Here is a 56347-nt window from a genome sequence, read left to right as displayed (position 1 = left end):
GCTCTACGGCTCCCCCGTGCCGGGCTACGCGGCCCCCGACACCACGGTCCCCTCGGCGGCCCGCATCACCGGCGCGATCCTGCGGCTGGCCCAGGAGTCCGAGCGCGCCGGACACCCGCTGGGCGCGCCCGTGCGCACGGTGAGCACCCAGGAGCGGCGCGCCCTCGGCGGGGTCCGGCCCGCCCTCGACGTCACCATGAGCGACGACCGCATGGTCCGCTGGCTGATGGCCTGGCAGACGCTCTTCGGCCACGTCAGCCTCGAGCTGTTCGGCCACATGCACCGCGGCATCCTGGACTACGACGCCCACTTCCAGCAGGTCACCGAGCAGCTCGCGGCCGACCTGGGGCTCTCCGGCTGATCAGCACCCGTGGTTCGCCTGGGCGCACGTGTCGCTGCCCCAGTCGAGCCGGTAGGTGTGGCGGACCCCCGAGTAGGACACCTGCGCCGTGATCGGCGGGTCCTTCATCTCGTTGCCGTCGCTGCGGTAGGTGTGCGCTACGCGCCACCACGTGCGGCCGTCCTCGCCGGTCGTCGTCTCGGCCGGCACCGTCCGGCCGTCGGGGAACGTGTACTCGACGTCGTACGCCATCGCACCGTCGGGAACGACCCCGCCGGCGACCCGGACGACGTCGAACGCACCGCGACCGGCGGGCACGTACTTGCTGCTGACCCGGTAGGTCTCGACGCCCTCCACCGGAGTCATCGGCAGCGGGCGGTGCACCGTCGTCAGCCCCCGGACGTCGCACAGCACGAACTGGTCGCCCCTGACCCAGAAGCTCGTGCGGTCGTCGAACGCGGCGGCGAGCTCGGCTCCCGGCAGGACGTCGCGGAGCTCGCGCTCGCAGTCACCGCGGCCGGCCTGCTGCGTCGACGGCGGCGGGTTCGGCGTGCCCGTGACGATGTCCGGCGGCGTGATGCCGGGCTCCGGGATCAGCGGGGGCGACGGCGCCACCGAGGTCCCGGGAGCGGCCGGAGACCCCTCGGTGCCACCGCCTCCCTGCACGGCCCACGCACCCGCGCCGGCGACCAGCACGACGGCGGCCGCCGCCACGGCCGGGGCGACCCACCGGCTCCGGGACGTGGCGCCGTCCTGCGCGGCCCGCAGCAGCTCCCCACGGATCCGGGCCCGGCTCCGGTCGGGCAACGGCTCGTCGGGTGGGGGCGTGAGGTCACTCATCGCGGTCTCCTGGTGCTGTGGTCTGGTCGGTGAGGCGGGCGCGGGCCCGGGAGAGGCGGGACCGGACGGTCCCGACCGGTACGTCGAGGGCGGCGGCCGCCTGCTCGTAGCTCAGCCCGGACCACGCCACGAGGCCGAGCACCTCGCGCTCGCGGGCGGGCAGGCCGTCGATCGCGGCGAGCACGCTGCGCATCCGCTCCTCGGAGCCGAGCCGCTCGGCCACCCGGTCGGCGTGGTCGGGCTCGGCCGCCGGCCGTGGCAGCGCCGCGAGGGCGCGGTGCCGCCGGCGCCGGGAGCGGTTCAGGTTGCGGCAGACGTTCGTGGCGACGCCGTACAGCCAGGGCAGGGCCGACCCGTCGTCCGCCTGGACCCGGCGCCGGTGCCGCCACACCTCGAGGAACACCGTCGCGGTGGCGTCCTCGGCCTCCGACCAGTCCCCCGTCGCCCGGAAGCAGTGGTTGTAGATGCGGTCGCCGTACCGGTCGAAGAGCGCAGCGAGGGCCTCGGGGTCGTCGCTGCGCAACCGGTCCACGAGGTCCTTCTCGTCGGCCTGGGTCGCCACCACTCCTCCTCGCTGCACACCTCTACATGTCCGCTCGCGCTCACGAGTTCCCGCCGGTCTCGCGACAGTAGGGTGGCCGCGTGGACCACGTCGAGCTGCGCGAGGGGTCGCGGGTCGCCCTGCTGGTGCCCGGGTCGCTCGACTACCTGGACCTGGTGATGTCCCTGCTCGCCGCCGGGATGTTCCCGATCCCCCTCGACCCGCGGCTGACGGCGTACGAACGGGAGCGACTGCTCGCCGGCCTCCGGCCGGACCTGGTGGTCGACCGCCCGGAGCAGGTCGCGGCGATGGTCGCGAACACCCCGGACCGGTTCCGGGGCGCCCTGCCGCGCGCCCGTCCGATGCACGTCACCAGCGGCACCACCGGCACGCCGAAGGGCGTCTACTCAGGCCTGCTCGACGAGCAGGACGCCGCGGCGCTGGTCGCGGAGGAGCGCGACCTGTGGGGGTTCACGGAGTCGGACGTCAACCTCGTGCTCAGCCCGCTCTACCACTCCGCTCCCCTGCGCTTCGCGATGGGGACGGCGCTCGCCGGCGGCCGCGTCGTCGCGCCGGGTGCGTTCGACGCCGAGCTGATGACCGAGGCGATCCGCCGCGAGCGGCCGACCACGATGTTCTGCGTGCCCGCCCACCTGCAGCGGCTCTTCGCCCACTGGGACCGGCACGGCTGGCCGGACCTGTCGTCCTTCCGGCTGGTCGCGCACGCCGGCGCACCCTGTCCTCCCGCGCTCAAGCGCCGGCTGATCGAGGCGTTCCCGGACGGGGCGACCTGGGAGTTCTACGGCTCCACCGAGGGCCAGTTCACCGCGTGCCGCGGCGAGGAGTGGCTCGAGCGGCCCGGCACCGTCGGGCGGGCCCGTCCCGGCCGCACCCTCTCGACCGACCCCGACGGCACGATCTGGTGCACGGTGCCGCCGTACGCCCGCTTCGAGTACTTCGGCGATCCGGAGAAGACCGCCGCGGCCTGGCGCGGCGACTCGTTCACGGTGGGCGACCTGGGCCGCCTCGACGACGACGGCTACCTCTACCTCGACGGGCGCCGCGAGGACCTGCTGATCACCGGCGGGGTCAACGTCTACCCGCTCGAGGTGGAGAACACCCTGCGCGAGCACCCGGGCGTCGCGGATGTCGCGGTGTACGGCGTCCCCGACGAACGCTGGGGTCAGCGCGTGTGCGCTGCGGTCGTCGGCGAGGTGAGCGCGGCGCAGCTCGACGCATTCGCGCGCGAGCGGCTGGCCCCGCCGAAGCGTCCGAAGGAGTACCACTTCATCACCGAGCTCCCCAGGACCCTCACGGGGAAGGTCTTACGGGACCAGCTGGGCTGACTAGCCGGCGAAGCGCCGCCGGTACTGCTGGGGGCTGAGCCCGCGCACCCGGGCGAAGTGGTGCCGCAGGGTCGCGGCGTTGCCGAAGCCGACCTCGTCGGCGATCCAGTCGATCGAGTGGTCCGTGCGCTCGAGCAGCTCCTCGGCGGCCTGCACGCGCTGGCGGGTGACCCAGGAGTGCGGCGTGGTGCCGGTCTCGGCACGGAACCGCCGGGCGAACGTGCGCGGCGACATGTGGCTGCGACGGGCCAGCGCCTCGACGCCCAGGTCGTCTCCGAGGTTGGCGACGATCCACTCCAGCAGCGGGCCGAGCGTCTCGGCGTCGCAGTCGGGCACCGCGCGGGCGATGAACTGGGCCTGGCCGCCGTCCCGGTGCGGGGGCACCACGATCCGCCGCGCGGTGGTCGCCGCGACCTTGGCGCCGAACTGCTCGCGCAGCAGGTGCAGCGAGGCGTCGATGCCGGCCGCGGACCCGGCGCCGGTCAGCACGTTGCCGTCGTGGCAGTAGAGGACGTCGGGGCGGACGTCCGCCTCGGGATAGGTCGCCGCGAGCCGGTCGGTGAAGCGCCAGTGGGTGGTGCACTCGCGGCCGTCGAGCAGCCCGGCGGCGCCGAGCTCGAAGACACCGGAGCAGTGGGCGTAGATGATCGCGCCGCGGTCGTACGCCGCCCGCACGGCGTCCAGGACCGCCGGGTCGTGCCGGGAGAAGTCGTACTTCGGGCTCAGGCAGACCAGGTCGGCGTCCTCGGTGGCCTCCAGGCCGCGCTCGACGACCAGGTCGTAGTCGGAGCGCCCCTTCACCCGACCCGGCCGCGGGGTGCAGACCCGGAAGTCGAACACCGGCGTCTGGTCCTCCGGGTGCTCCGGCTCGCCCCACACCTCGACCAGTGAGCCCAACCCGAAGGGCTCGGCCCCGTCCTGCACGATCACGGTCACCTTCTGCACGCGGCACAGCCTGACGGAGAACTGGCAGAAAATCAACGCACCATGACTTTCCTGCCAGTGGTGGCAGGATCACGCTGGGAGCATGATTTCTGCCATGACCTCGATCCTCGTCCTTCTGGCCATGGTCGCCCTCGCCGCCGCCCTGGTCCGCTACGCCCGCCACGACCGGTTCGCCGGCCCCGCCGTCCGCGCCCCCCACCGCGACGACCTGGGGCGGAGCACCTCCGCCCGGCTCGTCTCCTGAGCCCGAGAAGCCCGAAGGCCCGGTCACCTTGCGGTGACCGGGCCTTCGTGCGTCAGATGCTGCGTGCGGGTCAGGCGCCCCCGCCGGTGAGCTTCTCGCGCAGCGCCTGGAGCGCCTCGTCGGACGCGAGCGAGCCGCCGGTCTCGGCAGCCTCGGTGTCGTCGCTACCGCTGGAGTAGGACGTCGCCTCGCCGGCCTCGACCTCGGCCTTGGCGGCCTCGGCCTGCTGCTTGACGTGCGCCTCCCAGCGAGCGTGCGCCTTGGCGTACTGGTCCTCCCAGATCGCGCGCTGCTCGTCGAAGCCCTCGAGCCACTCGCCGGTCTCGGGGTCGAAGCCCTCGGGGTAGACGTAGTTGCCCTGCTCGTCGTAGGTCGCCGCCATGCCGTACAGCGTGGGGTCGAAGTCCTCGACATCGGCCGCGGTCGCGGTCTCGTTGGCCTGCTTGAGCGACAGCGAGATCCGGCGACGCTCGAGGTCGATGTCGATGATCTTCACCATCACGTCGTCGTTGACCTGGACGACCTGCTCGGGGATCTCGACGTGACGCTCGGCGAGCTCGGAGATGTGCACCAGGCCCTCGATGCCCTCCTCGACGCGGACGAACGCACCGAACGGCACCAGCTTGGTGACCTTGCCGGGCACGATCTGGCCGATCTGGTGGGTGCGGGCGAAGTGCTGCCAGGGGTCCTCCTGCGTCGCCTTGAGCGACAGCGAGACCCGCTCGCGGTCCATGTCGACGTCCAGGACCTCGACGGTGACCTCGTCGCCGACCGCGACGACCTCGGAGGGGTGGTCGATGTGCTTCCAGGACAGCTCGGAGACGTGGACTAGACCGTCGACGCCGCCGAGGTCCACGAACGCACCGAAGTTGACGATCGAGGAGACGACGCCCTTGCGGATCTGGCCCTTCTGCAACTGGGTCAGGAAGCCGTGGCGAACCTCGGACTGGGTCTGCTCGAGCCAGGCACGGCGGGACAGGACCACGTTGTTGCGGTTCTTGTCGAGCTCGATGATCTTCGCCTCGAGCGTCTGGCCGACGTAGGGCTGCAGGTCGCGCACGCGCCGCATCTCCACCAGGGAGGCGGGCAGGAAGCCGCGCAGCCCGATGTCCAGGATCAGGCCGCCCTTGACGACCTCGATGACGGTGCCCTCGACGACGCCGTCCTCCTCCTTGACCTGCTCGATCGTGCCCCAGGCGCGCTCGTACTGGGCGCGCTTCTTGGACAGGATCAGGCGACCTTCCTTGTCCTCCTTCTGGAGCACCAGGGCCTCGACCTTGTCACCCACGGAAACGACCTCGGACGGGTCGACATCGTGCTTGATCGAGAGCTCGCGGGACGGGATGACGCCTTCGGTCTTGTAACCGATGTCGAGCAGGACCTCGTCCCGGTCGACCTTGACGATGGTGCCATCCACGATGTCACCGTCGTTGAAGTACTTGATGGTCGCGTCGATCGCCGCGAGGAAGTCCTCTTCAGAACCGATGTCGTTGATCGCGACCTGGGGCGCGTCGTAATCGGGAAGAGTCGAGATGGTGCTCGTCATAAGGGAGGTTGTTCCTTGGGTGGATAGGAGTCGTGCGGACACGGCGAAGGTCCTTTTCACCAACCACGAGATGGAAAGCGAGCGCGTATCCGCTCCGTCTGGGACGCGGGCAGACCTCCGGCGCACCCTGAAGACTACGCGGGGCGTGTGAACTACGTCCAACTCGCGACCGGTCGGTGGTCCCCGGGGCGGCCGGGTTACGCTCCGAGCGTGGAGAACCATCCTCCGGTGCGGGTCGAGCGTCGTCCCGTCACCGAGGACGAGTCCCGCCGGGCCAACGGCCCGGACTGGGACCGTTACGCGGACGAGTACCAGTCCACCCACGGGGAGTTCCTCGGCGACATCGGCTTCGTCTGGGGACCCGAGGGGTTCTCCGAGGAGCAGGCCGGGGTGCTCGGCGACGTCGCGGGCCGCGACGTGCTCGAGGTCGGGTCCGGGGCCGGTCAGTGCTCCCGTTGGGTGCGCAGCCGGGGCGGGCGGGCCTACGGGCTCGACCTGTCGTTCCGCCAGCTCCAGCACTCGCGGCGCATCGACCAGGACACCGGCGTCGCCGTGCCCTCGGTGGTCGGCACCGCCACCGCGCTGCCGTTCGCCGACGACTCCTTCGACGTCGTGTTCTCCTCGTTCGGCGCGCTGCAGTTCGTCAGCGACATCGCCGAGGCCGTCGGCGAGACCGCGCGGGTGCTGCGCCGCGGCGGGCGCTACGCGTTCTCGATCACGCACCCGACCCGGTGGATGTTCCCCGACGACCCGACCGAGGCCGGCCTGGTGGCGAGCCAGTCCTACTGGGACCGCACGCCGTACGTCGAGGTCGACGACGCGACGGGCGAGGTGGCCTATGTGGAGCACCACCGCACGCTCGGCGACTGGGTCGCGCTGCTGGCCGGGCACGGGTTCGTGATCACCGACCTGCTGGAGCCGGAGTGGCCCGAGCACCACGAACGGATCTGGGGCGGCTGGTCCGCGACCCGGGGGCGCTACACCCCCGGGACCGCGATCTTCGGCGCCAGGCTCGGTTAGGTCGCGACGCGCGCCATCGCGGGCTTGATGGCGACGTCGTCGCCCCGCCGGCGGCGGGCGGTGAGCAGCAGCGCCAGGCCGGCCAGCACGCACAGGGCCCCGCCGGCGAAGCCGACGACCGGCACCCACAGTGTGATCGTGTCGAGCATCCGGATGTTGGTCCGGGCGTCGTCGGCGAACTGCTGGATCTGCTCCTCGGTGAAGCCGATCTTGAGGTCCAGCACCTGGGTGCCGTCGTCGAGGTAGCGCTGCTGGTCCTGGGTCTGCTGCTGGATCGCACCGGTCTTGGGCTCGACCCAGACCTCGATCTCGTTGTCGTAGGTGCCGTCGATGCCCTCGGCGATCTCGATCGGCTCGTCGCTGATCGTGACCTCGTAGACGTAGCACTCGATGCCGGCCAGCGTCTCGGTGCGGTCGTACACCGCGTCGACGGCGTGGCCGGCGGTGCCGTCCCACATCGGGTAGGTCTTCTTCTCGGAGTCGAAGGGCCACTTGTTCATCAGACCGTCGTGCGCCTGGGCGTCGGCCGGCAGGTGGTCGGTGTCGTTCACCGCGAGCCCGGACACCCGGTCGGTGGCGAACACGTCGGTGCTCGCGTCGACCAGGCGCGGGTCGTCACCTTCCACGCAGTTGGGTGCGTTGTCGATGTCCATGACCACGCACGTCGTCTGCACCCAGCTGGCGTTGTCGCCGTCGGAGGCGTTGGAGTCGGTCTTGGTGATGCTCTCGACCTTGACCGGGACCGGCTCGGACGGGAACTCACTCGTCGCCGGATCGAGCTTCCTCACCGTGCCGTCCAGGTGCGTGACCTGATTGACGTCCAACGGCGTCTTCTTGACCACGCCCGGAGCCCACACCGTCGCCAGCAGACCCGCCACGAGCAGGAAGGTCCCGAATCCGAGCATGACCAGGCCGAACCACTTACGCTTCACGTCCCCTCCCAAGGATGTTGCGATTCGGTGCACCGTAGCAGTACTCACGGGTAGAAATGCGACGTCCGTCACACTTGTGGGGTGAAGTTGTGCGAGCTCATCGCGCTCCGACGGTGGGCCTCCCCTGTGGGATAGTCCTGCCGTGCCCCGCTCCTCGTTCCAGCACCATCACGATGCGCAGCAGGGACAGATGGTGGTCGCGACGGGCGCGCTCCTCGTGGCCCTGCAGCTCGGACTGAGGGCGTGGCAGCTCTTCCGGTCGTGGTTCTATGCCGACGACTACCGCCTCCTGGACGCAGCGACTGGATCGTCCTTCTCGCTCGACTACGTGCTGCAACCCTTTGACAGCCAGTTCATGCCGTTCGGACGTGCCATTGCCTGGACAGTCGCACGCTCTGGCCACGTCGACTGGGTAGCCGCGGCGTCCCTGACGTTGGTCGTCCAGGCGTTGGCCAGTTCGGCATGCCTGTGGATGCTCGTGACGCTGTTCGGACCGCGATGGGGGGCCTTGGCGCCTTTGGCGCTCTACCTGACGAGCGCTCTGAGCATGCCGGGCGTGATGTGGTGGGCGGCGTCGCTCAACCAGCTCCCGCTGCAGGCGGTGCTGTTCACTGCAGTGGCCGTTTGGGTTCACTACCTCCGCGACCCCCGTCCCGGCCCCTTGGCGCTGAGTCTTGCGATCGTCGGGATCGAGTTCCTCGCCTACGTCAAGGCGGTCCTCGTCCTCGGCGTGATGGCCTTCATCGTGCTCGCCTACTTCTCCACCGGAGGACCTCGCCAGCGGGTGACCGAGGCGGTGCGTCGGTACTGGCTTGCTGCGCTCGCCGCTGTGGTCGCCGGTGGCGCGTTCGTGGCCTACTACCTCGTCGAGGTGCCGTCGGTGTTCGCGCAGCCGACCGTCCGGGTCGCCTCCGACCTCGCCGACACCATGCTCCTCACGTCGTTCCCGACAGGCTTGGTCGGCGGACCGTGGCGCTGGGATGCGTCGAACCCCCCGGCGGCGGTAGCCGACCCGCCGGGCGCGCTCGTCCATGTCGCCTGGGTCGTCATCGCGCTCGGTGTTGTCGGCATCGCCCTGCGGCGACGTCGCTCACTACGGGCGTGGGTGCTGCTCGGGGCCTATCTCGCCGTCGCCTACGTCCTGCTCCTGGTCAGCCGCGCGCCGATCACCGGAGGGTACGGCGGCCTGGAGTACCGCTACATCAGCGATGTCGCGGCTGTGAGCGTCCTTTGCATCGGACTCGCAACGATGCCGCTGACGGGAGCTGTCGAGTCGAGTGAGCCTCGGCAGCGACCGCTGCTGCTGCTCCAGCCGCCTCCCCTCGCCGTCGTCGTTCTCACCGCTCTGCTCTGTGGGTCCGGGCTCGTGAGCTCGACCCAGTACTCCAACGTGTGGGCCGACGAGAACCCTGGGGCGGACTACGTGCACACCGCAATCGATGGTCTCCACGGCCAAGGTGAGCTGGATCTTGCCGACCAGGTCGTGCCGGCCACTGTGATGCCGCCGCTCTCGGCGCCCCTCAACACGACCTCCCGGCTGCTCCCCCTGCTCGCGGACAACGTCAGCTTTCCCACTTCAACCCCGACCCTGGTGGTGCTCGACGACGGCGGAATGCCGTTCCGCGCAGTGGTCGAGCCGACGGTCGAGAGTCTCGCCGGCGACCTACCAGGGTGCGGCTGGCGTGTGCGCAGCCCGATCGTCTCGATCCCACTCGACCACCGGGTCTTTGACTTCGGGTGGTGGATCCAAGTCGACTACCTGGCCTCAGCCGACGACGTCATGAGGGTGCGCGTCGGGGATGAGGAGCAGGAGGTCGGAGTGACGCGCGGGCTCAACACTGTCTTCCTCCATGTCGACAGCTCCTTCGATGCGGTCGACGTCGGGGGGCTCTCCCCCGGGACGACCGTGTGCGTGGACACGGTGACAGTGGGCCAGCCGAAGCCGGCGGGGCCCCTGTGACCTCGCCTTCCCGTGCACCCTCGCTCGGAGCGGACATCGTCCCGCCTCCCCCGGCCACGTCGGGTCAGTACGTCGTCCTCGACACTCTCCGGGCGGTCGGGGCGCTCGGTGTGCTCACCACCCACACGTCGTTCCAGTCCGGGGCTTACGTCACGCACGGAACATGGGGCACGATGTTGGCCCGTCTCGACGTCGGCGTCGCGATCTTCTTCGTACTCTCGGGCTTCCTGCTCTCCCGACCGTTCCTGGACCGCGGTCTGCGCGGTGAGCGGCGGCCCTCCACCGGCCAGTACCTCTGGAAGAGGTTCCTGCGGATCGCGCCGGTCTACGTCCTGGCCGTCTTGGTCGCGCTCACCTTCATCCACGAGAACGCCGATCTGGGGGCGGGCCAGTGGCTCACGACCCTCGCGATGCTCAACACGTTCGTCGACCCGACCCTGCCCTACGGGCTCACCCACATGTGGAGCCTTGCGGTCGAGGTGACCTTCTACGTGGCGCTGCCCGCCCTGATGCTCCTAGCCATCGGCCGACGTCGGCTGCGTCCAGCACGGGTGACTGCGGTGCTCGTCGTGCTCTCGGCGGTCTCGGTGTGGTGGCATCTCGACGGCGCGGGCCGGGTCGCCCACCACACCGAGGCCTCACCGTTGCAGTGGCTCCCGACATACCTGATCTGGTTCGCCATCGGCATCGGGCTCGCCCTCGTCAGCCTGCTGCACGCCGACGCGGAGCGTGGGACACGGCCCGGGGGGCGGATCGTGGCGATGATCGTGGGGGTGGGCCGACAGCCCGGCGTGTGCTGGACCATCGCACTAGGGCTGTTCCTGGTGGCCGCGACGCCACTCGCTGGTCCAAGCGTGCTGGCACCGCTCACGTCCGCGCAGTCGCTGACCAAGAACCTGCTGTACGCCGGCATCGGAGGGCTCCTGGTGGCATCGGGCGCCTTCTCGGTCGAGGGAGGACGTTACCAACGGGTGTTCGGGCACGTCTCGCTGCGACGCCTCGGCTGGATCTCCTACAGCGTGTTCAGTCTGCACATGTCGGTGATCCAACTGGTCATGTGGGCGACCGGCTGGCCGCTCTTCGGTGGCCACGCGCTCGAGCTCTGGGCCCTGACGCTCGTAGCGAGCCTGGTGGTCGCCGACCTCACCTACCGGCTCATCGAGCGGCCGGCTCTGCGCCTGAAGACCCTGCCCCTCGGCCGTCGCCAGGGCACGCAGGCCAGCGCCGACACCACCGGGACCAGCAGGAGGTAGTGCAGCCAGGCGTCGTTGCCGGCCCACTCGTCCCCCCAGGGACGCAGTGCATAGGCCGCTCCGGCGATCAGGCAGGGCGCAGCGAGCAGCCCGGGACCGAGGTCAGGGGTGCGGCGCACGAGTAGGGCGGCCACGGGTGCGGCCACGGCAGCGATCACCACGCCCATCCACCCGGCGACGAGGCCCAGGACGGCCACGGCGATCGGGCCCGCCAGCAGCGGCGACAGAGGGCGTGCACCGAGCTCATCTGGCAGGGACCGGCGGGACCGACGACCGACGAGCGCAACGGCGAGCAGCAGCCCGACCAGCGCGACCCCGCCGGCGAGCAGACCGAACCGGTAGGGCCGGTCCGGTGCGAACGACGCTTTCACACGTGCATCACCCTGGAGCCGCCAGCCTTGTTCCCATCCGTCGATCCGCACCGGCGCCAAGTCCTGACCGCCCTGATCGGCCTCCCAGCCGTCGTTGATGTTGCTGCGCGCCGCGAGCACGCCCGATCCAGGGGCAGGAACATAGTCCCGGTCGACCGGGCCCTGCACCGTCACCGGCGCCGGCGTCACCGTTGCGGGCGGCAGATCCGGTCCCAGCACGATGCTGGAGAGCCGGAAGGCATCCGACGCAGTTGCTGACACGGTCGCCTCGCCTGAGGGCAGGGCGACGCTCTGCCCGCCGCAGAGCTCGGCGGGAACGACATCGCCTTGCGCCACGGCGAACGGCGCTGCGACAACGCGGCTCTGCCGTGTCGACCCGTCGACCTCGACGTCCGGGCCGGACCCACACGGATAGCGGACCGGGTCGAGGGAAAGCCGCAGCGGCAGGTAGGGCACACCCCGGAGCCGGAGCTCCGAGACGGCGACCCCCACCCCGGACGGCTGGCCGTCCGGACCGACGGAGTACCCCGACCGCGTGGCGACCACCGTGACCGTGAGCTGGTCGGTGCGGATGGTGCGGAAGCTCGCCCGACCGGAGTCGAGGTCGACGGTGCGGGAGCCACCAGGCCAGGTGAGGCGCAGGCTGACCGGCCGCCGGCCGTCGGCCTCCCGGTCCACACGCAGTGCCAGGCCGTCGACCGAGCGCACGCCTAGCCAGCTCAGCCGCAAGGTGGGCGACGGGTCGTCGGGGTCGGATAGCCAGCTGGTACCCCGGTCGCCGTCGATGGCCGCCACCGGCCAATCCCGCGGATCCTTGGGCGCGAGCACCGTCGATGCGGAGACCTCGACGGGCTGATCGATGAGAACCAAGCGGTCCAGTGCCGCACTCGCGCGAGGAACCACGCGGATGCGGGCGTCGTACGTCGCCGGACGCGCGAGTGTCACGACCCTTGCCATGCCCGCGTCCTCCTCGCCGTCCCCGGCCTTGTCCGGTGCACAGCGGACGTCACCCTCGACTGCCACACAGCCGGTGCGCGCATCCAGGTCTGAGCGAAGCGTGATGGTGTGCGGGTCGCCCCACGCCTCGGGGAGCACGGGGAGCACGAGCGAGCGCTGCACGTGCACGCCGGGGACCTGCACGTCGGCCAAGGAGAGCTGTCGGAGGTCGTCGCCGACCACCTCGACCCGCAGCCAGGAGGTGCGCCCCGCCGGCAGAGCCACGGTGCGGGTCACGCCCTCCCCGAGCCGCACTGGCTCGCTGCTGCCGCTCTCGGTGGTGACCACCACGGCGAGGTTGTCCGGGTTGCCGAGCCCGCCGGTCAGCTCCACCCGCCCAGGGCTCACCGCCGACGTCAGGCCGAGCCGCCACCAGGCGGGCTCGGCGGAGCCTGGCGCCGAGCGCCAGGCGGTGTCGACGGAGGCGTCCACCGCCGCATACGGGAGCCGGCCGCGGCGCGCGCCGCCGATTGCGGTCGAGTCGGACTCCGACGACGACGCCGCGAGCGAGGCGGCGCCGTCGAGGCGGACGGTCGTCGACCAGCGGTCATCGTCGGACACCAGGTAGTCGCGGGTCGGGTTCCCGGACCGGCGTACATCACCCGGCGTCAGCACCGGTGAGTAGCCGTCGTGGACGCGACCGAAGAACCGCTCCCGCTCTCGGAGCCCGTCGGTGAGCACGATGTCGCCGTCCGGCGCCTGGCTTGGGTCGGCGTCCACACCGAGGACCGTCGGCTCGTCCGTCAGGACGCCGAGGTCCGCGAGGTCGAGCAGGTCCTCGGGCCCCCCGACCACCACCGGGGTCGTGCTCACGCTGACCGCGGCGGCGGCGTCCTCGACCTCGAACACCTCGACCGCCGGGTAGGTCGACCGCCAGCCATGGTCGACGAGGATGCGCTGACCTCCAAGCCGGGTGCTCCCTCCGCCCCCGACGTCGGGGCCGAACGTCGCGACCCGGCTCAGTCCCGGCGAAGAACCGAGGGCCTGGTGCACGAGCACGGGGTCCGGAACATCATCCGCTGGCTCGAGGTCGTTGCGGACCACGACGTACCTGACCCCAGCGCGCCGAAGGAAGGTGGTCAGTCCCGCGGATCCGCGGCCCTGGCTCAGGGCCGTCTCCACCTCGTCGAGCATCCTGATGTTGCCGGGAGGCGTCAGTGGGATGGCGTTGCGCACGGCCCACGGCGAGTCCGCGAGCCACTGCAGCGGCTCGTCGCGGGGCGAGCCCCACAGGTACTCACCGAACGGCGCGCCCGGCGCCAGCAGTGCGGTGCCGGCCCCGGGCTCTCCTCCGTGCGCTGCCAGCCAGGTGGCGGTGTCCCGCCAGTAGGCCGGGACCGACAGGGTCGGACCACTCGGGGCGATCCGGCCCGCGACCGCCGGGGTTGCCGCGCCGGCCACCACGACCACGGCGACCAGGCAGAGAGCGGTCCGGTTGACGCGGGCGAGCAGCGTGTCCAGCGCCGGTGCCTGGGTGCCGTCAGGCCGGCCCCGCGGGGCGCTCGACGCCGACGAAACCGCACGGTCGACCACGAAGGCCAGCCCGACGACCAGCGGGATCCGCAGCACCGGATCGAACTTGTGGACGTTGCGCAGGGGCGCCAGGACACCGTCGAGCGCACTCTGGATATCGGGCTGGAACCAGCCCTGGACGCTGCCGTGGTGCCCCATGGTCACCATCAGGAGCCCGACCAGGAGGCCAAACGTGAGGAACGCTCGCTCATGCGTGCGTCGGTCGACCAGGCCCAGGAAGCCGAGGAACAGCACCATCGCGCTGTCGAGCGCGATGAAGGACGTCGTGATCAGGTCGTTGCCCGCCCGGGAGCCAGGGTCGACGTAGGGCACCCAGTCGGACGTGCCGCGCAGTGCGTCGAAGACCGTCGTCGGGAACGTGGTGACCGCGGTGGTCTCGATGAAGTCGAGGAACGGAGGGCTGTAGGAGCCCATCACGAAAAGGGGTACCAGCCACCACAGGGTGCCGAACAGCGTGAACACCGGCCACCACAGCATCAGCGAGCGCCGCCGGCGGCCACCTGTTCGGGTGAGCAGCCAGACCACCCCCAGGGGGATCACCGCGAACGTCGCCGCCGCGTTCACACCCCCGACCATCGCCACCGCGAACGCTGACAGGGCGGCCGCGCGGCGCGGCGAACCGCTCCGCGAGCCGGTGACCAGTGGCAGCAGCACCCATGGCGCGAGCGCACTGGGCCACGTCTCGATCGAGATCGGTCCCAAGGTCGTCAGCATCCGGGGGGAGAGCGCGAACGCCATCCCGGCAAGGAGACAGGCGAAGTCAGTGCGCACGCCCATCACCCGGCACAGGCGCGCCATGCCGGTGAAGGCCACCGACAGCACCAGCCCCATCCAGAGTCGCTGCACCACCCATCCGGGAAGGGCGACGATCCAGCCGACGAGGAAGAACGGTCCCATCGGCCAGAGATAGCCGTAGGCCTGGTTCTGCAGTTGCCCGAACGCGCCCTCGGGGTCCCACAGGTGCAGGGCCCGGGACAAGAACTCGGCGGGAGCAACCGCGAGATCGAACTTCGTGTCTGCGACGAGGTAGCCGGGGTCCTGCACGAAGGCGAGGCCGACTAGCACGGCGCAGCCCGCTACCAGCCGCAGCCAGTTGACTGAGGTCTCGGCATCGCGGAACCGGCTCACGGTGCCCTCATCTCTTGCGGAGCACGATGACGAGGTTCCACGTCACCACCTCTCGGAGGACCGGGACCCGGGACATCCAGTAGCTCCACCGGGGGTTGTAGCGCGGGATCACCGCGAGCACCTCGCCCGCCTGCTGGCGCCGCGTCCAGGCCACCCCGTCACGCATGGTGACGCGGAACAGCGACTCGCCGTACTTGTTCTTCGGCTCGTGACCGTGCCGCCTGTGGTAGCGACGACGAGCACGCGCCCCGCCGAGGTAGTGCCACGGGGAGGTCTCGTGACCGCCCCACGGCCCCCACCACAGCGTGTAGGAGATGAAGACGACGCCCCCTGACCGGGTCACCCGCAGCATCTCCTCCGCCATGTCCCACGGGCGCGGCACGTGCTCGAGGACGTTCGAGGAGTAGCAGACGTCGACCGAGCCGTCGCGGAACGGCAGGTTCATGCCGTCGCCGACCACGGTGCCCCCGGCGATCTCGCCGGTCCCCGAGAGCTCGCCGACGTCGGCGTCCAGGGCCCAGTACGTCGCTCCGGCCCGGCGGAACGCGTCGCGGAAGTACCCGGGTCCGCCGCCCACGTCCAGGACGGTCGTGCCGGCGAGGTCCCGGTAGCCCGAGAGCTGCCCCACCGAGTCCTCGGCCAACGCTGAGTAGAAGCGCGCGGGGTCGCTCTGCTCGACCCGGAAGTCCGAGAAGAGGCGCACGGACCGACGAAGATCGGCGGTCCATGGCATGCCGCGCACCATATCCGAACTACCCGGTAACCTCGCCGGATGCCGACGTCCGAAACCCTCGCGGGGCGCCACATCGTGTTCCTGAGCTGGCGCGACACCCGCAATCCCGAGGGCGGCGGCGCGGAGCGGTACCTGGAGAAGATGGCCGCGGGGCTCGTCGCCCGGGGCTGCCGGGTCACGATCTTCTGCGTCGCCTACGCCGGCGCAGCGCCCGACGAGGTCGTCGACGGCATCCGGTTCGTACGCCGCGGCGGCAAGCTGTCGGTCTACGCCCTCGGCATGTGGGCGCTGCTGCGCCGCCGGCTCGGCCGGGTGGACCTCGTGGTCGACGTGCAGAACGGACTGCCGTTCTTCAGCCCGCTCGTCACCCGCAAACCGGTCATCGTGCTGGTGCACCACGTCCACCGCGAGCAGTGGCCGGTGGTCTACCCGGGCCTGCCCGGGCGCGTCGGCTGGTGGGTCGAGAGCCGGCTCGCGCCGCGGCTCTACCGGTCGTGCCAGTACGTCGCGGTCTCCCGGGCCACTCGTGCCGAGCTCCGCGAGCTCGGTGTCACCGGCGCCCGGGTCGCGGTCGTGCACAACGGCACCGATCCGGTGATGCGGGTCGGGTCGCGCAAGTCGTCGCACCCCTCGATCTGCGTGGTGGGCCGGTTGGTCCCGCACAAGCAGGTCGAGCACGCCATCGACGCCGTGGCCATGCTGCTCGAGGAGTTCCCGGACCTGCGGCTGCACGTCGTGGGCAGCGGCTGGTGGGAGAGCCAGCTGCGCGCCTACGCGGCGCCCCTGGTCGCGCGGGGTGCGGTCGTCTTCGAGGGGCACGTGTCCGAGGTCCGCAAGCAGGAGATCTACGAGGAGTCCTGGCTGATGGCGCTGCCGTCGCTGAAGGAGGGGTGGGGCCTCGTGGTCGGCGAGGCGGCCGCGCACCACACCCCCACCGTCGCCTACGCCAGCGCGGGCGGCACCCGCGAGTCGATCGTCCACGGCGTGTCCGGCGTCCTGGTGGACTCTCCCGCCGAGCTCACGGCGGCCATCGGCGCGCTGCTGCGAGACGAGGCCGGGCGCGAGCGACTCGCGGACGGCGCGTTCCGACACAGCAAGGGCTTCACCTGGGGGCACTCCCAGGCCGCCTTCGCGCATGTCGTGACCGAAGCGCTGCGGGGCGTCCTGGTCAACGACCAGGACGCGACGGACGACTGAGCGGCGACGCGCCGGCTCAGGTCACTTGGTGGCGCCGTACTCCAGCACGGGGTTGGAGACGTTGGCCGGGGAGTTCTCCGGGGGCGCGGTCTGGCTGTTCACGAGCCCCACGACCGTTGCGCCGGCGAGTCCGCCGCCGACGATCACGCTCGCGAAGGTGATGATGAATGCCTGCACGTGTGTTCCTCCCTCAGGTCCCCGCAGACCGTATCACCCGTCCCGCGGTCGCACAGCCATTCTAGGGGCAACCCGTCGAACGAGGTTCGCGACCGCCACCGCAGCCAGGCCCACATAGGCGGTCCACGCCGCGAGCAGGGCGACCCACCACTCGGCCGGCGTGTCGCGCCGGTCGACCGTGACGTCGAGGAGGGTGACCTCCAGGCCCGCCCCGCGGTGCACCACCGTGCCGGCCACCGGCGCCTCGTAGCCGGCGACCGGCTGCGACAGGTCCCGAGCGACCGCGCCGATGCCGAGGGCGCCCAGCGCGTCCGCACGCTCGCCGGCACTGGGGAGCGCGAGCGCGTCCAGCACGTCGGGGACCCGCGGGTCCTCCCCCGCGATGATCCGTCCGTCCACGGCGAGCTCGTCGTTGACGACGTAGTTCGGCTCGAGGAACCGCGGCAGCGGGTCGAGCACCTTGTGGTCATGGTTCCAGGCCGGCTGCCGGTAGCTCGTGAACGGGAGCACCAGCAGGTCACCGCGACCGTCGCCGAGCTCGGAGCGTGCCACCGCCCAGTCGTCGGGGTAGTCGGCAGGCCGCAGCGTGCCGCCCACGCCCCACGCAGCGTCGGGCATGAACGCGAGGGGCACCAGCGCGGCGGCGACCGCGAACCGCTGCGGGACGCGACCGGCCCACCGGGTCGCCCCCTCGGCCACCACCACCGCGGTGAGCGGTGCGCAGAGCGCCAGCCAGCGGCTGCCGTCGCGCAGCAGCCCGCCGGCCGGCAGGGTCTCGGCGAGCCACCCGACGAGGTCGGGAGTCGCCCACGACACGATGGCGACGGCGTACCCGATCGCCCACAGGACCACCAGCGCCGTCGTCGTACGCCGGCCGAGGCGGCGGGCCATCGGTCGGTACCCGGCCACGGCGAGGGCGCCGATCACCAGCGTGAGCACGAGCGGCAGGAGCAGCTGCGTGCGGGAGTCGGGCACGACCTCGGCGTTCCAGATCCCTCCCGAGGTGAGTGCGGCCACCGGCGCCGGCAACGTGCCCTCGGCGTCGAGGCCGAAGACCGCGCCCGCCGAGCTGCTCCTCGCCTCGCCGACATGGAGGACGCCGGCGACCAGCCACGGCGCGTTGGCCGCCAGCAGCAGGGCGACCATCCGCGGCGTCGAGCGGCGGGTCGCGCCGACGGCGAGGAGGGTGGCCGCCGCCATCAGCCCGGCGTTGGCGCTCAGGCTCCCGATCAGCAGCAGCACCGGCAGCGTGGAGCCGACGCGAGGGTCCTCGCGCAGCCGCACGCCCTGGCGGACCAGCCACGGCAGCACAGCCCAGCACAGCACCAGCGGCCAGTGCCCGATCCAGAGCCGCTCGATGACGAACGGGCTCCACACGTAGACGCTGACGGCGACGAGCCGCGCCGACAGCGCGGAGCCGGCCAGGGCGGCCGCGCCCACGCCGCCGGTCACGAGCGCGCCGAGCAGCATCAGCTTCTGCAGCAGCATGCCGGGGACGACTTCGTCGAGGACGGCGACGACGGCATCGGACGGGACCGCTCGCGGAAGCGCCGACCCCAGGCCGAGGAAGTCGCTGCGGAGCGCGAGGTCGGGGACCCAGACCATGTCGTAGGTGAGGAGGTAGCCCGGCCCGAGGGCGGGGCCGAGGAGCAGCACCGCGAGCACGGTCGCCCAGGCGGCGGGAGCGGCTCGCCGGAGAACTGCCGTACCACCGCCGGTCACGGCGGGAGTCTCGCATACGCTTCCCTCCTGTGGCCTCACCTACCCGTCGCCTGACCGAGCTGCTCGGCGGCGGCGGCGTCATCGCGGTGGCGATGGGCGTGATGAACGTCGCGACGTACGGCTTCACGATGATCGCCGCCCGCATGCTCGGCCCCCGCTCGTACGGCGCGCTCGCGAGCCTCATGGCGACGCTGCTGGTGATCACCGTGCTGCAGCTGGGGCTGCAGGCCACCGCGGCCCGGCGGATCGCCGCCGAGCCCGAGCACGTCGCGCAGATCGAGAAGACCATCCTCGGCGTCACCTACCGCGCGGCGGCCGCCCTCGGCGTGCTGCTGCTGGTGGTCTCGCCGCTGCTGAACATCGTGCTGCGGCTCGACAGCCTGCTCACCGCCGCGCTGGTCTCGGTGGTCTCGATCCCGTTCACGATCATGGGCGGGCAGGCGGGCATCCTCCAGGGGGAGCGCCGGTGGCACGCCCTGTCGGTGCTCTACATCCTCAGCGGGGTGCCCCGGCTGCTGATCGGCACCGCGCTGATCGCCTGGGAGCCCAGCGAGCTCTCCGCCCTGGTCGGCACCGGTCTCGGCGCCTGCGCGCCGGTCGTCGCCGGCTGGTGGCTGCTGCGGCGCCCGCGCGACCCGGGCGTGTCGAGCGAAGAGCACGGCTTCCGCCGGGTGATCCGCGAGTCCGTGCTCAACTCCCAGGTGCTGCTCGCCTTCTTCGCGCTCTCCAACGCCGACATCGTGGTGGCCCGCAACGCGCTCGACAGCCACGACGCGGGCCTGTACGCCGGCGGGCTGATCCTCACCAAGGCGGTGCTGTTCCTGCCGCAGTTCGTGGTGGTGATCGCGTTCCCGTCGATGTCCACGATGAGCGAGCGACGGCGCGCGCTGACCGGCAGCCTGGGCGTGGTGGCCGTGCTCGGCGCCGTGACCACGGCGGGGGCCGCCCTGCTCCCCCAGCTCGCGCTGATCTTCGTGGGCGGCGACCGCTACGACGACATCGCCGACCACCTCTGGATCTACGCGATCCTCGGCACCGTGCTCTCCATGCTCCAGCTGCTCATCTATTCGGTGCTCGCCCGCCAGGGGCAGCGCTCGGTCTACCTGGTCTGGACGGCCTTCGTCGCGATGGTCGGGCTCGGACTCACCAGCGACACGCTGCGCGGCCTCCTCACCGTCGTGATCAGCGTCGACGCGGTGCTGCTGGCCGCGCTGCTCGCGGTGAGCCTGCGCGTGACCAAGCAGGCCAGCGAGCCGGAGCCGGCCGCCGCTGCGTAGGTGCGGCGCCTGGCTGCGGGGTTCGGCTGCTGGCAGCCGAAACCCGCACGACACGCCGTGGGTCACCGGCGTGTCGTGCGGGTTTGGGCTGCCAGGTTCAGGGAAGGCCGACTGCTACCGCCACCCCAGTGCCGGCGCCAGGTGCGTGACCACGCTCTCGAGCACGTGAGCGTTGTAGTCGACGCCGAGCTGGTTGGGGACCGTGAGCAGCAGCGTGTCGGCCGCGGCGATCGCCTCGTCCTGGGCGAGCTCCTCCACCAGGCGGTCGGGCTCACCGGCGTACGTCTTGCCGAAGCGCGCGATGCCGCCGTCGATGTAGCCGACCTGGTCCTGGCCGCGGCCCTCCTGGCCGAAGTAGGCGCGGTCCATGTCGTTGACGATCGGGAAGATGCTGCGGCTGACCGAGACCCGCGGCTCCCGGTCGTGTCCGGCCGCCCGCCACGCGTCGTGGAACCGCTGGATCTGCTCGGCCTGGAGCTGGTGGAACGGCACCCCGGTGTCCTCGGTGAGCAGCGTCGAGCTCATCAGGTTCATGCCCTGCTCGGCGGTCCACTCGGCGGTGGCCCGGGTGCCGGCGCCCCACCAGATGCGGTCGCGCAGGCCCGGTGAGTGCGGCTCGAGGCGGAGCAGCCCGGGCGGGTTGGGGAACATCGGGCGCGGGTTGGGCTCGGCGAACCCCTCGCCCTTGAGCAGCTCGAGCAGCACCGCGGTGTGCTCGCGCGCCATCGCGGCGTGGTCGGAGCCCTCGCCGGGCTCGTAGCCGAAGTAGCGGTAGCCGTCGACGACCTGCTCCGGTGACCCCCGGCTGATGCCGAGCTGCAGCCGGCCGCCGGCGATCAGGTCGGCCGCCCCCGCGTCCTCGACCATGTAGAGCGGGTTCTCGTAGCGCATGTCGATCACGCCGGTGCCGATCTCGATCCGGCTGGTGCGCGCCCCGATCGCCGCCAGCAGCGGGAACGGCGAGGCGAGCTGGCGCGCGAAGTGGTGCACCCGGAAGTAGGCGCCGTCCACGCCGAGCTCCTCGGCGGCGACGGCGAGGTCGATGGACTGCAGCAGCGTGTCGGACGCCGTACGCGTCTGGGAGTGCGGCGAGTCCGACCAGTGGCCGAACGAGAGGAACCCGATCTTCTTCATGGACACCTCAACCAGTTGAACACTCAATCTCTTCCCTGGTCACGCTAGCGTGGCCGGATGGCCAGCGAGCTGCTCGACGTGGACGGCGAGACCTGGGAGGTCAGCGACCACCCGGGCGTGCCGGGTCGCTACCACTACGCCTGGCTCAGCGGGCCGAACCGCGGGTACGGCTTCACGTCGCAGACGTCGAACAACGCCGAGCTCGACACCGGTCACCACCGCGCCGCGATCCGCGACTTCCTCCGTCACGTCGACCCGGAGACTGGCTACCTGGAGTAGCACGCGGCCGGGCGCCCGGCCCTAGTGCGCGGCCTCGTGCCAGCTGCGGCCGAAGCCGACGCTGACGTCGAGCGGGACGGCGAGGTCGGCGGCGCTGCCCATCTGCTCGCGGACCAGCACCTCGAGCGCCTCCTGCTCCCCCGGCGCGACCTCGAACACGAGCTCGTCGTGCACCTGCAGCAGCATCCGCGACGCCAGACCGGCCGCGGTGATCGCCCGGTCGACGTTGAGCATCGCGATCTTGATCAGGTCGGCAGCCGAGCCCTGGATCGGCGCGTTGAGCGCCATCCGCTCGGCCATCTCGCGGCGCTGCCGGTTGTCGCTGGTCAGGTCGGGGAGGTAGCGGCGCCGGCCCTTGATCGTCTCGGTGAACCCGGTCTTGCGGGCCTCCTCGACCACGCCCGCGAGGTAGTCGCGAATGCCGCCGAACGTCTCGAAGTACTCGTCCATCAGGCCGCGCGCCTCGGCCGGCTCGATGCCGAGCTGCTGGCTGAGGCCGAACGCCGACAGGCCGTAGGCGAGCCCGTAGTTCATCGCCTTGATCTTGGCGCGCATCTCGCTGGTCACGTCGTCGGCCGGGACGTCGAAGACCCGGGCGGCGGTGATCGAGTGGAAGTCGCGACCCGACCGGAACGCCTCGATGAGCAGGGTGTCCTCAGAGAGGTGCGCCATGATCCGCATCTCGATCTGGCTGTAGTCGGCCGTCATCAGCGACTCGTAGCCGGGACCGACCACGAACCCCTCGCGGATGCGCCGACCCTCCTCGGTGCGGACCGGGATGTTCTGCAGGTTGGGGTCGGTGCTGGAGAGCCGGCCGGTCGCTGCGATCAGCTGGTTGAACGTCGTGTGGATGCGCCCGTCGCCGGCGACGGTCTTGAGCAGCCCCTCGATGGTCTGCCGCAGGCGCGAAACGTCGCGGTGGCGCAGCAGGTGCAGCAGGAACGGGTGCTCGGTCTTGACGTAGAGCGCCTGCAGGGCATCGGCGTCGGTGGTGTAGCCGGTCTTGGTGCGCTTGGTCTTGGGCATGTCGAGCTCGTCGAACAGCACGACCTGCAGCTGCTTGGGCGAGCCGAGGTTGATCTCCTTGCCGATCACCGCGAACGCCTCCTCGGCGGCGTTGCGCACCTCGGTGGCGAAGTGGCCCTCCAGCGCCTCGAGATGGTCGACGTCGACGGCGACCCCGGTCTGCTCCATCTTCGCGAGCAGGTCGACGAGCGGCAGCTCGATGTCGTTGAGCAGGCGGGTGCCGCCGCGCTCCTCGAGCTCGTCGTCCAGCGCGGCGGCCAGGTCGAGCACCGCGCGGGCGTGCAGCATCTCCACCTCGCCGGCGTTGCCGGCATCGAGGCCGTCGAGGCTGAGCTGGCCGTCGTCGGCGCCACCCTGCTTGAGCTCGCGCTTGAGGTAGCGCACGGTGAGGTCGGCGAGGTCGTAGGAGCGCTGGTCGGGGCGGGCGAGGTAGGCCGACAGCGCGGTGTCGCGGTCCAGACCGGCGAGCGGCATCCCCCAGGCGGCCAGCGCGAGCATCGGGCCCTTGGCGTCGTGGAGCACCTTGGGCCGCTGGGGGTCGGCCAGCCACGCGGCGAGCGCCGCCTGGTCGGCGGCGTCGAGCTGGTCGGCGGCGATCCAGGCGGCGGCGCCCTCCGTGGTCGCCAGCGCGAGCGACGTGACGTCCCCGGTGCCGGCACCCCACCGGCCCACGACGTGCAGGCCGACGCGGTCGCCCGAGGAGGTGTGCTGCTCGAGCCAGGCCGGCAGCTCGCCGGTGGCGAGCACGCTCATCGCGACGTCGAAGCCAGAGTCGTCGATCTCCTCCTCCGAGGTCAGCGTCTCGAAGAGCCGGTCGCGCAGCACCCGGAACTCCAGCCCGTCGAAGAGCGTGTGCACCTCGTGGCGGTCCCACGGGCGCACCGCCAGCTCCTCGGGCCGCAGGTCGAGGCTGAGGTCGCAGACCAGGCGATTGAGGTGGCGGTTGCGGATCACGTCGCCGAGGTGCTCGCGCAGCGCCTCGCCCTTCTTGCCGGTGATCTCGTCGGCCCGGGCGATGACGTTGTCGAGGCCGTCGAACTGGTTGAGCCACTTCGCCGCGTAGCCCTGACCGACCCCGGGCACACCCGGGAGGTTGTCGGAGGTCTCCCCCACGATCGCCGCGAGCTCGGGGTAGCGGGCCGGCGGGACGCCGTACTTGGCCTCGACGGCCGCCGGCGTCATCCGGGCCAGGTCCGAGACGCCGCGCATCGGGTAGAGCACCGTCGACCGGTCGGTCACCAGCTGGAGCGAGTCACGGTCGCCGGTGAGGATCAGGACCTCCATCTCGGGGTCCGTGAGCGCCTGGGTCACCAGCGTGGCGATGATGTCGTCGGCCTCGTAGCCCTCCTTCTTGAGGAAGGGGATGCGCAGCGCGTTGAGCACCTCCTCGATCAGCGGCAGCTGGCTGCTGAACTCGGTGGGCGTCTTGTTGCGCCCGGCCTTGTACTCGGCGTACTCCTCCAACCGGAACGTCTGGCGCGACACGTCGAACGCCACACCGACGTGGGTGGGCTGCTCGTCGCGCAGCACGTTGATGAGCATCGAGGTGAAGCCGTAGACGGCGTTGGTGTGCTGCCCGGTGGTGGTCGAGAAGTTCTCCACCGGGAGCGCGAAGAACGCGCGGTAGGCGAGCGAGTGGCCGTCGAGCAGGAGGAGGCGTGGCACCCTGCGACTCTAGCGGCGCGCGCCGACAGCCAGAATGTGCCCATGAGCGACGAGCTGCGCCCCGAGATGGGCATCGACGACTACATCTCCTCCATGCCCCAGGGCATGGGTGGGCTCAACGAGAAGATGGGCATCGAGCTCGTCGAGATCTCCGCCGAGCGGGTGGTCGGCACCATGCCGGTCGAGGGCAACACCCAGCCCTACGGCCTGCTCCACGGCGGCGCCTCCGTGGTGCTCGCCGAGACGTTGGGCTCGGTCGGCTCCGCCGTGCACGCCCACCCAGACCGACTCTCGGTCGGCATCGAGATCAACGCCACCCACCACCGCTCGGCGACCTCCGGCACCGTCACCGGCACCGCCACCGCGATCCATCTCGGCCGCACCATGGCGACCTACGACGTGGTGATCACCGACGAGCACGGCAAGCGGGTCTGCACCTCGCGGATCACGTGTGCGCTGATGCCGCGGGAGCGGTACGCCGGGTAGCGGTGGTCAGTTCTCGGCGGTGGCGCGCGAGCGGCGCATCGAGCGCCGCGCGGCGAGCACCTGGGTGAGCTGACGCCCCCCGGTGGTCTGGGCGGGCCGGCGCTGGGCGCTCAGCCGGGTGCGGACGGCGTGCGTGGTCGCGACCCGGAGCACGGCGTACGGGCCGAGCGCGATCCGGGCCATGAAGCGGTTGGCGTCGCGGTTGCCGGCGACGGCGGCGGTGGCCACGTGGGCGATGCCGAGCTCCTCGGCCCAGGTGACCGCGGCGTCCATGAGGGCGCTGCCGACGCCGTGTCGTTGAAAGCGGGGCAGCACGTGCGGTGAGAGCGCGCGGACGACCGGCTCGAGGTTGATCGCCGACATCGTCGTCGCCTGGAGGTGCACGGCGCCGGCGAACTCGCCGTCGTACTCCCCGACTACGATGCGCTGGTCGGTGCTGCCCTCGAGGGCAGCGAGCACCGACTCGAGGTCGGCGACCTGGTCCTCGGGGCCGGTGCGACGTAGCACGTCGCTCCAGAGCTCCGCGAGCGCGGGCGCGTCGGCAGCCACTGCCATACGGAGCGACACCAATGAACGGCTCATCGAGTTCTGGCCTTCCGGACCTCGTGCTCGGCCGCGTCTCTCGTCCCCCGAACGCGGCACCAAGCCACGAGACTACGCTCAGCCCCGCTGTCTTGTCAGAGGAGTCCTGTGTTCCCGGGTATCGGCACCGTCGTCAACGTCGCGACCGTCCTGCTCGGCGCCACCATCGGGGTGCTTCTCGGCAACCGCCTGCCGGTGCGCACCCGCGACCTGGTGACCGACGCGCTGGGACTGGTGACGCTGCTGATCGCGGGCACGTCGGCGATGGCGGTGCTCGACGACGACCTCGCCGACAAGGTGGGCGACAGCGCCCCGATGCTGATCGTGCTGGGGTCCCTCCTGGTCGGAGGGATCGCCGGGTCGCTGCTGCGCCTCGAGCAGCGGGTGGAGTCGCTGGGGGGCTGGCTGCAGGCCCGGCTGACCCGCGACTCGGGGTCCGTCGAGCGGCACCGCTTCATCGAGGGCTTCGTGGTCTCCTCGCTGGTGTTCTGCACCGGGCCGCTGACGATCCTGGGGTCGCTCAACGACGGGCTCGGGAACGGCGCCGACCAACTGTTCCTCAAGGCGGCTCTCGACGGGTTCGCCGCGATCGCGTTCGCGGCGTCGTTCGGCTGGGGCGTGGCCGCCAGCGCGGTCACCGTGGTCGCGATCCAGGGCGGCCTGACGCTGCTCGGGCTAGCCCTCGGCGATGTCCTGCCCGACGCCCACCTGGCCGCGATCACCGCCACCGGGGGCCTGCTGCTCGTCGGCGTGGCGCTGCGGCTGCTGCGCATCCGCGAGATCCCGGTCGCCGACCTGTTGCCCGCGCTGCTGGTCGCGCCACTCCTCGTCGAGGCAGTGGCGACACTGCGGTGAACCGTCCCGGGCTGAGACCATTCCGTGACCTACCGGGCCCCGCGCACCACTAGGGTGCACCCATGCTGATTCGTCTGACCCCTCGCGCCACGCTGGCCGCCGCCGTTCTGTCCGCCCTCGCCCTGACCGCCTCGGCCTGCGGCTCCGACAGTGGCTCGGACGGCAAGGCCTCGGACAACCCCGGCAGCAGTGAGGCCCCGAGCCTCGACCTGATCTCCGACGGCACGCTCACGGTCTGCTCGGACGTCCCCTACCCGCCGTTCGAGGCCTTCGACAAGACCTCTCCGACCGGTTTCAAGGGCTTCGACATCGACATCGTCGACGCGATCGCCACCCAGCTCGACCTCAAGGTCGTGATCAAGGACTCCGACTTCAACGCCCTTCAGAGCGGCCTCGCGCTCAACGCTGGTCAGTGCGACCTGGCCGCGAGCGCGATGACGATCACCCCGGAGCGCCAGGCGAAGCTCGGATTCAGCGACGGCTACTACGACTCCGAGCAGTCCCTGCTCGTCCCCTCCGACTCCAGTATCGCCTCGATCGACGATCTCGACGGGGTCAAGGTCGGTGTCCAGAAGGGCACCACCGGGGAGGCGTACGCCAACGAGCACGCCTCGGGCGCCGACATCGTGGTCTTCCCCAGCGACGGCGAGATGTTCGCCGCGATCAAGGCCGGACAGGTCGAGGCGCTGCTCCAGGACCTGCCGGTCAACCTCGACCACCAGAACGACCCCGCGGCCGCCGGTGAGTTCAAGGTCGTGGAGACCTATGACACGGGCGAGAGCTACGGTCTGGCGATGAAGAAGGACAACACCGACCTGATCGACGCGGTCGACGAGGCGCTCCAGACGATGCGTGACAACGGGGAGTACCAGAAGATCTACGACACCTACTTCGCCACCGAATGAGCCTGAAGCGCTCCACCCGGCGGCGGCTGCGGGACGTCGGAGCATATGCCGCCCTCATCGCGGTCATCGTCGTTGTCGTCGCGACGGCGGACCGCGAGGCGATCTCCAAGAACTTCCTGGACGGGGACACCTGGAAGGGGATGTGGCCGGACATCATCCTGATCGGCGCCAAGAACACCGTGAAGTACACGGTGATCGCGTTCGCCGGCGGCATCGCGCTCGCCCTGCTGCTCGCGCTGATGCGCCTCTCGCCGCTGCGGCTGTACCGCTGGCTGGCCACGGTCTACATCGAGTTCTTCCGCGGCTTGCCAGCACTGGTCGTCATCATCTTCATGGCACTGGGCGTGCCATTGGCGTTCGGCTGGACACCTCCCGGCGGCACCATCGGGGCAGGTCTGATCGCGCTGATCATGGTGTCGGGCGCCTACATGGCCGAGACCCTGCGCGCCGGCATCCAGGCGGTGCCCAAGGGGCAGCGCGAGGCCGCCCAGTCGCTCGGCATGAACGGCTTCTGGACGATGGTCACCGTCGTGCTCCCCCAGGCGGTCCGCATCGTGATCCCGCCGCTGACCAACGAGTTCATCCTGCTGGTCAAGGACACCTCGCTGCTGACGTTCGTAGGCATGCAGGCCGACCAGGTCGAGCTCACGTCGTTCGGTCAGCAGGGTCTCATCAACTACTCCAACGCGAGCCCGCTCCTGGCGATCGCGCTGGTCTACCTGGTGATCTCCATCCCGGCCAGCCAGCTCGTCGCGCACCTCGAACGCCGTCAGCAGAGAGCAGCCCGATGAGCACCCCGGCGATCCAGGTCTCGGACCTGCACAAGTACTTCGGCGAGCACGAGGTGCTCAAGGGCATCGACTTCCACGTCAACCAGAGCCAGGTCGTGTGCGTGATCGGCCCCTCCGGGTCGGGGAAGTCCACACTGCTGCGCTGCGTGAACCGGCTCGAGGAGCCCACGTCCGGCAAGATCTTCGTCGAGGGCATCGACATCACCGACCCCGAGGTCGACCTCGACGCCGTCCGGTCCCGCATCGGCATGGTGTTCCAGCAGTTCAACCTGTTCCCGCACATGAACGTGCTCGACAACCTCTGCGTGGCCCAGCGCCGGGTCAAGAAGCGCTCGAAGTCGGAGGCGGTCGAGATCGCTCGCCAGACCCTCGAGAAGGTGGGGATGGCCGACCGGGAGAACACCTACCCCGCGCACCTCTCCGGCGGTCAGCAGCAGCGCGTCGCGATCGCCCGGGCACTGTCGATGAACCCGGACATGATGCTCTTCGACGAGCCCACCAGCGCACTCGACCCCGAGCTCGTCGGCGACGTGCTCGCGGTCATGCGCGACCTCGCCTCCGAGGGCATGACGATGATGGTCGTCACCCACGAGATGGGCTTCGCCCGCGAGGTCGGCGACAACCTCGTGTTCATGGACGACGGGGTGATCCTCGAGGAGGGCGACCCACGTCAGGTCCTCGGCGACCCGCAGCACGAGCGCACCAAGCTGTTCCTGTCCAAGGTGCTCTGATCCGGTCCGCTGACGCGTCCCGGATCAGATGTCCCCGCCGAGGTACGCCGCCTTGACGGAGTCGTCTCCCGCGAGCTCGGAGCCGCTGCCGGAGCGCACGATCTCGCCGGTCTCGAGCACGTGTGCGGTGTGTGCCCGCTTAAGCGCCTGAGCGGCGTTCTGCTCGACCAGCAGCACCGTGGTGCCCTGCTCGTTGATCTCGGTGATGATCGAGAAGATCTGCGCGATCAGCTTCGGCGCCAGCCCCATCGACGGCTCGTCGAGCAGCACCACGCGCGGGCGCGCCATCAGCGCGCGGCCCATCGCGAGCATCTGCTGCTCGCCGCCCGACATGGTGCCGGCCACCTGGTCGATGCGCTCCTCCAGCCGTGGGAACAGTGCCATCACCCGATCGAAGTCGGCGGCGATCGCCGGCTTGTCACGGCGCGTGTAGGCGCCCATGCCGAGGTTCTCGCGGACCGACATGCCGGGGAAGATCCCTCGGCCCTCCGGCGACTGACTCAGACCCATCTTGACCCGCTCGAACGGCGGCAGGTGGGTGATGTCCTTGCCGTCGAACGTCACCTTGCCCTCGCGCACCTTGCGCAGGCCGGAGAGTGTCTTCAGCGTCGTGGTCTTGCCGGCGCCGTTCGCCCCGATGAGCGTGACAACGGTCCCCTCCTCGACCCCGAAGCTGATGTCGCGGATCGCCTCGATGTGCCCGTAGTTGACGCACAGGCCCTCAACCTCAAGAAGCATCTTCTTCATCCACTCCCAGGTAGGCGGCGATCACCGCGGGGTTGTCGCGGATCTCCGCCGGGGTGCCTTCGGCGATCTTGCGCCCGAACTCCAGCACCACGATCCGGTCGGTCACGCCCATGACCAGCCGCATGTCGTGCTCGATCAGCAGGACGGTGACGCCCTGGTCGCGCACCTTGCGGATCAGCTCCATGAGTCGCTGCTTCTCCGCCGGGTTGAAGCCGGCGGCCGGCTCGTCGAGACAGAGCAGCTTCGGCTTGGTCGCCATGGCACGGGCGATCTCGAGGCGGCGCTGGTCGCCGTACGAGAGGTTCTCGGCCAGCTCGTCGGCACGCCCGGCGACGCCCACGAAGTCGAGCAGCTCGTAGGCGTGCTCGCGGGCCGCCGTCTCGGTACGACGGTGCCGGGGGGTCCGGAACAGTGCGTTGAGCAGGCCGACGTTGCTCTGCGCGTCGGCGCCCACCATGACGTTCTCGAGGGCCGTCATCGCCTTGAACAGCCGGATGTTCTGGAAGGTCCGTGCCATGCCGAGCTTGGTGATGGCGTGGCGCTTCATCTTCGCCAGGGGTGTCCCGTCGAAGCGGATCTGGCCGCTGGTCGCCTGGTAGACGCCGGTCATCACGTTGAAGCAGGTCGTCTTCCCGGCGCCGTTCGGCCCGATCAGTCCCAGGATCTCCCCCTCGCGGATGTCGAAGTCGACGTCGTCGAGCGCGGTGACGCCACCGAACCGGATCGTGACGTGGTCGACCTCGAGCAGCTTGCGTGCGCCCGGACGGGGCTCAGACTCAGACATTGACTGCCCCCTCTCCCTCGAGCTCACGTATCTCCTCCTCGGCCCGGAGCACCCGCCGGGCCCGCCGCGGTGGCAGCAGGCCCTGCGGACGCCAGATCGCGAGCGTGGTCAGAGCCAAGCCGAAGACGAGGATGCGGTAGTCGGCGAACTCACGGAACCGCTCCGGCAGGTAGTAGACCAGGACGCCTCCGAGGATCGCGCCCCAACGGTTGCCGGCCCCGCCGACGATGACCGCTGCGACGAACAGCATGGAGTACAGCAGCAGGAAGCTGTCGGGACTGACGTAGCCGCTCTGGCCGCTGGCGTAGAACGCGCCGGACATGCCGCCGATCGCGGCACCCATCGCGAAGGCGAGCAGCTTGTAGCGGAATGTCGGCACGCCCATCAGCTCGGCGGCGTCCTCGTCCTCGCGGGTGGCCTCCCAGGCCCGGCCCACGCGACTCGACTTGATCAGCCGGTCCGCGAACAGCACCAGGATCAGTGCGGTCAGCAACAGCCAGTAGTACGGGACCGCGTCCACCGCTCCGAAGGACAGGAACGCGGTCGTGTGGTCGCGGTCCACGCTCGGCACGAAGCCGTCCCACTCCAGCCGCGGGATGGAGAACAGTCCACCCTTCTCGAAGGGAGGCTTCGGCCCCCCGCCGATGCTGTTGGGGTGAGCGATGTCCTTGATGCCGGAGGAGGCGCCGAGCCACTCGATGTTCTTCACGCAGATCCGGATGATCTCGCCGAAGCCGAGGGTCACGATCGCGAGGTAGTCACCGCGCACCCTCAGGGTCGGCGCACCCAGGAGCACGCCCGTCAGCATCGTGACGGCGATCGCCACCGGCAGCGCGAAGAAGAACGGCCAGTGCCAGTGGAAGGAGGTGAGCACGCCGACGGTGTAGGCGCCCGTCGCGTAGAAGCCGATGTAACCGAGGTCGAGCAGACCGGCGTACCCGATGACGATGTTGAGGCCCAGGGCGATCAACGCGTACGCCGCGCACCCGAACATCACGCCACCGAAGTCGATCTCCTGCGTGGTGATGACCGGCGGGCGGAGGAGCGGAAGCGCGTAGACCAGCGCCACCACCAGCACCAGCACCAGCAGCTTCACCGCCATCGGCAGCCTGCCGAACCTGTCGACCACGTGGTCCCACCACAAGCCGAGACGGCGGAGCGGTCGACCGGCGGGAGCGGAGCTCGTCTGCGACATCACGCACGCGCCTTTCCGAGGGACTCGCCGAGCAGACCGGAGGGTCGCACCAGCAGGATCAGGACCAGCAGCACGAACGCCACCACGTCCCGCCACTGCGAGCCGAACACCGCTGCGCCCCAGTTCTCCATCACGCCGAGGACCAGGCCGCCGAGGAGAGCGCCGCGGAGGTTGCCGATGCCGCCCATGACGGCGGCGGTGAAGGCCTTGACGCCGAGGATGAAGCCGGCGTTCTGCCGGGTCGACCCGATCTTCATCATGTAGAGGGTCGCGGCCGCACCGGCCATCAGCCCGCCGATGAGGAACGTCAGCTGCACCACCCGGGTCGAGTTGACGCCCATCAGCGCCGCCGACTCCGGGTCCTGCGCCGTGGCGCGGATGCCGCGACCGAAGCGGGTGCGCCGCACGAACTGGTCGAGGGCGACCATCATCAGCAGAGCCGCCACGATGATGAGGAGGTCCACGTCGGTGACGGTGTAGCCACCGATGTCGAACAATCCCTTGGGGTCGATCCCCACCGGGTTGGAGTAGACGTCCCGGGCCTTGCCTGGCGAGACGTAGTTCGCCAGGTCGTCCTCGAGACCGACCCAACCCGCGAACCGATCCCGCAGGCCCATGGCCTCGGCGAGCGCGAAGGATGCGCCGATGGCCGAGATCAGGGCGATCAGCTTCGGCGCGCCCTTCTTGAGCAGTGGTCGGTAGGCCGCGCGTTCGAGGAGCAGCGCGACGCCTGCGGAGACCAGCATCGCCATGACGAGCGCGAGCAGCAGGGTCGGCAGCGCCTCGCCGAGGCTCCATGAGGCGTCACTCGTGCCGTGCACGAAGATGAAGGTCCACGCCACGGCGAAGGTGCCGTACATGAACACCTCGGAGTGGGCGAAGTTGATCAGCTGCAGCACGCCGTACACCATTGTGTAGCCCAGCGCGATGAGCGCGTAGATCGCTCCGAAGACCAACCCCCCGATGGTGAAGCTCACGAAGTTGTCGAAGCTGCCGAAAAGGGCGCCGAGGTCCAAGGGGTCTCCTCTGTCGATCTGACCGACTGCGGCCGGAGGGGGCACCCCCTCCGGCCGCAGCCTATGACACGTCGTTCAGATGACTCGTTACTCGATGACCTCGGGGTTCTGGACGTCGAGCTTGCCGTCCTTGACCAAGTACGCGTAGATCTTCGACTCGGTGATGTCGCCGTTCTCGTCGAAGGTGATCGGGCCGCTGACCCCGTCACCGGAGTAGCTGCCGATGAAGTCGTTGACCTCCTCCGCCGTCGACGCACCGTCCTCCAGCGCCGCGAGGAAGATGTTCGCCGCGTCGTAGGACTGGGTGGCGTAGAGGCCGGTGGCACCGAAGTCGGCCGGCGGCGGGCCGGCCGGAGCCGACAGGACCGCACCCTCGGCGGCAGCAGCACCCGCAACCTTGACGAAGCTCGGGTCCTCCGCACCGTCGCCCGACATGAACGTGCCCTTGAACCCACCCTGGCGCAGCGCCTTGGCGAGCAGACCGGCCTCGGTGTAGTAACCGCCGTAGAACACGGCGTCGGCACCGGCAGCCTGAACCTTGGTGACCGTCGCCGACATGTCGGTCTGGCCGACCGAGATCTGGTCCGTGCCGGCCATCGCATCGCCGAGCGCCTCCCTGACCGTGCCGGCCAGGCCCTTGCTGTAGTCCTGGCCGTCGTCGATGACGAAGACCTTGCTCGCGCCGACCGTCTCGGTCAGGTACTTCGCGTCGGCGCTGCCCTGGGCGTCGTCGTTGCCGATGACCCGGTGCCACGTGGTCCAGCCCTGCTGGGTGATCGTGACGTTCGTCGCCGAGGGGGAGATCGACGGCAGGCCGGCCTCGAAGAAGGTCTTGCCGGTCGCCAGCGACTCGCCGGAGAAGCCGGGGCCGATCAGGCCGAAGATCGTGTCGTCGTTGATGATCTGGGTCGCCAGAGCAGGTGCCTTCTCCGGGCTGCCCTGGGAGTCGAAGGTCTTGAGGTCGACCTGGCAGTCGGCGTTCTTGGCGTTGTACTCCTTCAGCGCCAGCTCGATGCCGCCGACCATGTTCTGGCCCAGAGCACCGGCGTCGCCGGTCAGAGCGCCCAGGTACGCGAGGTTCTTCCCGCAGAGCTCGCTGGTGCCCGAGTCACCGCCGTCGCCGGCAGCGTCGGACCCGCCGTCACTGTCACTGCCGCAAGCAGTGAGGACGAGCGCGGACGCCGCGAGGGTGATGGCAGCGCGGTGGATGCGGCTGGAGCGAATCATGAAGCCTCCGTTGGACTCAACTGTCCCCCGGGCTGCATGCGCATGCCCGGAGATCGACTCTCGATACGGGGCAAACTAGCGTCGATCCCGGGACAATCGTGGGTTGACCAGGACTTTGTGCCCTGTCGTTGCCAATTCGTGATCTAGCAGAATGGACTGCTTGTCCGCCGCAGCGCCGCCCGCGGCCCGCTCTGCGGGCTCAGCCGGCGATGCCGGGACCGTGTGTGATGACCCCGTCTGCGACCTGACGCATCGAGAGCCGCAGATCCATCGCGGTCTTCTGGATCCAGCGGAACGCGTCGGGCTCGGAGAGCTGCAGCTGCTGCTGCAGGACGCCCTTGGCCCGGTCGACCGCCTTGCGGGTCTCCAGGCGCTCGGTCAGGTCGGCGACCTCGGACTCGAGCATCGAGAGCTCGGCGAACCGGCTGACCGCCATCTCGATCGCAGGGACCAGGTCGGACTTGGAGAACGGCTTGACCAGGTAGGCCATCGCCCCGGCGTCGCGAGCCCTCTCGACCAGGTCGCGCTGGGAGAACGCGGTGAGGATCACGACCGGGGCGATCCGAGCACCCGCGATCCGCTCGGCCGCGGCGATCCCGTCGAGGACCGGCATCTTCACGTCGAGGATGACCAGGTCGGGCCGCAGCTCCTCGGCGAGCTCGATCGCCCGCTGCCCGTCACCGGCCTGGCCGACGACGTCGTAGCCCTCCTCACCGAGCATCTCGGCGAGGTCCATCCGGATCAGCACCTCGTCCTCGGCGATGACGACGCGCCGCGGCGTCGGCTGTGATGCTGACTGGTCGTTCGCGTTCACGGCACCAGGCTATCGGCCGGGTTGGCCACGATGGCTGCACGGTCTTCGGGTAGCGTGTGGCGCGCTCCCAGCCGGGTTGGCGGAACAGGCAGACGCGATGGTCTCAAACACCATTGTCCGAGAGGACGTGTGGGTTCAAGTCCCACACCCGGCACCGTCGGCGGTCTGGGCTTTGCTGAATCCATGGCACACGTCCGACCGCAGGAGACCGTCGACAGCGCCTTGCGCTGCTCCGACGCCGGGATGCCGGACGCCGAGAACGCCGCGATGCACGGCGTGGCGATCAAGACCATCCGGCGGTGGCGACGCGAGTACCAGCGGCGCGGCCGCCCCCGCGGTCAGACGCACCTCGCCACACCGTGCCCGCGGTGCGAAGAGGGGGTGCTCGACCGCGAGGCGTATGCCGAGCTGTTCGGTTGGTATCTCGGAGACGGCCACATCAGCCGTGGCCGCCGGGGCGTGTTCAATCTCCACGTCTTCAACGACATCCGATACCCGGTCGACAACGCGCGCATCCAGTTGCTCATGAGTGCGGTGAAGCCGGGAGGACGCCCCCATACCCGCCTGTCGCCCGGCTGCATCATCACCACGGTCTCCTGGAAGCACTGGCCATGCCTGTTCCCCCAACACGGCCCCGGCCGCAAGCACGAACGACCGATCGTGCTGGAGCCCTGGCAGGTCCAGATCGTCGAGGTGCACCCGGCCGCGTTCCTCCGCGGGCTGTTCCACTCCGACGGCAGCCGGGTCAGGAACTGGGCGAGCCGGATGGTGGCAGGCGAGCTGAAGCGCTACGACTATCCACGGTGGCAGTTTCCGAGCCTCAGGCCGAGCCTGCGAGGCCTGAGATCCTGCGAGGAGATTGAGGGTGTCGGCGTACATCGGAGCGAAGCGACGAGGCACGCGACATGTCTCGAAATCGAATGTGTCTGCCGACATCAGGGAGCTCTGCTGCTGGGCCCTCGACCTCGTCGACGTCCCCTGGCGGCAGTCGAACCACAAGACGATCAGCGTGTCGACCCGGGCCGCGGTGGCCAGGCTCGACACGCTGATCGGTATGAAGCAGTGAGGGTCAGGCCCGGCGGTACGCCGGAGCGACGCCGCTGATCGCGTCGCCCATCCGGTGCACGCGCAGTGCGTTGGTCGAGCCGGGGATGCCCGGAGGGGCACCGGCGATGATCACCACGAGGTCGCCCTCGCGCACCCGGCCGATCTCGAGCAGCTGCTCGTCGACCTGGCGGACCATCTCGTCGGTGTGCTCGGCCGGCTGGGTCTTGAAGGTCTCGACGCCCCAGCTCAGCGAGAGCTGCGACCGCGTGGACGCCACCGGCGTGAACGCGAGGATCGGGACCGAGCCGCGCAGCCGCGACATCCGGCGCGCGGAGTCACCGCTCTGGGTGAACGCCACGACGTACTTGGCCCCCACCCGCTCGGCGACCTCCTCGGCGGCCTTGGCGATCACGCCGCCGGTGGTGTGCGGGTCCCAGTCGATCTCGGCGAGCGCCGCCCGGGACGCGAGGTGCACGTCCTGTTGCAGCGCGTGCGCCTCGGTGGCGGAGATGATGCGGGCCATCGTCTCGACCGTGTGGACGGGGTACTCCCCCACGCTGGTCTCGCCGGACAGCATCACAGCGTCCGCGCCGTCGAGCACGGCGTTCGCGACGTCGGAGGCCTCGGCGCGCGTGGGCGCCGGGTTGCCGATCATCGACTCGAGCATCTGGGTCGCGACGATCACGGGCTTGGCGTTGAGGCGGGCCTTCTCGACGATCCGCTTCTGCAGGAACGGCACGTCCTCGAGCGGGCACTCCACGCCGAGGTCGCCGCGGGCGACCATGAAGCCGTCGAACGCCGCGATCACCTCGTCGAGGTTGTCGATGGCCTGGGGCTTCTCGATCTTGGCGATGACGGGCAGGTGCACGCCCTCCTCGTCCATGATCTTGCGGACGTCCGCGGCGTCCTTCGCGTCGCGCACGAAGCTCAGCGCGATGAAGTCCACGGTGAGGTGCAGCGCGAAGCGCAGGTCCGCGATGTCCTTCTCCGACAGCGCCGGGACCGACACGGCGACGCCGGGCAGGTTGATGCCCTTGTTGTTGCTGACCTTGCCGCCGACGAGCACCTCGGTGTGGACCTCGGTGTCCTCGACGGCCGTCACGCGCAGGCGGACCTTGCCGTCGTCGATGAGGATCGGGTCCCCGACGTTGACGTCGCCCGGCAGGCCCTTGTACGTCGTGCCGCAGATCGTCGCGTCGCCGGCGACGTCGCGGGTGGTGATCGTCCACTCCTGGCCGCGGTGCAGCACCACGGGGCCGTCGGGGAAGGTCTCCAGCCGGATCTTGGGCCCCTGCAGGTCGGCGAAGATGCCGACCCCGTGCCCGCTCGCATCCGAGGCCTCACGCACGAGGCGGTAGGCCTCGGCGTGGTCCTCGTGCGAGCCGTGGCTCATGTTGAGACGGGCCACATCCATGCCGGCGTACACCAGCTCACGGATCCGTCGAGGGGTGGCCACCGCGGGGCCAAGGGTGCAGACGATCTTTGCTCTACGCACGTGCTTCACCCTACCGCGACTTTGATCGTTAAAAGACCGAACTCCCCGGTAACAAGCACGGCCGGGACCAACTCGGGTCGTTGGTCCCGGCCCACCCAGGTCCTTCAGACCAGGAGTGGCCGCTCGGTCGGCGGGATCGGCGCCGGGAGCGTCGTCGAGCCGGTCAGGTAGGTGTCGACCGCGGCCGCGGCGGCCCGGCCCTCGGCGATCGCCCACACGATCAGCGACTGCCCACGCCCAGCGTCGCCGGCCACGAAGACGCCGTCGACCGACGACATGTACCGCTCGTCGCGAGCCACGTTGCCACGTTCGTCGAGGTCGACCGCGAGCTGCTCGACCAGGCCGGCCCTCTCGGGGCCGGTGAAGCCCATCGCCAGCAGCACCAGGTCGGCCGGGATCTCCCGGACCGTGCCCTCGACCTCGACGAACCTGCCGTTCTCCATCTTCACGTCGACCAGGCGCAGCGCGCGCACGTGGCCGGCGTCGTCGCCGAGGAACTCCTGGGTCGAGACGGCGTAGACCCGCTCGCCCGCCTCCTCGTGCGCCGAGGAGACCCGGAACACCATGGGGTACGTCGGCCACGGCTGGCCGGCCGGCCGGCTCTCCGGCGGCTCGGGCATGATCTCCAGCTGCGTGATCGACGCCGCGCCCTGGCGGGTGGAGGTGCCGAGGCAGTCGGCGCCGGTGTCGCCGCCGCCGATGATCACGACGTGCTTGCCCTCGGCGGTGAGCTGGTTGTCGACCTGCTCCCCCAGCGCCGCCCGGTTGGCCTGCGGCAGGAAGTCCATCGCCTGGTGGATGCCGTCGAGGCTGCGACCGGGCACCTCGAGGTCGCGGGCGACCGTCGAGCCGATCGCGAGCACGACGGCGTCGTAGCGCTCACGCAGCTTGTCGCCGGGCAGCTGCCGACCGACGTCGACGCCGGCCCGGAAGACGGTGCCCTCGCGCCGCATCTGCTCGAGGCGCTTGTCGAGGTGCTTCTTCTCCATCTTGAACTCGGGGATGCCGTAGCGCAGCAGCCCGCCGATCTTGTCGGCGCGCTCGTAGACGGCGACCGTGTGACCGGCCCGGGTCAGCTGCTGGGCGGCGGCCAGGCCGGCCGGGCCCGAGCCGACGACCGCGACGGTGCGGCCCGAGAGCCACTCCGGCGGCTGGGGGCGCACGTAGCCGGAGTCCCACGCCTTGTCGATGATCGCGACCTCGACGTTCTTGATCGTCACCGGGTCCTGGTTGATGCCCAGGACGCAGGCGGTCTCGCACGGCGCCGGGCACAGCCGCCCGGTGAAGTCCGGGAAGTTGTTGGTCGCGTGCAGGCGCTCGATCGCGCCCTCCCAGTCGTCACGCCAGACCAGGTCGTTCCACTCCGGGATGATGTTCCCGAGCGGGCAGCCCTGGTGGCAGAACGGGATGCCGCAGTCCATGCAGCGTCCGGCCTGCTCGGTGATGATCGGCAGCAGCGCCCGCCCGGCGGAGCCCGGGTAGACCTCGTTCCAGTCCTGGACGCGCTCCTCCACCGGACGCCGCTCGGCGACCTGTCGGCCGTTCTTCAAGAATCCGCGGGGGTCAGCCATGCTGAGTCACCCCCTCCATTGCTTCGCTGCGCTCATCCATGGAGTGCCTCCATCATCGCGTGGGCGGTCTCGTTCTCGTCGAGGCCGTCGGCCTCGGCCTTGGCCTTGGCCTCCAGCGACTTGCGGTAGTCGGTGGGCATGACCTCGGTGAACCGGGTCAGCGAGGTCTCCCAGTCGGCGAGCAGCTCCTCGGCGACCGTCGAGCCGGTCTCCTCGAGGTGCGCGCGCACCAGCTGCTCGAGCTCGGCGGCGGCCGCGCCGCTCACCGGGCCGAGCTCGACCAGCTCGGGGTTGACCCGGCCGGGCTTGAGGTCGAGGACCCAGGCGACGCCACCGGACATGCCGGCCGCGAAGTTGCGCCCGGTCTTGCCCAGCACGGCCACCCGGCCACCGGTCATGTACTCGCAGCCGTGGTCGCCGACACCCTCGGTGACGACCCACGCGCCCGAGTTGCGCACGCAGCAGCGCTCGCCGACCCCGCCGCGGATGAAGATCTGGCCCGCGGTGGCGCCGTACGCGATCACGTTGCCGGCGATGATCTGCTCGTTGGCGGCGAACGTCGCCGCCCGGTCGGGCCGGACCACGATGCGCCCGCCGGAGAGGCCCTTGCCGACGTAGTCGTTGGCGTCGCCCTCCAGGCGCAGGGTGATCCCCTTCGGCACGAACGCACCGAACGACTGGCCCGCGGAGCCGAGGAACGTGAGGTCGATGGTGCCCTCGGGCAGCCCCTCGCCGCCGTAGCGCTTGGTCACCTCGTGGCCGAGGATCGTGCCGACCGTGCGGTTGACGTTGCGGATCGCGACCTGGGCGCGCACCGGCTCACCGGACTCCAGCGCCGGCTGGGCCAGCGGCAGCAGCTCGGTGAGGTCGAGCGACTTCTCCAGGCCGTGGTCCTGGGTCTTGGTGCAGCGCAGGTCCTGGTCGGGGAACGCGGACCGGACCGGCTGGTGCAGGATCGGCGACAGGTCCAGCCCCGAGGCCTTCCAGTGGTCGACCGCCTCGGCGACGTCGAGCGCGCCGACCTGGCCGATCGCCTCGTCGAGCGTGCGGAACCCGAGCTCGGCCAGCAGCTCGCGGACCTCCTCGGCGACGTACTCGAAGAAGTTCACGACGTACTCGGCCTTGCCGCTGAAGCGCTCGCGGAGCACTGGGTTCTGCGTCGCGACGCCCACCGGGCAGGTGTCGAGGTGGCAGACCCGCATCATGATGCAGCCGGAGACCACCAGCGGCGCCGACGCGAAGCCGAACTCCTCGGCGCCCAGGAGCGCCGCGACGACCACGTCCCGGCCGGTCTTGAGCTGACCGTCGGTCTGCACCACGATCCGGTCGCGCAGCCCGTTGAGGATCAGCGTCTGCTGGGTCTCGGCCAGGCCGAGCTCCCAGGGACCCCCGGCGTGCTTGAGCGAGGTCAGCGGAGCGGCACCCGTGCCGCCGTCGTGGCCGGAGATCAGCACCACGTCCGCGTGCGCCTTGGACACGCCCGCCGCGACCGTGCCGACGCCGACCTCGGAGACCAGCTTCACGTGGATGCGGGCCCGCGGGTTGGCGTTCTTGAGGTCGTGGATCAGCTGGGCCAGGTCCTCGATCGAGTAGATGTCGTGGTGCGGCGGCGGGCTGATCAGCCCCACGCCCGGCGTCGAGTGCCGGGTCTTGGCCACCCACGGGTACACCTTGTTGCCGGGCAGCTGGCCGCCCTCGCCGGGCTTGGCGCCCTGCGCCATCTTGATCTGGATGTCGTCGGCGTTGGTGAGGTACTCCGCGGTCACGCCGAAGCGACCGGACGCGACCTGCTTGATCGCGCTGCGCCGCTCGGGGTCGTAGAGCCGCTCGGCGTCCTCGCCGCCCTCACCGGTGTTGGACTTGGCGCCCAGCCGGTTCATCGCGATCGCCAGGGTCTCGTGCGCCTCCTGCGAGATCGACCCGTAGGACATCGCGCCGGTGGAGAACCGCTTGACGATCTCGGAGACCGGCTCGACCTCGTCGATCGGCACCGGCTGCCGGCCGGTGGCCGCGGCGTCCTTGAAGCGGAACAGGCCACGCAGCGTCATCAGCCGCCTCGCCTGCTCGTCGACCCGCGAGGAGTACTGCTTGAAGACGTCGTAGCGGCCCGCACGGGTGGAGTGCTGGAGCCGGAACACGGTCTCGGGGTCGAACAGGTGCGGCTCGCCCTCGCGGCGCCACTGGTACTCGCCGCCGATCTCGAGCTCGCGGTGCGCCGGGGCGATGCCACCGCGGGGGTACGCCGTGGCATGCCGCCGCGCAACCTCCTCGGCGATCGTGTCGAGCTCGATGCCGCCGAGCTTGGAGACCGTCCCGGTGAAGTACCTGTCGACGACGGCCTGCGACAGACCGACGACCTCGAAGATCTGGGCGCCGGTGTAGGACGCGACCGTGGAGACGCCCATCTTGGACATCACCTTGAGGACGCCCTTGCCGAGGGCCTTGACGAGGTTGGCCACGGCCTTCTCGGGCTCGGCCTTGACGTAGTAGCCCTCGCGGGCGAGGTCCTCGACGGACTCCATCGCGAGGTAGGGGTTGACCGCGGCCGCGCCGTACCCGACGAGCAGGGCCACGTGGTGCACCTCGCGGACGTCGCCGGCCTCGACCAGCAGCCCGACCTGGGTGCGGGTCTTCTCGCGGACCAGGTGGTGGTGGACCGCGCCGGTGAGCAGCAGCGACGGGATCGGCGCCAGCTCGGCGGTCGAGTGGCGGTCGGAGAGCACGATGATGCGGGCGCCGCCGGCGATCGCCGAGGACACCTCCGCGCAGATCTCGTCGATCCGCTGCGCCATCGCGGCGCCGCCGCCCTCCACGGGGTAGAGGCCGCGGGCGACGTGGGTGATGAACCCGGGCATGTCGCCGTCACGGTTGATGTGCCGGATCTTGGCCAGGTCGTCGTTGGAGATGACCGGGAACGGCAGCTGCACCATCCGGCACGACGCCGGGGCCGGCTCCAGCAGGTTGGCCTCCGGGCCGATGGTGCCGGCCAGCGAGGTGACGAGCTCCTCGCGGATGGCGTCCAGCGGCGGGTTGGTGACCTGCGCGAAGAGCTGGCTGAAGTAGTCGAACAGCAGCCGGGGCTTGTCGCTGAGCGCCGCGATCGGGGTGTCGGTGCCCATCGAGCCGAGCGGCTCGCCGCCGCTGTTGGCCATCGGGGTGAGCAGGATCCGCAGCTCCTCCTCGGTGTAGCCGAACACCTGCTGGCGCCGGGTCACCGAGGCGTGCGTGTGCACGATGTGCTCGCGCTCGGGGATGTCGTCGAGGTGGATCAGGCCGGCGTGCAGCCACTCGTCGTAGGGGTGCTCCGCGGCGAGCTCCGCCTTGACCTCCTCGTCCTCGATGATGCGGTGCTCGTCGGTGTCCACGAGGAACATCCGGCCCGGCTGGAGCCGGCCCTTGCGGACCACCTTGGCGGGGTCGATGTCGAGCACCCCGACCTCGGAGGCGAGCACGACGAGGCCGTCGTCGGTCACCCAGTAGCGCGACGGGCGCAGCCCGTTGCGGTCGAGGACCGCGCCGATCTGGGAGCCGTCGGTGAACACGACGCACGCGGGCCCGTCCCAGGGCTCCATCAGCGCGGAGTGGAACTTGTAGAACGCACGGCGCTTCTCGTCCATCTCGGTGTGGTTCTCCCACGCCTCGGGGATCATCATCAGCACCGCGTGGGGCAGCGAGCGGCCGCCCATGTGCAGCAGCTCGAGCACCTCGTCGAAGGACGCCGAGTCGGACGCGCCCGGCGTGCAGACCGGGTAGAGCCGCTCGAGGTCGCCCGGGATCACGTCGGAGGCGAGCAGCGCCTCGCGGGCGCGCATCCAGTTGCGGTTGCCCATGACGGTGTTGATCTCACCGTTGTGGGCGATGAACCGGAACGGGTGGGACAGCGGCCAGCTCGGGAACGTGTTGGTGGAGAAGCGGGAGTGCACGACCGCCAGCGCCGAGGTCATCCGCTCGTCGCGCAGGTCGGGGTAGACCTCGTCGAGCTGGACCGGGGTCAGCATGCCCTTGTAGACCAGCGTCCGCGACGACAGCGACGGGAAGTAGGCGTCGGTCTCGTGCTCGGCGCGCTTGCGCAGGCAGAAGGCCAGGCGCTCGAGCGCCATCCCGGTCACGCGGGTGCCAGCGCCGGCGACGAAGAGCTGGGCGAAGGACGGCATCACGGCGCGCGCGGTGCTGCCCAGGGACGACGGGTCGACCGGGACGTCGCGCCACCCGAGGACGGTCAGGCCCTCCTCGGCCGCGATCTCCTCGATCCGCTGGCGGGTCTTGGCGGCCTGCTCCGGCTCGCCGGGCAGGAAGGCCGTGCCGACGGCGTAGGCGTGCTGGGGCGGCAGCTCGAACCCGGCCTCGTGCGCGACCTCGCGCAGGAAGGCGTCCGGGACCTGGATGAGGATGCCCGCCCCGTCGCCGGAGTTGACCTCCGCACCCGCGGCTCCGCGGTGGTCGAGGTTCAGCAGGGCCTGGATCCCCTGCTCGATGATCTGGTGGCTGGCGACGCCGGTCAGGGTGGCCACGAATGCCACGCCACACGCGTCGTGCTCGTGGCGGGGGTCGTAGAGCCCTTGGGGCGGCGGGAATGCGTGCGAGTAGGGCACCGGGCATTCTCCCGTCGTCTTCAGCGCCGCGCCGCCCCACGACGTTGTCGGGACGGGCACCGGCGAATCAGCAGTGCAGTGGTGCAGGGGACGACATTGGCCCTAGCGGAGGTTCAGAGATTACCACCGGGTGACCCCGGTGCAGGCTGCTCGTCCAGCTGGTCCGGCCGCTGGTCGCGGTACACGTGCTCCTCGCGGCCCGGGCGGAGCCGGGCGCTCACCACGAAGCAGACGGTGGCGACCACGAACAGCACGATCGAGGTCCACACGTTGAAACGCAGCCCGCCGACGTCGGAGAGCTCGACGGCGTCGATGCGGAGCATCTCGATCCAGCCGCGACCGAGCGTGTAGGTCATCACGTACAGCGCCAGCACTCGGCCGTGGCCCAGCCGGAATCGGCGGTCGGCCCAGATCACGAACGCGAAGGCCAGAAGGTTCCACGAGAACTCGTAGAGGAACGTGGGGTGGAACGTCGCGTCGTCGAGGTAGCCGAGCGGGCGGTGGTCGGCGTCGATCTCCAGGCCCCACGGGAGGTCCGTGGGCTTGCCGAACAGCTCCTGGTTGAACCAGTTGCCCCACCGGCCGAGCGCCTGCGCGACCAGGACGCCGGGGGCCAACGCGTCGAGGACCGGGAGCATCCGGATGCCCTTGCTGCGGGCGCCCAGGTAGACCCCGAGCGCGCCGAACGCGACCGCGCCCCAGACCCCAAGGCCGCCCCGCCAGACGTACAGCGCCTCGATCGGGTGCTGTCCGGCTCCGAAGTAGAGGTCGTGGTCGGTCATCACGTGGTAGATCCGCCCGCCGACCAGGCCGAACGGGACCGCCCACAGGGCGAGGTCCTGGACGTCGCCGGCTCGCCCGCCGCGCGCCACCCAGCGGCGTTCGCCGATCCAGATCGCGGCGATGATGCCGAGGATGATCGAGAGGGCGTAGCCGCGGATGGGCAGCGGCCCGAGGTGCCAGACGCCCGAGGACGGGCTCGGGATCGAGAGCGCGACCACGTGGTTCAGCACGTGGGCCGTGAGCTGGTTCACCGGTCCGCCTCCTCGGCGAGCAGCGTGTGGATGTCGGCGGCCAGGTCGGCCGACGAGGTGTCCTGGGTCCAGAGCAGCGGTGAGGTGTCGTCGGCGGTGATCGCGCTGATCTGGGTGCTGTGGCTGTTGAGGTCACGCCCGCCGCTGGGCAGCCGGGCGCCGTCCGCGACGTACACCGCCAGGGGCTCGCCGACCGCCGCGATCGTGCTCAGGTCACCGGTCAGGCCGATGAACGACGGGTCGAACCGGTCGAGGTAGTCGCGCAGGTGCTGCTCGGTGTCGACCTTGGGGTCGGTGGTCACGAACACCACGTCGACGGACCTGCGGTCGGCCTCGTCGAGCCGGGTCATGGCCGAGGCGATGTTGGCCATCACGACCTGGCAGATGTCGGGGCAGCTGGAATAGCCGAAGAACACCAGCGTCACCGGCTTGTCGGTGTCCTCGGTCAGGGAGAACGGCTGCCCGTCGGTGTCGGTCAGCGGGGTGTCCGCGACGGGGTAGGCGTCGTGGGTCTGGGCGGCGCGGTAGCCGTCGCCGTCCTCGGCGGTGCTGCTGCTGCAGCCCGCGAGCAGCGCCGCGACGCACACGCCCGCGGCGAGGCCGCCGAGCCGGTGGCCCAGCTGGCTCCTACGCACGCCGGACCCCACCTGCCAGGTCCTCGGTGAGGATGGTCAGGGCGCGCAGGCCCGCGGCCCGGTCGTCCGGGTGGTCGAGGAGCGCCCGGACGAAGGCCGAGCCGACGATCACGCCGTCGGCATACGACGCCACCTCGGCGGCCTGGTCGCCGTCGCTGACCCCGAGCCCGACGCCGATCGGCAGGTCCGTGACCGCCTTGGCGCGGGCCACGAGCGGGCCGGCGAGGTCGCTGGTGGTGGTCCGGGTGCCGGTGACGCCCATGACGGCGGTCGCGTAGACGAAGCCACGGCACGCGGCCGTCGTCATCGTGATCCGGGCGTCCGTCGAGGAGGGTGCGACGAGGAAGACCTTGTCGAGGTCGTGCTCGTCGGCGGCCGCAATCCAGTCGGTGGCGCTGTCGGGGGTGAGGTCCGGTGTGATCAGGCCCGCTCCCCCGGCGCTGGCGAGGTCCCGCGCGAACCGCGCCACCCCGTAGTGCTCGACCGGGTTCCAGTAGGTCATCACGAGCGTGGGGGTGCCGGTCGCGGCGACCGCCTCGACCGTGCGCAGCACGTCCGCGGTGCGCACACCCCGCTCGAGCGCCTGCTGGGCGGCGGCCTGGATGGTCGGTCCGTCCATGACCGGGTCGCTGTACGGCAGCCCGATCTCGATCACGTCGCAGCCGGCGTCGACCATGGTCCGCAGCGCGTCGATGGCGCCCGGGACGTCGGGGTAGCCGGCCGGGAGGTAGCCGACCAGCGCGGCGCGGTCCTCGGACCGGGCCTTCTCGAACGCGGTGCGCGTGCTCACGCCGGGTCCCCCGTCTCCACGTCGGGCCGGCCGAGCCGGCTCTGCCGATCGCTTCCGGCCTCGGCTTCGCCGAGCCGGAAGTAGTCGATCGCCGTGCCCATGTCCTTGTCACCCCGGCCCGAGAGGTTCACCAGGATCGTCTGGCCGGGACGCTCCGCGGCGAGCCGCAGCGCGCCGGCGACCGCGTGGGCGGACTCGATCGCGGGGATGATGCCCTCGGTGCGGGCCAGCAGCGCCATCGCGTCCATCGCCTCGTCGTCGGTGACCGGGAGGTACGTCGCCCGCTTGATGTCGGCCAGGTAGGAGTGCTGCGGGCCGACCCCGGGGTAGTCCAGGCCCGCCGAGATCGAGTGCGACTCGATCGTCTGGCCGTCCTCGTCCTGCAGCACGAACGTGCGGGCGCCGTGCAGCACGCCACGGTCGCCGGCGTGGATCGTCGCGGCGTGCCGCCCGGTCTCGAAGCCCTCGCCACCGGCCTCGAACCCGTAGATCGCGACGTCCTCGTCGTCGAGGAACGCGGTGAACAGGCCGATCGCGTTCGACCCGCCGCCCACGCAGGCCGCGATCGCGTCCGGGAGCGCGCCGAACTGCTCCAGGCACTGGGCGCGCGCCTCGTCGCCGATGCCGCGGCAGAAGTCGCGGACCATGCTCGGGAACGGGTGCGGGCCCGCGGCGGTGCCGAAGAGGTACGCCGTGTGGTCGACGCTCGCGACCCAGTCGCGCAGCGCCTCGTTGATCGCGTCCTTCAGGGTCGCGCTGCCGGAGTCGACCGCGACGACCTTGGCGCCCAGGAGGTTCATCCGCGCGACGTTCAGCGCCTGCCGCCGGGTGTCGACCGAGCCCATGTAGACCGTGCAGTCGAGGCCGAAGTAGGCCGCGGCGGTCGCGCTGGCCACGCCGTGCTGGCCGGCCCCGGTCTCGGCGATCACCCGGGTCTTGCCCATCCGCTTGGTGAGCAGCGCCTGGCCCAGCACGTTGCGGATCTTGTGCGCGCCGGTGTGGTTGAGGTCCTCGCGCTTGAGCAGGATGCGCGCGCCGACCTTCTTGCTGAGCCGCTCGGCGTAGTAGAGCGGGCTCGGGAGCCCGCCGTACTCGCGCAGGATCGCGTCGAACTCCGCGACGAACGCCGGGTCGGCCATCGCCTCCTGCCACGCGACGGTGAGCTCGTCGAGCGCCGCGACCAGCGCCTCGGGCATGAACCGGCCGCCGAAGCCCCGCTCGGGTCCGCCGAACCACCCGAGCGCGTCCGCGTCGTACGTCGTCGTCCTCTCGGGCCGGGTCGTCATGCCGTGACTCCTGTCATCCTGCGGACGGCGCCCTCGGGGTCGCCGTCCTTCACGAGTGCCTCGCCCACGAGCACGGCCCGCGCGCCCTCGCGCACGAACCGGGCCACGTCGTCGGGGCCGAAGATGCCCGACTCCGCAACCTTCACGCGATCGTCCGGGACCAGCGGCGCTAGCCGACCGAACGTGTCCTCGTGGATCGCGAGCGTCTTGAGGTTGCGGGCGTTGACGCCGACCAGCTCGGCGCCGAGCTCGACCGCGCGCTCGGTCTCCGCCTCGTCGTGGACCTCGACGAGCACGGTCAGGCCGAGCTCGCGGGCCTCGTCGTGGAGCCGCCGCAGCTCGTCGTCGTCGAGGGCGGCGACGATGAGGAGCACCAGGTCGGCGCCGGCGGCGCGGGCCTCGACGACCTGGTAGGTCGTCACGACGAAGTCCTTGCGCAGGATCGGGGTGTCGACCGCGGCGCGGACGGCGCGCAGATCCTCGACGCTGCCGCCGAAGCGACGCTGCTCGGTGAGCACGCTGATCGCGGCCGCGCCCCCGGCCTGGTAGCGCCGGGCCAGCTCGGCGGGGTCGGGGATCGCGGCGAGGTCGCCCTTGCTGGGGCTGCGCCGCTTCACCTCGGCGATCACGCTCGAGCCCTCGGCGCGGAACCGGGGCATCGGGTCACGTGGGGGGTCGACGTCGGCCAGGGCCGCGCGCAGGTCGGCGAGGCTCGTCGTGGCCTCGCGCTCGGCGAGGTCGACCCGCACGCCGGCCACGATGTCGTCGAGCACGGACATTGCGGGCACTCCAGATCGGCGTCGGGTCAGCGGGAGGTCGGCAGGCAGGGCCGTGCCGCACCCGAAGTCTGTCACGTCGGCGGTCGCCCCCTGACCGCGCCTCGGGCCGCGGACGGCGAGGCGCAGCGTCCCCGGGCCGCACCCGGGTAGGGTCCGCACCAATCGGCCGGCAGACGGACGGCCACAACGAAGGGTTTCACGCACGTGAGCTACTCAGAGCCACCTCCCCCGCCGCAGTACGGCGTGCCGGTGCCGCCGCAGGGCGGGCTGCCGCCCAAGACGGCGGGCAAGGCGATCGCGTCCATGGTCACCGGCCTGGTCGGCCTGCTGACCATCTGCTGCGGGTTCTTCGTGATCACCAGCATCGTGGGGCTCGTGCTGGGGATCCTGGCGCGCAAGGAGATCCGGGCGTCGAACGGTCAGCTCAAGGGTGAGGGCATGGCCCTGACCGGCATCATCACCGGCGTCATCGGGATCCTGATGGTGGTCGTGACGATCATCCTGGTCGCGACGGGCGTCATCGACACGAACTTCGAGTACAGCACCTCGTAGCCACCGGCTCGACGACGACGTGGGCCGGCTCTCCGGGGCCGGCCTTCGTCATGTCCCGGCACCCGAGGCCGGGGGTCAGGGGGCGAGCCAGGACCCGGCCGGCAGGTTGCGCACGATCGCGAACGCCAGCGCGACGACGCACAGGGTGACGGTGCCGATCGCCACCAGCCGGGCGTCGGGCTCCCGCTCCCGACCGACCCAGCGGTCCACGGTCCACCGGCCGAGCAGGAACACGATGAACGGCAGCAGCACGATGAAGAGCAGGTTGCTGGAGGCCGCTGCGCCCACGTCGCCGTTGGTGAGGTCGTTGACCGCCCGCAGGCCGCCGCAGCCCGGGCACCAGAAGCCGAGCGCGGCGCTCGGGCAGTAGCCCCAGGAGCCGCCCTGGTGCGGGTCGCGGAGGTGCAGCGCCAGCGTCGCCGCGCCGAGCCCGCCGAGCGTGTACGCCGGCGCCGCGATCCGCTGCCACCGGCTCGGCTCGTCGACCGCCGAGGCGGCGGTCGAGGAGGGCACGGTGGAGGTCACGGCCGGACCTGGGTCAGTGTCCGGACTCGTGGAGACCGAGCTTGGCCATCACGCCGAAGACCACCAGCGAGGAGACCCCGAGGGCGACGCCCACCCAGAAGACCGGGTAGCTCACCGGGTCGAGCAGCAGGCCCACGGCGCCGACCACGAAGCCCAGCATCGCGACCGCGACGGCGGTCCAGGCTGCGGGGGTGTTGCCGTGGCTGTCAGACATTGCGGGGCTCCTCGATGCGGGGGGTCCTGGCGGGCCGGGTGCTGACCCGGGCACAGTCTATTCAGGCTCGGCCGCCGTCGGGTCGCGACCCTCGTCGATCGCCCTCCAGAGGTCCAGGCTGGTCTGCTCCTCCGGCGCGACCGCCGGCGCGGCCGCGGCGGACCCGGGCGCGTCGTACCGGCTGCCCATCTGGGGCCAGCCCGGCACCCAGGCGACCGCCGCAGCAGACGTCAGCACCGAGAGCAGCGCGGCCACGGCCGCCGCCCAGAACCAGGCGGTGTGGCCGACCCCGGCGTCGGCGACACCGACCTGGGCGAGCTCGACGCGCAGCCGGTCGGGCACCTGGGACCACGCTGCCACCACGGCGACGGCGGCTCCCACCGCGGCCAGCACCGCCAGCGCGGCGACCGCTCGGCGCACCCGACCGCGGGTGACCAGGACGACGCCCCAGCAGGCCAGCACGACCAGGCCGAGGGCGGTCACCACCGGCATGTGCGCGTCGTAGGTGACCAGCGCGTCGGCGGCGCTGTGCGGGCCGTCGGCGGCCGCCGCCGGCCGATCACCGGCGATCGCCGTGGCGGCGCCGGCCACGAGCCCGGCCAGCACGACCGGACCGAAGCTGCGGCGGGGCTCAGGCACGGGCGTCCACGCTCGGCAGCAGGTCGGCGTCGAAGCAGGTGCGGTCGCCGGTGTGGCAGGCGGCGCCGACCTGGTCGACCTTCACCAGCAGCGTGTCGCCGTCGCAGTCGAGGCGCACCTCGCGGACCCACTGCACGTGGCCGGAGGTCTCGCCCTTGAGCCAGTACTCCTGCCGGGAGCGGCTCCAGTACGTCGCCCGTCCGGTCGTCAGGGTGCGGGCCAGCGCCTCGTCGTCCATCCAGCCGAGCATCAGCACCTCACCGGTGTCGTGCTGCTGGACGACCGCCGGGACCAGCCCGTCGGCGGTGCGCTTGAGCCGGTCGGCGATGGCGGGGTCGAGGGAGGTCACCACGCCAGTATCCCGGGTGGCCTCACGCGCCGTGCTGGGAGACCCAGGAGGCGTGCAGGCCGGCGTAGACCGACCCCTCCTCCTCGACGAGCCGGGCGTGCGGCCCGCGCTGGACGATCCGGCCCCGGTCGACCACCACCACCTCGTCGGCGCCCTCGGCCGTCGAGAGCCGGTGGGCGATCGTCACCGAGGTGCGACCGGTCATCAGCCGCTCGAGCGCCCGGCCGATGCGCATCTCGAGGGCGGGGTCGACGGCGCTGGTGGCCTCGTCGAGCACGAGCAGGTCGGGGTCGGCGAGCTGGGCCCGCAGCAGCGCGACCAGCTGGCGCTCCCCCGCGGACAGCGACTCGCCGCGCTGACCGACCCGGGTGGCCAGGCCGTGCGGCAGGCCGGCGACCCAGTCGCCCAGGCCGAGCTCGGTGGCACTCGCGAGGATCTCCTCGTCGGTCGCGTCCAGCCGGCCGTAGCGCACGTTGGCGGCGATCGTGTCGTCGAACAGGAAGCCCTCCTGCGGCACCAGCACCACGCTGCGGCGCAGCGAGCTGTCGGCGATCTCGCGCACGTCGACGCCGTCGAGCAGCACCGCTCCCTCGGACGGGTCCATGAGCCGGGTCAGCAGCTTGGCGATCGTCGACTTGCCCGAGCCGGTCTCGCCGACGACCGCGACCCGGGTGCCGGCCGCGATCTCGAGCTCGACGTCACGCAACACCGGCGGGCCGCCGGGGTAGGCGAACGTGACGCCGGCGAGGTGGACGTCGATGGGTCCACGGGGCAGGGTGCGGCCCTCGGGACCCGGGTCGACCAGGTCGGCGGGGGTGTCGAGGATGCCGATCACCCGGCGCCAGCCGGCGATCGCGTTCTGGGCGTCGGTGAGGATCTGGGTGCCCATCTGGACCGGGCCGACGAAGAGCGTGACCAGGAACGCGAACGCGAGCACCCGGCCGGAGGTGAGGTCGGCACCGGTCGGCAGCACCTCGAGCCCGAGCCAGATGCCGACGATCAGCACGCCGGCGTTGGCCATGCCGGCCGAGACCCCGCCGAGGGAGAACGAGAACGCCGTGAAGCCCTGTGCGCGGGTGCTCGCGGCCTTGTACTCGTCGATGGCCGCGTCGATGCGTGCCTGGGTGCGCGCCTCGACGGCGTACGACCGCACCACCGCCGCGCCCACGACCGGCTCGGAGACCGCCGAGAGCATCACACCGACCTGCCGGCGGACCGTGCCGTAGGCGTCGGAGAGCTTGCGCTGGAAGTAGCGCAGCGACAGGAACAGGGGTGCGAAGCAGACCCAGACGACCAGGGCGAGCTGCCAGCTGTAGATCACCATCACCACGGTGGCGACCAGCACCTGGCCGACGCTGACCACGAGCAGCAGGCCGCCGAAGACCAGGAATTGGCTCACCTGGTCGACATCGCTGGTCACCCGCGAGACCAGGGCGCCGCGGCGCTCGGTGTTCTGGGTGAGCAGCGGCAGGTCGTGCACGTGCCGGAACGCCTTGATCCGCAGCGTGGCGAGGCCGCGCTCGGAGGCGGTGAACAGCCGCGCGGTCATGGCGTACGACGCCCAGCTGGTGAGCGCGATCGCCACCGCGGCGCCGATGCCGGTGAGCACCGTGTACGACACGTCGGGCCCGCCGGGCCCGTTGAGCCCGCGGTCGAGGGTCTGCTGCACCGCGATCGGGACCACGACCTGGCCCAGGGAGGCGATCACCGCGAGCCCCAGCGTCCACCAGATGCCCTCGGTGAGCTCCGGGGAGAAGTGGACGCCGCGGCGCAGCGTCGCGATCGCGCCGATCTCCTCGCCGGAGTCGAGCACGGTGCTCATGTGGTCTCCTCCACGAGGTCGGCGTGCTGCTCGTAGGCGTTCACGAGATGGGCGTAGGACGGGTTGCGCGCAAGCAGCTCGGCGTGGGTGCCGCGGTCGGCGACCCGGCCGTCCTGGAGGTGCACGACCTCGTCGGCAAGCCCGATCGTGGCCTTGCGGTAGGCGACCACCACCAGGGTGGTGCCGCCGTCGCCGGTGCGCAGCGCCTCGAGGATGCGCGCCTCGACCTCGGGGTCGACCGCGGACGTGGCGTCGTCGAGGATCAGCAGCCGCGGCCGCCGGGCCAGGGCGCGCGCCAGCGAGATCCGCTGCCGCTGGCCGCCGGAGAGCGAGGTGCCCCGCTCGCCCAGCCGGGCGTCGAGCCCGTCGGGGAGCGCGGCCACGAAGCCGTCGGCCTGGGCGGCCCGCAGCGCGGCCCAGACCTCCTCGTCGGAGACATCGGCGCCCAGGGTGACGTTGCCGCGGACGGTGTCGTCGAACAGGAACGCGGTCTGCGGCACCAGGGCGACGGTCTGCGCGAGCTGGCCGCGGGCGAGGTCACGCAGGTCGGTGTCGTCGAGCACGATCCGGCCCCGGTCGGGGTCGACCAGCCGCGCCATCAGCGTCGTGAGCGTGCTCTTGCCGGACGCCGTCGCCCCGACGATCGCGACCGTGCGGCCGGGCTCGACGGTGAACGTCACGTCGTCGAGCACCGGCTGGTCGGCGTCGTAGGCGTAGGCGAGGTGCTCGATCTCGAGGCGGGCCCCGTCGGCACCCGCCGCGGCCGGCTGGTCGCCGTATGGCATCTCGCCGGTCGCGCGCAGCACGTTGCGGACCCGGTGGTAGCCGACGACGCTGCGCGGGAACTCGCCGAGCAGCCAGCCGATCGACCGGATCGGGAAGGAGACGATCGTGAGGAGGTAGGCGACCGTGACCACGTCACCGGCGTCGGTGGTGCCGTTGAGCACCCGCTGCACCCCCACCGCGAGCACGACCAGCACGCCGACGTTGGGCAGCGCCGCGAGCGTCGGGTCGAAGGCCGCGCGGATGCGGCCGGCACGGATGTTGACCTCGCGGAGCCGGTCGGCCTGCGCGGCGAACCGCGCGGTCTCCTCGGACTCCCGGCCCAGCGTCTTGACCACCATGGCGCCGTCGAAGGACTCGTGGGCGACCTCGCTGAGCTCGGCCCGCAGCTGCTGCGCGCGGGTCATCAGCGGCGAGGCCAGGCGCTGGTAGGCGAGGTTGGCGGCGATCACGGCCGGGAAGACCAGCAGACCGACCAGCGCCATGACCAGGTCGGCCGCGAACATCTGGGCGACCGCGATCACCATCATCGCGACGGTGCCGACCGCCATCGGCAGCGGCGCGATCGGACCCCAGGCGGCCTCGACGTCGGAGTTGGCGTTGGAGAGCAGCTGACCGGTCGGGTGGCTCTGGTGCCACTCCATCGGGAGCGCGAGGTACTGCCGGGTGACCGCGCGCCGGGTGTGGGCCTGCATGCGGTACTGCATGACGCCGGCACCGAGGCGGCGCGCGACGATGCCGACCGCGCGCAGGATCGCGACGCCGAGGAACAGCGCCAGCACCGCGAGCAGCATGTCGGCGCCGATCTCGCCGTTCTCGTACGCCGGCAGCACGACGTGGTCGGTCGACCAGCCGAGCACCCACGCGTCGGCGACCGTCAGTGCGCCGAACAGCACGCTGCCGATCGTGGAGACCGTGAAGATCCACGGCTCGCGGCGGATCGCGACGCCGAGTACGGCGAAGCCCTCGCGCGTCGTGCCGCGTCGGCTCGCCTGCTTGTCCGCCACCGTGTTCCCTGGCCCGTCTCTCTCGTCTCTCCTGCGGGCAACCCCGCGGCCCGGACAGGGTATTCCCCGGCACCGACATACTCTCGTGAGCATGAGCGCCTCCCTCGCCCGCCGGGAACGGACCGACCTGTGCGACCTCGCCCTGACGCTCGGGCCGGACGCGCCGACGCTGTGCGAGGGATGGGACGCTCGCGACCTGGTCAACCACCTGCTGATCCGCGAGCGGCGGCCCGTCAGCGCTCTCGGCAACGTGGTGCCCCCGCTCGCCGGGCTCACCGACCGCGCGATGGCGCACGGGCGGGACCGGTCCTTCGGCGTGGAGGTGGAGCGGCTGCGGCGGCCGTCGCCGCCGCTGCGGCTGGCACCCCGGCTCGACGAGCTGATGAACACCGTCGAGCTCGTCGTCCACCACGAGGACCTGCGCCGGGCCCAGCCCGGCTGGGAGCCGCGCTCACTGCCGGCCGAGGACCTCGACGCGCTCTGGTCGCAGCTGACCAGGGCGGCCGCACTCTTCGGCCGCAAGCTGCCCGAGCCGACGGTCCTGAAGCGCGTGGACACCGGCGCCACGGCGACGGCGCGCAAGGGCCCCGACCCGGTGACGATCTCCGGCCCGGTGGTCGAGCTGGCCCTGTTCCTCTTCGGCCGCGACCAGACCCGGGGGCTCGGGTTCGAGGGACCGCCGGAGGCCGTCGAGCGGGTGCGCGAGGCCGACCTGGGGATCTGACGACGCGACCTTCAACCACCGGTCACCGAGCGGGGCGTACCGTTGGCGGTCACATCTGCTCTCGGGGGAGGTACCGATGATCGTCCTCTGGATCCTGATCGGGATCGTGGTGCTGGGCCTTGCGGGATGGGCGTTCTGGCCCGGCCGCCGTGGGGTCGTCGACGGCGACGTACGTCGCGCGCGCGTGCTCGACAAGGGCAAGGTCGAGAACTACCACAACTACCCCTGACGGCCCTTTTGCGGCCGGCCCGTGGCGGCCGGCTAGGCCGCACCCGCTGACGACGAGCGCTGCTCGACCAGCGAGGCCTCGGTGATCGTCACGCCCGGGCCGGTCACGACGGCGAAGAACACCGTCTGGCCCAGCACGATCTCGAGCTCGGCCGGTTCGGGCCTGCCGTCGTTGATCATCACCAGCGCGCCTTCGGCGAGGCGCGCCCGCCAGGCGCGCAGCTCCTTCTGGTTGCGCGGCTGGGGGTCGGCCACCCGCACGACGCCGCGGAGCCCGGAGCCGTACGCGTCGGCGTACTCGTGCTCGCCCGGCGTCGTGAACACGTGGGTGTAGCCGCACTCGTTGGTCAGCGCGCTGCTGCCGAAGAACTCCTTCTCGCCGTCCACGGCGAACGGCCGGGTGGCCGCATCGGGTGAGTTCCACACGACCATGTCGCCGGCTTCGACCGTCACCCGCTCCAGGTCCGGCACGAAGCGTCCGGGGCCGGAGGTGCGTTCGTCGCAGCAGTCGCCGTGTCGCTCCTTCTCGAAGCGCACCGTGACGGTTGCCTGGTGCATGGCGCGTTCGCCCTTCGAGGACTTCTCCACGACCTCCACGACGTACGGGAAGTCGCCACCCGCGCCGGGTCCACCGGCCGGGACGAGAGCGTAGGGATAGGTGCCCGGCTTCATGAACCGCTGCCCGTAGCAGTCGGTGTTCCGCAGGGCGCGGCTGTCCAGGTTCTCGGTCATGACTGCCTCCTCAGGCCGTGATGTCGGCGAGGACGACGAGCTCGTCCTCGGGTGGGTTGTGCTGGATCTCGGCACCGAGGCTGTCGACCGTCACGAACACCGCGGGGTCGAACGGGCCGGAGGCGGGCAGCACCTCGAACAGGGCGGGGACGTCGGTGATCGGGAACCGGGTGCCCGAGACGAACGGCGTGATGATCGGGCCGAGCAGCCCCGTGAGGCCGGCGATGCCGATGGCGGCGACGACCGCGCCCACCAGCACCGCCAGGAAGGGCCCGATGAGGGGCACCCACGCGACGGCGGCCGAGACGGCCAGCCCGATGGCGGCCAGGAGGGCGGCCGTGGACGCGCCGAACTGCAGGCTCGGCACGCCCTGGACGATCCCCTCGACCTTCCACACACCCGAGACGAGACTCAAGGCGACGCCGAGGTCGACGGTCGTCAAGAGGAAGTCGCCGAACGACACGTGCACCGGCACCGTCGGCCAGACGATGTCGATCTTCGGCGTGCACACGGTGCCGACGCAGGGGATGTGGATGCACACCTGCGGGATGTGGATGTCGGGGATGAAGTCACCGATGTCCAGCTGGAACGTCAGGTCGACGTGCCAGTCCAGCCGGAGATCGGCGATCTCGACCGTGGCCGGCGCGATCAGGTCGACGGTGCCGTTGGACAGGGTGCCGCTCACGGCGTACGACACCCCGAACGGACCGAGTGACGAGGAGCCGCTCGTGGACTGCGTCCCCAGAGCGGCAACCTCGGTGTCGAACAGCTGCTGGGCAGCCATCTCGTCGATGGCGGCGAGTATCTCTGACATGACTACCTCCTAGAAGTCGCCCCGGGCCAGGACCCGGTTGACGTCGATCAGGGGACCCACGGTCGGGGTCAGGGTGAACGCGCCCAGCTCGAGGGCGGTCACGGGGAGCGACAGGGTGGCGAGCACCGAGCGCAGGATCATCGTGAGCAGGCACTCGATCACCGACTCGAGCGCGTTCGGCTCGATGTCGACGATCTCCACGGAGTCGACGGCGAAGCCGATGGCGCGCTGGCCGCCTGCCCAGGTGCTGACCAGGTGCCCGACCGCGTAGACGTCGAGTCGGCAGCACATCGGGTTCTGCGCCTTGCCCCAGTCGTCCCGGTCGTCGCGCCACGGCTTGTCATCGCGGTTGGGATCGTGGTTGGGATCGTGCTCGTGCTCGTGCTCCGGA

53 protein-coding genes and 1 tRNA gene (2 of these 54 only partly in view) are annotated in these 56347 nt (G+C 71.0%); 19 read left to right on the top strand and 35 right to left on the bottom strand.

All coding sequences use genetic code 11. The annotated features are described in order from the left end of the window. A protein-coding gene (locus tag QQZ14_RS25355) for a TetR/AcrR family transcriptional regulator (RefSeq protein ID WP_284537224.1) crosses the window boundary here: on the top strand, positions 1–361 show its 3' portion. Its footprint begins 326 nt before the window's first position; the window shows 361 of its 687 coding nt (coding positions 327–687); its start codon lies off the left edge, out of view; its stop codon occupies positions 359–361. Here the strand turns inward: QQZ14_RS25355 and QQZ14_RS25350 are convergent, their stop codons facing one another. Both QQZ14_RS25350 and QQZ14_RS25345 read right to left on the bottom strand, forming a co-directional pair. Next, positions 362–1180, bottom strand: a complete 819-nt coding sequence (locus tag QQZ14_RS25350) for a hypothetical protein (protein ID WP_284537223.1) — start codon at positions 1178–1180, stop codon at positions 362–364. Further along, positions 1173–1742, bottom strand: coding sequence for an RNA polymerase sigma factor (locus tag QQZ14_RS25345; protein ID WP_284537222.1), 570 nt, complete (start codon positions 1740–1742; stop codon positions 1173–1175). Before QQZ14_RS25345 ends, QQZ14_RS25350 begins: the two co-directional genes overlap by 8 nt. 80 nt (positions 1743–1822) lie before the next feature. Here QQZ14_RS25345 and QQZ14_RS25340 point away from each other — a divergent pair, with 80 nt between their 5' ends. Continuing rightward, complete coding sequence (locus QQZ14_RS25340; protein WP_284537221.1) at positions 1823–3067, top strand: class I adenylate-forming enzyme family protein; 1245 nt, start codon at positions 1823–1825, stop codon at positions 3065–3067. Here QQZ14_RS25340 and QQZ14_RS25335 read toward each other — a convergent pair whose 3' ends face one another. Beyond that, positions 3068–4012, bottom strand: coding sequence for a GlxA family transcriptional regulator (locus tag QQZ14_RS25335; RefSeq protein ID WP_284537220.1), 945 nt, complete (start codon positions 4010–4012; stop codon positions 3068–3070). Between the two features lie 94 nt (positions 4013–4106). Here QQZ14_RS25335 and QQZ14_RS25330 point away from each other — a divergent pair, with 94 nt between their 5' ends. Continuing rightward, positions 4107–4256, top strand: a complete 150-nt coding sequence (locus QQZ14_RS25330; protein ID WP_284537219.1) for a hypothetical protein — start codon at positions 4107–4109, stop codon at positions 4254–4256. Positions 4257–4326: 70 nt separating this feature from the next. Here QQZ14_RS25330 and rpsA read toward each other — a convergent pair whose 3' ends face one another. Beyond that, a complete protein-coding gene (rpsA, locus tag QQZ14_RS25325; protein WP_284537218.1) occupies positions 4327–5802 on the bottom strand; it encodes a 30S ribosomal protein S1 in 1476 nt (491 codons plus the stop codon). 210 nt (positions 5803–6012) lie between these two features. Here rpsA and QQZ14_RS25320 point away from each other — a divergent pair, with 210 nt between their 5' ends. Next, positions 6013–6822, top strand: a complete 810-nt coding sequence (locus tag QQZ14_RS25320; protein WP_284537217.1) for a class I SAM-dependent methyltransferase — start codon at positions 6013–6015, stop codon at positions 6820–6822. Here QQZ14_RS25320 and QQZ14_RS25315 read toward each other — a convergent pair. Continuing rightward, entirely contained in the window at positions 6819–7754 is a 936-nt protein-coding gene (locus QQZ14_RS25315; RefSeq protein WP_284537216.1) for a DUF3068 domain-containing protein, read from the bottom strand. The genes QQZ14_RS25320 and QQZ14_RS25315 overlap by 4 nt on opposite strands. Before the next feature lie 190 nt (positions 7755–7944). On the opposite strand from QQZ14_RS25315, the gene QQZ14_RS25310 reads away from it, so the two are divergent. Continuing rightward, positions 7945–9714, top strand: coding sequence for a hypothetical protein (locus QQZ14_RS25310; protein ID WP_284537215.1), 1770 nt, complete (start codon positions 7945–7947; stop codon positions 9712–9714). After that, entirely contained in the window at positions 9711–10967 is a 1257-nt protein-coding gene (locus tag QQZ14_RS25305; protein WP_284537214.1) for an acyltransferase family protein, read from the top strand. The genes QQZ14_RS25310 and QQZ14_RS25305 overlap by 4 nt, the downstream gene beginning before the upstream one ends. Here the strand turns inward: QQZ14_RS25305 and QQZ14_RS25300 are convergent. Both QQZ14_RS25300 and QQZ14_RS25295 read right to left on the bottom strand, forming a co-directional pair. Then, positions 10862–14995 (bottom strand): alpha-(1->3)-arabinofuranosyltransferase domain-containing protein, encoded by a 4134-nt coding sequence (locus QQZ14_RS25300; protein WP_284537213.1) that lies wholly within the window; start codon positions 14993–14995, stop codon positions 10862–10864. The two genes, QQZ14_RS25305 and QQZ14_RS25300, sit on opposite strands and share 106 nt — an antisense overlap. Before the next feature lie 7 nt (positions 14996–15002). Beyond that, on the bottom strand, positions 15003–15728 hold the full coding sequence (locus QQZ14_RS25295; protein ID WP_284537212.1) for a class I SAM-dependent methyltransferase: 726 nt from the start codon (positions 15726–15728) through the stop codon (positions 15003–15005). Between the two features lie 39 nt (positions 15729–15767). Between QQZ14_RS25295 and QQZ14_RS25290 the strand changes: the two genes are divergently transcribed. Next, positions 15768–16925, top strand: coding sequence for a glycosyltransferase family 4 protein (locus QQZ14_RS25290; RefSeq protein ID WP_284537211.1), 1158 nt, complete (start codon positions 15768–15770; stop codon positions 16923–16925). Positions 16926–16946: 21 nt separating this feature from the next. Here QQZ14_RS25290 and QQZ14_RS25285 read toward each other — a convergent pair whose 3' ends face one another. Together QQZ14_RS25285 and QQZ14_RS25280 are read right to left on the bottom strand one after the other, a co-directional pair. Then, positions 16947–17102, bottom strand: coding sequence for a hypothetical protein (locus QQZ14_RS25285; protein ID WP_284537210.1), 156 nt, complete (start codon positions 17100–17102; stop codon positions 16947–16949). 33 nt (positions 17103–17135) lie between these two features. Continuing rightward, positions 17136–18824 carry a hypothetical protein gene (locus QQZ14_RS25280; RefSeq protein ID WP_284537209.1) on the bottom strand — a complete coding sequence of 563 codons (1689 nt, stop codon included), beginning with the start codon at positions 18822–18824 and terminating at the stop codon, positions 17136–17138. 29 nt (positions 18825–18853) lie between these two features. Between QQZ14_RS25280 and QQZ14_RS25275 the strand changes: the two genes are divergently transcribed. Continuing rightward, complete coding sequence (locus tag QQZ14_RS25275; protein WP_284537208.1) at positions 18854–20101, top strand: lipopolysaccharide biosynthesis protein; 1248 nt, start codon at positions 18854–18856, stop codon at positions 20099–20101. 114 nt (positions 20102–20215) lie between these two features. Here the strand turns inward: QQZ14_RS25275 and QQZ14_RS25270 are convergent, their stop codons facing one another. After that, positions 20216–21235: an LLM class flavin-dependent oxidoreductase gene (locus tag QQZ14_RS25270; protein WP_284537207.1), complete on the bottom strand. Its 1020-nt coding sequence runs from the start codon at positions 21233–21235 to the stop codon at positions 20216–20218. A gap of 57 nt (positions 21236–21292) precedes the next feature. Between QQZ14_RS25270 and QQZ14_RS25265 the strand changes: the two genes are divergently transcribed. Beyond that, a complete protein-coding gene (locus QQZ14_RS25265) occupies positions 21293–21514 on the top strand; it encodes a hypothetical protein (protein ID WP_284537206.1) in 222 nt (73 codons plus the stop codon). Positions 21515–21535: 21 nt separating this feature from the next. On the opposite strand, the gene polA is transcribed toward QQZ14_RS25265, so the two are convergent. After that, positions 21536–24205 (bottom strand): DNA polymerase I, encoded by a 2670-nt coding sequence (gene polA / locus QQZ14_RS25260; RefSeq protein ID WP_284537205.1) that lies wholly within the window; start codon positions 24203–24205, stop codon positions 21536–21538. 42 nt (positions 24206–24247) lie between these two features. Between polA and QQZ14_RS25255 the strand changes: the two genes are divergently transcribed. Beyond that, positions 24248–24691 carry a PaaI family thioesterase gene (locus tag QQZ14_RS25255; RefSeq protein WP_284537204.1) on the top strand — a complete coding sequence of 148 codons (444 nt, stop codon included), beginning with the start codon at positions 24248–24250 and terminating at the stop codon, positions 24689–24691. A gap of 6 nt (positions 24692–24697) precedes the next feature. Here QQZ14_RS25255 and QQZ14_RS25250 read toward each other — a convergent pair whose 3' ends face one another. After that, a complete protein-coding gene (locus tag QQZ14_RS25250; protein ID WP_284537203.1) occupies positions 24698–25246 on the bottom strand; it encodes a GNAT family N-acetyltransferase in 549 nt (182 codons plus the stop codon). Positions 25247–25381: 135 nt separating this feature from the next. Here QQZ14_RS25250 and QQZ14_RS25245 point away from each other — a divergent pair, with 135 nt between their 5' ends. The 4 genes from QQZ14_RS25245 (at position 25382) to QQZ14_RS25230 (ending at position 28555) form a co-directional block, all read left to right on the top strand. Then, positions 25382–26128 carry a DUF554 domain-containing protein gene (locus QQZ14_RS25245; protein WP_284537202.1) on the top strand — a complete coding sequence of 249 codons (747 nt, stop codon included), beginning with the start codon at positions 25382–25384 and terminating at the stop codon, positions 26126–26128. A 62-nt stretch (positions 26129–26190) separates the two neighbouring features. Then, a complete protein-coding gene (locus tag QQZ14_RS25240; protein WP_284537201.1) occupies positions 26191–27033 on the top strand; it encodes an ABC transporter substrate-binding protein in 843 nt (280 codons plus the stop codon). Then, positions 27030–27824, top strand: coding sequence for an amino acid ABC transporter permease (locus tag QQZ14_RS25235; RefSeq protein WP_284537200.1), 795 nt, complete (start codon positions 27030–27032; stop codon positions 27822–27824). Before QQZ14_RS25240 ends, QQZ14_RS25235 begins: the two co-directional genes overlap by 4 nt. After that, positions 27821–28555 (top strand): amino acid ABC transporter ATP-binding protein, encoded by a 735-nt coding sequence (locus QQZ14_RS25230; RefSeq protein ID WP_284537199.1) that lies wholly within the window; start codon positions 27821–27823, stop codon positions 28553–28555. Before QQZ14_RS25235 ends, QQZ14_RS25230 begins: the two co-directional genes overlap by 4 nt. A 24-nt stretch (positions 28556–28579) precedes the next feature. On the opposite strand, the gene QQZ14_RS25225 is transcribed toward QQZ14_RS25230, so the two are convergent. The 6 genes from QQZ14_RS25225 to QQZ14_RS25200 form a co-directional block, all read right to left on the bottom strand. Then, positions 28580–29293 carry an ABC transporter ATP-binding protein gene (locus QQZ14_RS25225; protein ID WP_284537198.1) on the bottom strand — a complete coding sequence of 238 codons (714 nt, stop codon included), beginning with the start codon at positions 29291–29293 and terminating at the stop codon, positions 28580–28582. Next, on the bottom strand, positions 29283–30086 hold the full coding sequence (locus QQZ14_RS25220; RefSeq protein ID WP_284537197.1) for an ABC transporter ATP-binding protein: 804 nt from the start codon (positions 30084–30086) through the stop codon (positions 29283–29285). Before QQZ14_RS25220 ends, QQZ14_RS25225 begins: the two co-directional genes overlap by 11 nt. Beyond that, positions 30079–31215 (bottom strand): branched-chain amino acid ABC transporter permease, encoded by a 1137-nt coding sequence (locus QQZ14_RS25215; protein WP_284537196.1) that lies wholly within the window; start codon positions 31213–31215, stop codon positions 30079–30081. The genes QQZ14_RS25220 and QQZ14_RS25215 overlap by 8 nt, the downstream gene beginning before the upstream one ends. 65 nt (positions 31216–31280) lie before the next feature. After that, positions 31281–32297 carry a branched-chain amino acid ABC transporter permease gene (locus QQZ14_RS25210; protein ID WP_284537195.1) on the bottom strand — a complete coding sequence of 339 codons (1017 nt, stop codon included), beginning with the start codon at positions 32295–32297 and terminating at the stop codon, positions 31281–31283. Positions 32298–32384: 87 nt separating this feature from the next. After that, entirely contained in the window at positions 32385–33524 is a 1140-nt protein-coding gene (locus QQZ14_RS25205; protein WP_284537194.1) for a branched-chain amino acid ABC transporter substrate-binding protein, read from the bottom strand. 199 nt (positions 33525–33723) lie between these two features. Continuing rightward, entirely contained in the window at positions 33724–34338 is a 615-nt protein-coding gene (locus tag QQZ14_RS25200; RefSeq protein WP_284537193.1) for an ANTAR domain-containing response regulator, read from the bottom strand. Between the two features lie 70 nt (positions 34339–34408). Here QQZ14_RS25200 and QQZ14_RS25195 point away from each other — a divergent pair. Continuing rightward, positions 34409–34492 (top strand) — tRNA-Leu (locus tag QQZ14_RS25195). Positions 34493–34521: 29 nt separating this feature from the next. After that, the gene (locus QQZ14_RS25190; protein WP_284537192.1) at positions 34522–35442 is read left to right on the top strand and encodes a transcriptional regulator; all 921 of its coding nucleotides are present in this window, start codon (positions 34522–34524) and stop codon (positions 35440–35442) included. On the opposite strand, the gene pyk is transcribed toward QQZ14_RS25190, so the two are convergent. The 8 genes from pyk to trpC all read right to left on the bottom strand — a co-directional run bounded on the left by pyk (position 35408) and on the right by trpC (position 47567). Further along, on the bottom strand, positions 35408–36880 hold the full coding sequence (gene pyk / locus QQZ14_RS25185; RefSeq protein ID WP_284537191.1) for a pyruvate kinase: 1473 nt from the start codon (positions 36878–36880) through the stop codon (positions 35408–35410). The genes QQZ14_RS25190 and pyk overlap by 35 nt on opposite strands. 104 nt (positions 36881–36984) lie before the next feature. Continuing rightward, positions 36985–38451, bottom strand: coding sequence for a glutamate synthase subunit beta (locus tag QQZ14_RS25180; RefSeq protein WP_284537190.1), 1467 nt, complete (start codon positions 38449–38451; stop codon positions 36985–36987). Between the two features lie 32 nt (positions 38452–38483). Further along, a complete protein-coding gene (gene gltB, locus QQZ14_RS25175) occupies positions 38484–43043 on the bottom strand; it encodes a glutamate synthase large subunit (RefSeq protein ID WP_284537189.1) in 4560 nt (1519 codons plus the stop codon). Positions 43044–43156: 113 nt separating this feature from the next. Then, on the bottom strand, positions 43157–44077 hold the full coding sequence (lgt, locus tag QQZ14_RS25170; RefSeq protein ID WP_284537188.1) for a prolipoprotein diacylglyceryl transferase: 921 nt from the start codon (positions 44075–44077) through the stop codon (positions 43157–43159). Continuing rightward, positions 44074–44712, bottom strand: coding sequence for an SCO family protein (locus QQZ14_RS25165; RefSeq protein ID WP_284537187.1), 639 nt, complete (start codon positions 44710–44712; stop codon positions 44074–44076). The genes lgt and QQZ14_RS25165 overlap by 4 nt, the downstream gene beginning before the upstream one ends. Further along, complete coding sequence (gene trpA / locus QQZ14_RS25160; RefSeq protein WP_284537186.1) at positions 44705–45502, bottom strand: tryptophan synthase subunit alpha; 798 nt, start codon at positions 45500–45502, stop codon at positions 44705–44707. Before trpA ends, QQZ14_RS25165 begins: the two co-directional genes overlap by 8 nt. Beyond that, positions 45499–46788: a tryptophan synthase subunit beta gene (gene trpB / locus QQZ14_RS25155; RefSeq protein ID WP_284537185.1), complete on the bottom strand. Its 1290-nt coding sequence runs from the start codon at positions 46786–46788 to the stop codon at positions 45499–45501. The genes trpA and trpB overlap by 4 nt, the downstream gene beginning before the upstream one ends. Beyond that, the gene (gene trpC, locus QQZ14_RS25150; protein WP_284537184.1) at positions 46785–47567 is read right to left on the bottom strand and encodes an indole-3-glycerol phosphate synthase TrpC; all 783 of its coding nucleotides are present in this window, start codon (positions 47565–47567) and stop codon (positions 46785–46787) included. Before trpC ends, trpB begins: the two co-directional genes overlap by 4 nt. A 204-nt stretch (positions 47568–47771) precedes the next feature. Here trpC and QQZ14_RS25145 point away from each other — a divergent pair, with 204 nt between their 5' ends. After that, on the top strand, positions 47772–48119 hold the full coding sequence (locus QQZ14_RS25145; RefSeq protein WP_284537183.1) for a DUF4190 domain-containing protein: 348 nt from the start codon (positions 47772–47774) through the stop codon (positions 48117–48119). A gap of 75 nt (positions 48120–48194) precedes the next feature. Here QQZ14_RS25145 and QQZ14_RS25140 read toward each other — a convergent pair whose 3' ends face one another. From QQZ14_RS25140 to QQZ14_RS25115, 6 genes are read right to left on the bottom strand one after another with little or no spacing between them, the layout of a single operon-like run. Next, complete coding sequence (locus QQZ14_RS25140; protein WP_284537182.1) at positions 48195–48644, bottom strand: DUF2752 domain-containing protein; 450 nt, start codon at positions 48642–48644, stop codon at positions 48195–48197. 13 nt (positions 48645–48657) lie between these two features. After that, entirely contained in the window at positions 48658–48858 is a 201-nt protein-coding gene (locus QQZ14_RS25135) for an HGxxPAAW family protein (RefSeq protein ID WP_284537181.1), read from the bottom strand. A 57-nt stretch (positions 48859–48915) separates the two neighbouring features. Beyond that, positions 48916–49497, bottom strand: coding sequence for a Trp biosynthesis-associated membrane protein (locus tag QQZ14_RS25130; protein ID WP_284537180.1), 582 nt, complete (start codon positions 49495–49497; stop codon positions 48916–48918). Further along, positions 49490–49846: a phosphoribosyl-AMP cyclohydrolase gene (gene hisI / locus QQZ14_RS25125; protein ID WP_284537179.1), complete on the bottom strand. Its 357-nt coding sequence runs from the start codon at positions 49844–49846 to the stop codon at positions 49490–49492. The genes QQZ14_RS25130 and hisI overlap by 8 nt, the downstream gene beginning before the upstream one ends. 22 nt (positions 49847–49868) lie before the next feature. After that, a complete protein-coding gene (locus tag QQZ14_RS25120; protein ID WP_284537178.1) occupies positions 49869–51668 on the bottom strand; it encodes an ABC transporter ATP-binding protein in 1800 nt (599 codons plus the stop codon). Continuing rightward, the gene (locus QQZ14_RS25115) at positions 51665–53458 is read right to left on the bottom strand and encodes an ABC transporter ATP-binding protein (protein ID WP_284537177.1); all 1794 of its coding nucleotides are present in this window, start codon (positions 53456–53458) and stop codon (positions 51665–51667) included. The genes QQZ14_RS25120 and QQZ14_RS25115 overlap by 4 nt, the downstream gene beginning before the upstream one ends. 91 nt (positions 53459–53549) lie before the next feature. Here QQZ14_RS25115 and QQZ14_RS25110 point away from each other — a divergent pair, with 91 nt between their 5' ends. Together QQZ14_RS25110 and QQZ14_RS25105 are read left to right on the top strand one after the other, a co-directional pair. Then, a complete protein-coding gene (locus QQZ14_RS25110; RefSeq protein WP_284537176.1) occupies positions 53550–54182 on the top strand; it encodes a TIGR03085 family metal-binding protein in 633 nt (210 codons plus the stop codon). Positions 54183–54258: 76 nt separating this feature from the next. Beyond that, a complete protein-coding gene (locus QQZ14_RS25105) occupies positions 54259–54411 on the top strand; it encodes a hypothetical protein (RefSeq protein ID WP_284537175.1) in 153 nt (50 codons plus the stop codon). Between the two features lie 32 nt (positions 54412–54443). Here QQZ14_RS25105 and QQZ14_RS25100 read toward each other — a convergent pair whose 3' ends face one another. The 3 genes in view from QQZ14_RS25100 to QQZ14_RS25090 are tightly spaced (at most 10 nt apart) and all read right to left on the bottom strand, a layout consistent with a single transcriptional unit that may run on beyond the window. After that, on the bottom strand, positions 54444–55142 hold the full coding sequence (locus QQZ14_RS25100) for a cupredoxin domain-containing protein (protein WP_284537174.1): 699 nt from the start codon (positions 55140–55142) through the stop codon (positions 54444–54446). A gap of 10 nt (positions 55143–55152) precedes the next feature. Continuing rightward, positions 55153–55956: a hypothetical protein gene (locus QQZ14_RS25095; protein WP_284537173.1), complete on the bottom strand. Its 804-nt coding sequence runs from the start codon at positions 55954–55956 to the stop codon at positions 55153–55155. A gap of 9 nt (positions 55957–55965) precedes the next feature. Further along, positions 55966–56347: the 3' portion of a hypothetical protein gene (locus QQZ14_RS25090; protein WP_284537172.1), read on the bottom strand. 353 nt of this gene lie beyond the right edge of the window; 382 of the gene's 735 nt are visible here — the last part of the coding sequence; its start codon lies off the right edge, out of view; the stop codon is at positions 55966–55968.

Origin of the sequence: Nocardioides sp. T2.26MG-1 (assembly GCF_950101795.1) — a bacterium.
GTDB lineage: Bacteria > Actinomycetota > Actinomycetes > Propionibacteriales > Nocardioidaceae > Nocardioides.
Note: the sequence above shows the minus strand (reverse complement) of the source record. Positions and strands in the feature narration are given on the sequence as shown.

Excerpts from the sequence above, each read along its gene's own strand:
- QQZ14_RS25350 (WP_284537223.1), bottom strand. The coding sequence starts at position 1,180 with ATGAGTGACCTCACGCCCCCACCCGACGAGCCGTTGCCCGACCGGAGC.
- QQZ14_RS25330 (WP_284537219.1), top strand. The coding sequence starts at position 4,107 with ATGACCTCGATCCTCGTCCTTCTGGCCATGGTCGCCCTCGCCGCCGCC.
- rpsA (WP_284537218.1), bottom strand. The coding sequence starts at position 5,802 with ATGACGAGCACCATCTCGACTCTTCCCGATTACGACGCGCCCCAGGTC.
- QQZ14_RS25310 (WP_284537215.1), top strand. The coding sequence starts at position 7,945 with ATGGTGGTCGCGACGGGCGCGCTCCTCGTGGCCCTGCAGCTCGGACTG.
- QQZ14_RS25295 (WP_284537212.1), bottom strand. The coding sequence starts at position 15,728 with ATGCCATGGACCGCCGATCTTCGTCGGTCCGTGCGCCTCTTCTCGGAC.
- QQZ14_RS25290 (WP_284537211.1), top strand. The coding sequence starts at position 15,768 with ATGCCGACGTCCGAAACCCTCGCGGGGCGCCACATCGTGTTCCTGAGC.
- QQZ14_RS25270 (WP_284537207.1), bottom strand. The coding sequence starts at position 21,235 with ATGAAGAAGATCGGGTTCCTCTCGTTCGGCCACTGGTCGGACTCGCCG.
- QQZ14_RS25265 (WP_284537206.1), top strand. The coding sequence starts at position 21,293 with ATGGCCAGCGAGCTGCTCGACGTGGACGGCGAGACCTGGGAGGTCAGC.
- QQZ14_RS25255 (WP_284537204.1), top strand. The coding sequence starts at position 24,248 with ATGAGCGACGAGCTGCGCCCCGAGATGGGCATCGACGACTACATCTCC.
- QQZ14_RS25250 (WP_284537203.1), bottom strand. The coding sequence starts at position 25,246 with ATGGCAGTGGCTGCCGACGCGCCCGCGCTCGCGGAGCTCTGGAGCGAC.
- QQZ14_RS25240 (WP_284537201.1), top strand. The coding sequence starts at position 26,191 with ATGCTGATTCGTCTGACCCCTCGCGCCACGCTGGCCGCCGCCGTTCTG.
- QQZ14_RS25235 (WP_284537200.1), top strand. The coding sequence starts at position 27,030 with ATGAGCCTGAAGCGCTCCACCCGGCGGCGGCTGCGGGACGTCGGAGCA.
- QQZ14_RS25230 (WP_284537199.1), top strand. The coding sequence starts at position 27,821 with ATGAGCACCCCGGCGATCCAGGTCTCGGACCTGCACAAGTACTTCGGC.
- QQZ14_RS25225 (WP_284537198.1), bottom strand. The coding sequence starts at position 29,293 with ATGCTTCTTGAGGTTGAGGGCCTGTGCGTCAACTACGGGCACATCGAG.
- QQZ14_RS25220 (WP_284537197.1), bottom strand. The coding sequence starts at position 30,086 with ATGTCTGAGTCTGAGCCCCGTCCGGGCGCACGCAAGCTGCTCGAGGTC.
- QQZ14_RS25205 (WP_284537194.1), bottom strand. The coding sequence starts at position 33,524 with ATGATTCGCTCCAGCCGCATCCACCGCGCTGCCATCACCCTCGCGGCG.
- QQZ14_RS25190 (WP_284537192.1), top strand. The coding sequence starts at position 34,522 with ATGGCACACGTCCGACCGCAGGAGACCGTCGACAGCGCCTTGCGCTGC.
- QQZ14_RS25180 (WP_284537190.1), bottom strand. The coding sequence starts at position 38,451 with ATGGCTGACCCCCGCGGATTCTTGAAGAACGGCCGACAGGTCGCCGAG.
- trpB (WP_284537185.1), bottom strand. The coding sequence starts at position 46,788 with ATGACGACCCGGCCCGAGAGGACGACGACGTACGACGCGGACGCGCTC.
- trpC (WP_284537184.1), bottom strand. The coding sequence starts at position 47,567 with ATGTCCGTGCTCGACGACATCGTGGCCGGCGTGCGGGTCGACCTCGCC.
- QQZ14_RS25135 (WP_284537181.1), bottom strand. The coding sequence starts at position 48,858 with ATGTCTGACAGCCACGGCAACACCCCCGCAGCCTGGACCGCCGTCGCG.
- QQZ14_RS25120 (WP_284537178.1), bottom strand. The coding sequence starts at position 51,668 with ATGAGCACCGTGCTCGACTCCGGCGAGGAGATCGGCGCGATCGCGACG.
- QQZ14_RS25110 (WP_284537176.1), top strand. The coding sequence starts at position 53,550 with ATGAGCGCCTCCCTCGCCCGCCGGGAACGGACCGACCTGTGCGACCTC.
- QQZ14_RS25105 (WP_284537175.1), top strand. The coding sequence starts at position 54,259 with ATGATCGTCCTCTGGATCCTGATCGGGATCGTGGTGCTGGGCCTTGCG.
- QQZ14_RS25100 (WP_284537174.1), bottom strand. The coding sequence starts at position 55,142 with ATGACCGAGAACCTGGACAGCCGCGCCCTGCGGAACACCGACTGCTAC.
- QQZ14_RS25095 (WP_284537173.1), bottom strand. The coding sequence starts at position 55,956 with ATGTCAGAGATACTCGCCGCCATCGACGAGATGGCTGCCCAGCAGCTG.